Here is a 57,671-nt window from a genome sequence, read left to right on the forward strand (position 1 = left end):
CAGCAGCGCCAAATGAAGCGCCTGCTGCTTCGCAAAGTGAAGCGCCAGCTCAATAATTTAAGTGATTTATTGATCTGTTAAAATAATTAAAAGCCCGCTTAGTTGTTGCTAAGCGGGCTTTTTTATGTCGTTAAGTACCTGCTGCGAATAAATTTTTTATAGGTTAGCTGTTGTTTTAGGGAGTAAACATAAGTTGTTATTTTTAAAATAAATCTAATTATAAATTATATCAAAATTGTATATAGCTGCATTCAAGAAGTGAAAATAATTGCATAATATTTTTATTTTTATATCAATAGTCCAAAATAATATTTTGGTCTGACCAATTGAAATTTGTTGCTTACTTTTTTACCGTTGACTCCCATATATATTGATGTTTATAAATATATATACATATTTTGGTCTGACCAACCTTGGAGGAGGATGCAGATGGAGTGGGTACAGAATTATATGCCCGTCGGTAATTTATGGTTTTCCAGCATTATCGCGGCAATTCCTATTTTATTCTTTTTTATTGCACTAACAATGTTACGAATGAAAGGTTATCTTGCCGGTACTATTACCGTGTTGCTAACTTTTCTTATCGCAATTATTGTCTATAAAATGCCGATAAGCGCCGCCTTGGCATCAGGTGTTTACGGCTTTTTTTATGGGCTATGGCCAATTGCTTGGATTATTGTTGGTGCAGTATTTCTTTACAAGATATCAGTCGCTACAGGGCAATTTGATATTATCCGCAATTCGATTTTAGGTATTACTCCCGATCAGCGTATTCAATTATTGCTAGTTGGCTTTGCTTTTGGCGCATTTTTGGAAGGCGCTGCAGGTTTTGGTGCACCTGTTGCTATTACTGCCGCTTTGCTTGTTGGCCTTGGCTTCCGTCCGCTTTATGCAGCAGGACTTTGTCTTATTGCTAATACAGCGCCGGTTGCTTTTGGCGCCATGGGTATTCCGATTATCGTTGCTGGGCAGGTTTCCAATATTGATCCATTTTTAATTGGTCAAATGGCTGGTCGCCAATTGCCGCTTTTGTCCATTTTGGTACCTTTTTGGCTCATTTTGATTATGGATGGTTGGCGCGGTGTGCGTGAAACATGGCCAGCTATTTTAGTTGCCGGTGGTTCTTTTGCCGTGGTGCAATATCTCACTGCCAATTTTATTGGGCCAGAATTACCTGATATTACAGCAGCCATTGCCACACTGATCATCTTGCCGGTATTTTTACGCTTTTGGCAGCCAAAGCGCATCTTCCGTTTCGATGATGCAGCGACTGAAAATGAAGCGCACCATTTTACGGCGGGACAAATTGTCAAAGCGTGGTCACCTTTTATCATATTGACTGTATTTGTTAGCCTTTGGAGTATTGTACCATTTAAAAATCTATTCAAATCAGGTGGTACGTTAGAAAGTTGGGTTTCGCAGCTACAAGTGCCTTATTTGCATAATCTGGTGCATAAAACCCAACCCATTGTCGATCCCAATGCTCCTTTAGCAGCAATTTATAAGTTTGATTGGTTTTCGGCAACGGGTACTTCAATCTTGTTGGCGGCAATCTTGACGATTATTGTCCTTGGCATGAAGCCGGCAAAAGCCATCGCAACATTTGGCACAACCCTAAAAGATTTGGCCGTGCCGATTTATTCTATCGGTATGGTATTGGCTTTTGCGTTTCTCGCCAACTTTTCAGGGCTTTCAACAACGCTGGCACTTGCTTTGTCGCATACTGGTTCGGCATTTACTTTTTTCTCGCCCTTCCTTGGTTGGTTAGGGGTGTTTGTAACCGGTTCCGATACCTCGTCAAATGCCTTGTTTGCCGCGTTACAAGCAACAACAGCTCACCAAATTGGCGTTTCAGATGTTCTATTGGTTGCAGTTAATACAACAGGTGGCGTAACCGGTAAAATGATTTCACCGCAATCAATTGCGATCGCCTGTGCGGCTGTTGGACTTGTCGGTAAGGAGTCAGATCTTTTCCGCTTCACAGTTAAACACTCACTCGCATTATGTGCTTTTGTTGGTATTATTACCACCATTCAGGCCTATGTCTTGCCGTGGATGATCCCTGCATGACATCTTTAAAGTCAATAGAGCCTCATAGTGTTTCTTTACGCATTGAAAATGAAATTGAGGCTTTTATCAAAAAGCAAAGTTTGAAAGCAGGCGATCGTTTGCCTTCAGAACGCGCTTTGGTTGGCTTACTCAATGCTTCGCGGGCAACAATCCGCGAAGCTGTTAGCAAACTCTCTGTACGCGGTGTTATTGAAGTGCGCAAATCTGGTATGGTGGTTGGTGAACCTATGCCAGAGGTTTGGGCAGATAAAACTATTATTACTCCGCTTACGCCGCTTCTGACTGAGAGAAATGGCTATCATCATGATGTCTTGGAAACCAGAGAAGCGCTAGAAGGCGCAACCTGCTATTATGCGGCGATGCGCGCCGATAGGCTGGCAAAGGGCCGCATTTTGCAATGCCTTAATGCTATACAAAATGGCCATGGGCAGGTTGATGCCAATGAAGAGGCGCGGCTCGATGCGGCTTTTCATATGGCAATTGCCGAGGCTTCTGACAATATTATTTTGCAGCAAGTTATGTCTAGTTTATTTGGGCTCTTGCAGCTTAATATTTCGCAAAGTCATAAAAAGCTTTATAATGTGCCACGTAATTTTGATATGATTTTTGAACAGCATCAGGCTATTTATAAAGCAATCGAGCGTAATGATTGTGAAGGCGCGCGTAACGCCTCCAATACTCATCTTGATTTCGTTGTAACAACAATTAAGCAAATAGACGATGATACGGCACGCAAATTGCGAGCGCAAAGCGCCAAGCAAAGCCGCACCGCTAAAAATATGTGAGTAAATATTATGATTATATCTTCTATTTCCGATTATCGCGAAGCCGCAAGGCGCAAATTACCCCCCTTTCTCTATCATTATATTGATGGCGGTGCTTATGCTGAGCATACGCTGAAAAGAAATGTTTCTGATTTATCCGATATTGCTCTGCGTCAACGTATATTAAAAGATGTTGCCGAGTTAAGTTTGGAAACAGAAATATTTGGTGAAAAATTTGCCATGCCTGTCGGTTTGTCACCAGTTGGTTTGACTGGCATGTATGCACGCCGTGGTGAAGTGCAGGCGGCAAAAGCTGCAGCTTCTCGCAATGTGCCTTTTACCTTATCAACCGTTTCAGTTTGCCCGATTGCTGAAGTGCAAAGCCAATCGCCAAAGCCAATCTGGTTTCAGCTTTATGTGCTTAAAGATCGCGGCTTTATGCGTGATGTTTTGGAGCGCGCACAAGCAGCTGGCATCACAACCTTGGTGTTTACCGTAGATATGCCGGTGCCAGGTGCGCGGTATCGCGATAGACATTCTGGCATGTCAGGCCCTCATGCCAAATTAAAGCAAGTTTTCCAAGGTGCAACTCACCCTGCTTGGGCTTGGGATGTTGGCATTAAAGGTAAGCCACATGATCTTGGCAATATTTCTACCTATCGTGGCCAACCAACTAATTTAGAAGATTATATTGGTTGGCTTGGTGCAAATTTTGATCCATCGATCAGTTGGAAAGATCTTGAGTGGATTCGCGAATTTTGGAAAGGTCCAATGCTTATCAAGGGCATATTGGACGTTGATGATGCGCGTGATGCTGTGCGTTTTGGTGCTGATGGTGTTATTGTTTCAAACCATGGTGGTCGGCAACTTGATGGTGTTTTATCATCATGTCGCGCTTTGCCAGATATTGCCAATGCCGTTAAGGGCGATTTAAAAGTAGTGGCAGATAGCGGTATTCGCTCCGGGCTTGATGTTGTGCGTATGTTGGCGCTCGGCGCTGATTTTACTATGGTGGGGCGTGCCTTTGCCTATGCCTTAGCTGCAGAGGGTGAAGCAGGGGTTTGCAATATGCTTGATATTCTTGCCAAGGAAATGCGCGTTGCTATGGCACTAACGGGAGCGAAAAGCATATCTGAAATTGATTCCCGTTCGCTTGTGCCAGAAAAATAAGTTTAAAAGAAAAATAAATTTAAATGCAAAATAGCTTTTAATCGGTTTTATAAAAATCCCCATATTGATTAACGTCAATATGGGGATTTTTTAATGCCTATCTAGCCAATAAACCAATGGTGTAGGGATTAAAAGCCTTTAGCGGATAAGTTTATGTTTTGCGTCTATTGGTATAAATAATGTAGCCAGCCGCTAAAACCATGCCAGCTGCTAAGGTAAACCAGGTTAAAAAATAGCCTAAATGGTTGTTTCTAAATTCCACAACGGTAAGGCCGCCAATTGGCACTTTACCAATATTGGGTGTTTTATCAGCATCAATAAAATAGGGCGCAACATTGTCGCCACTAAGCCCTAATTTTTGTGCCATGGCAGGGATATTGCGGGTGAACCAGCGATTCTCTTGCGGATTATTCTTACGCATGAGATAACCTTCACCTTCGCCCATGCGAAGCAAGCCTTGAATTGTGGTTTCACCATCAATTTCGCCCCCCTTGCGTGAGCCGCGATCCGAACGATCCATGGGCACAAAACCGCGATTGATAAAGACAATGGTGCCATCATCTTTTTCAAAAGGTACCACTAACCAATAGCCTGCACCCGCATCGGCAACGGCGGTAATGAGAATCTCTTTGTCATTTAAAAAATGGCCATGAACTTTAACAGGTAGATATTCGTCATTATCCTTTGTTACATCTGGCCATTTGTCTTTGTTGGGCGCATCAACCGCGGGTTGGTGGATACGCTGTTCTACTTTGGCAATAAGATCAAGCTTCCACGCACGGCGTTCCACCTGCCAAATGCCAAGCGCCATAAATAAGCAAAAAAGCACGGTACACAGACCAAGAAACATAATGGTCCAAAAGCCAAAGCCTTTTTGTTCTGAGGTCGAATTATTTGTTTTTGTCATCATAGTTTCTCTTTTACCATGCAAATTTAATAATAAAAGTGTCAATATTGGCGCAGTTTAGTTGTATAGATCGAAAAAGACTTGACCTTTTGCCCATCTACCCCTATAGAAACCCAACTTTTGAAAAATTCCTGATGGCAATTGTGCGATTATGATTTAACTTTTAGATCTATTCAATACAGTTTTTTATCAGATTACAAACCATTTAGAAGGTGATATCATGTCCCGCGCTTGTGAATTGACCGGTAAGTCAGTACAGTACGGCAATAATGTGAGCCACGCCAATAACAGGACGCGTCGCCGCTTTTTGCCTAATCTTTGCAATGTAACTCTTATTTCCGATACTCTCGGTCAGAGCTACCGTTTACGTGTATCTGCCCATGCATTGCGCTCGGTAGAACATCGTGGTGGTCTTGATGCTTTCCTCGTAAAGGCTGCAGATGTTGAATTGTCTCAACGTGCACGTCTTTTAAAGCGTCAAATCGTTAAAAAGCAAGCTGAACAAGCTGCTTAAGTCGCTAACCAGCGAAAAGAATCATCGGGCTGGCTTTCGCCAGCCTTTTTTCTGGTTCCATTACCCAGGTTAAAAAAATGAAAAAGACCGAATCTGTCATTCTTGCCATTTTTGCCATGTGTGTGGCGGTTACTGCCTCCAATATTTTAGTGCAATACCCTTTTTCGTGGTTTGGGCTTGAGCATGTGCTCACCTATGGCGCTTTTATCTATCCTTTTGCTTTTCTTATCAATGATTTGACCAATCGGCGTTTTGGGCCCCAAATTGCCCGCTATGTTGTTTATGCTGGCTTTATAGCTGGGCTTGGCGTGTCATGGATATTAGCAACACCGCGCCTTGCCATTGCATCAGGCTCTGCTTTCCTTTTTGCCCAATTATTAGATATTGCTGTTTTTAGCCCATTGCGCCAACGTACATGGTGGCAGGCACCGCTTGCGGCAGCGCTTGCCGGCTCTGTGCTTGATACGTTGATTTTCTTTGGGCTTGCCTTTGCACCAGTATTTGGGTTTATTGATACTGCAACGGGTTTGCCAGATCAGTCAATTGCCGGCACAACCGCATTTTGGGGTGGAAATATTGCCATCTGGTTATCGCTTGCGATTGGTGATTTTTGGGTGAAGGTGGCGATGGCAATATTTATGCTGCTGCCCTATGGTACATTTCTCGCCCTGTTTTCCCCTGCGACTTACAACAAAAGCAAAGTAAGTAAATAATCAATTTTTAAAAAGCTCTGATAAATTCAGAGCTTTTTGCTTTATTGAAGTTTATAATAGACAGTTGATCCATGCTAATGCAATTTGGGTAAAATGCCTCATTCATCTATAAGTTACGATGCAATTTTAGAAATTATGTGTGCTGCCAGTGTAAAGGCCGGCAACTATATTATGGCGCATTATCAACAACCGATATTGATTGAAGAAAAAAGCGATCATTCTCCAGTGACTATCGCTGACCAAGGGGCGGAAGCGATTATCTTAGCCACTTTACGCAAAGCTTTCGCTGATATTCCAATTATCGCCGAGGAAGAGGTGGCAAGCGGCGTTAAAACAAACTTGGCATCACGGTTTTTCCTCGTTGATCCATTAGATGGTACGCGCGAATTTATTGCCCAAAATGGCGAATTTACCGTCAATATTGCTTTGATTGACAACTATTGTCCTTTATTAGGGGTGATATTTATACCGGCAGAACATAAGCTTTATGTCGGTAGTCCCAATGGGGCATTTTTATATCATGTTACCCATGGCAAAAAAGGTGATGGGGTAAGACTAAGCACACGGCAAATGCCAAGCAATCCAATTGCGGTGATGAGTCGCTCGCACCGCTGCACGATAACCGATAAATGGCTCGATAATCATCAGGTTGAGCATCGTTTGGCGGTTGGCTCATCGCTAAAGTTTTGCCTTGTTGCCGAAGGTAAAGCCGATATTTATCCGCGCTTTGAACCATGTATGACGTGGGATGTTGCGGCGGGTGATGCCATTTTAAGAGCTGCTGGCGGCACAATGGTTGATGAAGCAGGAAATCCTATTCACTATGGCGCACTCGATGCAGGTACTGATCCTTGCCATAAACAAGGTATTTTTTTTGCAGTTGGCGATGAAGTGGCTTTTAAAACACTAACCTCGTCTTACAATTAGTTTGATTTTGGTGGCATTAGGACATCAGCCAGCGAAACTTTGGCTGAGCCACGTTTTGATGGTTTTTGCTGATCTGGGTGAGGGGCCCAACCGGAAAGCCAAACAAAATTAAAGGTTGCGCGAATACGCCCATCGCTATCGGCAAAACGTGAAGCATAGATTTCTGCTACTCGCATAAAGAAGCGTTTTGAAACAGGGCGGCGCGAGCGGTCAAATAAAGCATTTTGCATGCCCATTTGCCGTAAATCGCGCATCAGATCAAAAGCATTGTCATAGCGCACGGTGACACTTTCAATATCGCTTACCGGCATGGCAAAGCCTGCCCTTTGTAGTAAAGCACCGGCATCGCGCACATCAATAAATGGGTAAATACGCGGACTTACGCCGCCATAAATTTCGTTTTCAGCTTGTAAAAGACTTTCGCGCAATTCACCCAAAGTGCCAGCCCCTGCAAGACAGGCTAAAAACAATCCATCGGGGCGCAGTGCTTGGCGAATTTGAATAAAGACACCTGGTGTGTCATTGGTCAGGTGAAGCGAAAGCAGTGAAACGATAAGATCAGCTGATTCTGCAGGTAAATCCAAAAACTCGCGGCTGCGTATTAAGGCGTTATAAGTGTCATCAACAAAGTGCTTATTTGTTTCAATACGAGTAATGCTTTTTACTTTTTGGCTCCGCCCCATGCTATCGGCCACAACACCGTTAAAGCCATGCAGGTCTAACGCATTTTCAAATATACGCTCAACCGGTTGCAGTCTTTCTTCCAAATCTAAAGCCATGCGTTTTAATAAAAAATCAACGCCGCTATCCTTATGTTTTAAGGCGCGGTGACGATAAGATTCAATTAAATCAAGGTCGAAGATTTGTGGGTTTTGGCTCAAAACAATCTCATTGCAAAAAAGGGGCATTCATCAAAATGCTTAAAGCATTTTTTACAGCAAATTTAAAGCGCTTTGATTTGAGTTTATAATTAGCAGTTTTGTTTTTTGAAAGATTGTTTTACAATTCTGCTAAGAAGCGGGGGCTTTATCATGCAAGAACTATCTTGGCGGCAAAATATTTTACGCTTGTTCAAAGAAATTGGTATTTTCTCAGGAAATGTGCTCTTTCCACCTATTTGTGTTGGGTGTGGTGTTTTGGTTGCGCAAACCGGTACTATTTGTCCGCAATGTTGGGCAAAGTTGCAGTTTATAACGCCGCCCTTTTGTCCCGTCATGGGTACGCCACATAAATTTAGTTTGGAAGGTGAGCTATTATCAGTGCAAGCATTAAATAACCCACCGCCTTTTGACCGCGCGCGTGCGGTGCTTGTCCATGATGGTCTAGCGCGAACATTGGTAAGCCGTTTAAAATTTGGTGATCGTACAGAACTTGCGCCATGGATGGCAAAATGGATGGTGGTAGCAGGGCGCGAACTCTTAATCGAGAAAGATTTTATAATACCGGTACCGCTTCATCATATTCGTTTTTTTAAGCGTGGTTATAATCAAGCAGCAGAGCTTGGGCGCAATATTGCCCAGCAAAAAAAAATTGTATTTTACCCGCAAGCTTTACTGCGGCATAAAAATACACCGCCGCAAGTTGGTTTAACTAAAATAGAGCGGCAAAAAAACGTCGCCAATGCCTTTGAAGTGCCAGATAAATATCGCGATAAGCTTAAAAATAAACGTATTTTACTGGTTGATGATGTGTTAACCACCGGTTCAACCTTGCGTGCAGCAGCCAAAGCTTTAAAGGATGGCGGCGCGGCAAAGGTAGATGTTTTAACTTTTTCGCATCGCCTTGATTTCTTGCTTTAATTAAAAGAAGCAAAATTTTTAATGTGAGTGGGAAGCCGCCAAGGCCGAATAATGATAACATCAAACCGCAGCGATATAGATGCAGCGTCTTTTTGTTGGGCAAGCCAAATATCTGCTGCCGCCATAATGCGCTTTTGGCTCATAAAATCAACTGCATCATGACCAGACATAAGATCTTTTCGTGCTTTTACTTCAATAATCAGTATGGTTTTACCACGCCTTGCAATTAAATCAATTTCGCCGCTTTTGGTTTTAAAACGGCGCGCAACAATCCAATAACCTTTTAACAATAAATAAAGGGCGGCGATATTCTCAGCGCGCAAGCCCTTTTTATAAGTTGTTTTCTTTGGCTGTTTACGTGTCATTGCTTCTTAAAGCCATCAGGCGCAAATAAAGCTCTTGACGTTTTTGCCCGGTAATTGATGCAGCTTCTTGGGCAGCTTTTGGGGCTGGCATAGATTTTGCTAAATCAAGCAGCAGGGCGTCGATATCATTGGCATCAAAAGACTTTTCCTTAGCAAGCGGCCGACCAACTACCAAAACAATCTCGCCGCGAATACGATCAACCTCTGCATATTTTTGTGCCAAATTGCCTAAATTATCGCAATCGAAAGTCTCAAAGGTTTTGGTAAGTTCACGGGTAAAAGCTGCAGGGCGATCAGCCCCGAAAACTTCCGCCATATCGGCAAGGGTTTCAACCGCACGGTGGGGCGATTCATAAAAGATCAGCGTTGTATCCATGTGGCTTAAATCTTGCAATTGCTTGATGCGCGCCCCTTTTTTGGTTGGCAAAAAACCATTGAAGAAAAAACTATCGGTAGGTAAGCCAGTGGCAACAAGCGCGGTTAACAGCGCTGATGCACCGGGAATGGGGACAACTTTAATTCCGGCTTCACGCGCTTGCGTAACAAGACGAAAACCCGGATCAGAGATCAAAGGCGTGCCGGCATCAGAAACAAGAGCCACAGATTTACCTGAAAGCAAGGATTCAATCAGCATTGGGCCACTTGTTTGCGCGTTATGCTCATGATAGCTAACGGCTTTTTTGTGAATGGCATAACGGTCAAGCAAAACCCGTGTTGTGCGCGTATCTTCACAAGCTAAGACATCACAAGCCGCCAAAACTTCAAGCGCGCGAATGGTGATATCGCCAAGATTGCCAATCGGCGTTGAAACAAGATAAAGCGCGTTTTCAATTACTGGGGCTTGATAATTATGAGCACCGATAATGTAGCGCTTACTATCTTCATTCTGGGTCATGTTTTTCTCTTAACTTATCGGCTTTGGTGCGTTTTTGCCAGTGTGTTGCCAACGCTAATGATTGTGTGTTGACTATGTATTTTATAAAATTTGTGCCACGTTCTTATTGACAAGAAGCATGGCACAAACACAATAGAATATAAGCTCAAGTCGCAATTTTTACGAGCGAAGGCTTGCGCAGAAACGTTGGATCCGCTTGCCAGCTTCTTCCAGCATTTCTTCCGATGCTGCATAGGAAATGCGGAAATTTGGTCCAAGACCAAAGGCTGAGCCATGAACAACCGCAACACCTTCAGCTTCTAGCAATGCGGTTACAAAATCCTCATCGGTTGCAATTACCTTGCCATCCTCGGTCTTTTTACCAATAAGTGCTGCGCAAGATGGATAAACATAAAATGCACCTTCAGGAACTGGGCATTCAATGCCCGTTGCTTGATTAAGCATCGACACAATAAGATCGCGGCGAGCCTGAAAAATTGCTTTGTTCTTCTGGATGAAATCTTGTGGGCCATTTAGCGCTTCTACTGACGCCCATTGCGCAATTGAACAAGCACCGGATGTTTGTTGGCCTTGCACCATATCCATCGCTTTAATCAAGGCTAAAGGACCGGCCGCATAACCAATACGCCAACCAGTCATCGCATAGGCTTTTGAAACACCATTCATTGTCAAGGTGCGGTCATAAAGACCGGGTTCAACCTGCGCAGGGGTGGTGTAAACAAAATCACCATAGGTTAAATGCTCATACATGTCATCAGTTAGGATATAGACATGAGGATGGCGCATAAGCACATCGGTCAAAGCCTTTAATTCATCATGGGTGTAAGCCGCACCTGATGGATTTGAAGGGGAGTTGAAAACAAACCATTTGGTCTTTGGTGTAATTGCAGCTTCTAAGGCTTCTGGGCGCAATTTAAAATTGTCTTCATGGCGTGTGTTAACAAAAACGGGTGTACCGCCGGTGAGCAGTACCATTTCAGGATAGCTTACCCAATAAGGCGCAGCTATAACTACTTCGTCACCTGGGTTTAAGGTTGCCATAAAAGCATTAAAAAGAATTTGCTTGCCGCCGGTGCCAACAATTGTTTGCTCTGGCTTGTAGTCTAAGCCGTTTTCGCGTTTAAACTTAGCAGCAATAGCCTGTCTTAGTTCAGGAATACCGGAGACAGGTGTATATTTGGTTTCGCCGCGACGAATCGCTTCAATAGCGGCATTCTTTACATTGTCTGGAGTGTCAAAATCTGGCTCGCCAGCGCTAAGCGAAATAACATCTTTACCTTGGGCTTTGAGTTCACGAGCCTTTTGGGCAACGGCAATAGTCGCAGATGGCTTAACACGAGAAAGAGCGTCAGCAAGGAATGCCATAATAGTATCTCCTGAAATTGATATGGCGAAACAAAGAGAAATATCTCTGGTAAATGGCGTTAAAAAAACGCAAGTCTTATTCTATGCGCTGATATGAAAAAAAGTGCAATGATCGCACAGCAATTTTACCAAAAAAAATGGCATATAAAGGTTTTATTCAATTTATTATTAACGCAACAATAAATCTATTAAGAACAGTTTTAATTTATCATTATAGGACAAAATATATTTTAAAAATAGAAATTTCTACCCGATCATACGGGTAGAAAAATATCTTGAAATTTTGTTATTTTAATTGATCGTGTAAAGTTTCTTTTACAACGCTATCAAACGAATTATTGTCCTTATCGGGATTTAATTTTTGCTCGGCAATATAGGCATCGCGCTTTTCAATGAGGGCAGACATTTCGGCTTCTAATTTGCTGCGCTCTTGCGATGTTTTTTCAACGATCGCATTTTTTTCTTCGCTAGATTTACCGCGCAGCTCATCGGGTAGCGATGTTTCTTGCACCTCCTCAATTTTTTGCGTGCCATTTTTTACATCGGTAATTAAATCATTGCCACCGGTTACCACTTCTTTGCTACCGCTTTTCTTAGAATAAAAACGTGAATTATCGATTTGAACTGGTGCTGGCGCTTCTGCCTTCTCTTCCATTTTGTTCGTGAGTGCTTCACGTTCGTCATGATTGCCATAAGGCAAAACAGTTTTATCAATTTTTCGTTGTATAACAATGATTTGGTCATCATAAGGTGTGTTAATCACAGTAATTCTGCCACCATCTTGCGGTATTGGCATATAACGACCATGGCCAAGTTGAGCTATTTCGCGCCAAATCTTTTTGGTTTCCCTATCATCTCCCGCTTGTACAGTATTAACAATGATACCATCAGCAACAGCGCGTTTTAACACGTTGGGGTAAAGCGGTGCATTGGGGTAGTCCATATGGGGCGGCGCATCACCAACAAGGAAAATAATGCGTTTTGTATCATCGCCTTTGGTCCATTCAAGCTTGCGTACAGCTTCATCAAGGGCTTCATTTACAGATTCTGGGGTATCACCGCCACCGTCAGCTTCAAGCTTGGTTAATTTACCATATAAGCCTTGTACATCGCTGCTCATATCATAGGTTTTAATGATATATTCATCACCCCGATCGCGGTAAGCAATAAGTGCCATACGAATTTCAGCATCGGGATTAACATCAATAATGGTATTGGCGATTGACCAAATTTTTTGCTTTGCACCATCAATCAAACCCGCCATAGAGCCAGTCGTGTCAAGCACAAATGCAACTTCAACCTTTTGTTTGTTATTGCTTTGTTCAGCACTTGCGTGAAAAGCAAAAGTTGAGGTTATAGCAGTTATAAAAATAGTTTTTACAAATAAATTAATAGGTTTTAGCATGTATATTTCCATTTTATTGTTGATATTTTAATAATGGAAAATAAATGCGGCTTAATATTGTTTTAATTTAAAATAAATGAGTTATTAATATGTATTGTTGTATTTTTTTTGTTTGATTGGTAAATGAATATATAATGATAATATTTACAAAAAATAGGGCATTATACTAATTATGTAAAATGCCCTAAATTAAAACTTATTCGCCAGCGTCAATACGCTCAAATATTTCATCGAAACGCTTGCGTGCAACGCCTGGTTGTTTTACTTCGCGGTAAGCATCTGGCATGGTAGCTTCGCCAACCTTAATCATCATGATCATGCCCATGGCATAATGCGGTGTACATTTAATGCCGTAAAAACCAGGTACGTCAAAAGTAATTTCGCGTTCTTCATCAATTTTGCCCATAAAAGGTGTTGCGCCTTCTGGCATCATTTCTTTGATTGACGCAGCATTATGCGAGCGATGGGTTGCCTTGAAGATAACCTTGTCACCTGGCTTAATTTTAAGATAATCTGGCTCAAAAACCATTGGGCCCTTATCGCCACGATTAAGCATTTTTACCTCAAAAGTTTCAGCCATAACCGGAGCTGAAAGGAACATAAGGCCGATAATGGCCAATAAAACACGTAACATTTAAGCACAATTCCTTATTGTTTGTGATGCGCCTGTTTCTAAAGGCATTTTCTTGATTTTTTGTGGTGCAATATAGCTAATGTTCAAATTGCCGCATTTGCGCGTCATGATTTCAACTTCAACCTTGAATATTTGACGAATAGTTTCCTCTGTCATTACTTCTTTCGGGCTGCCTTGTGCAAATATTTTTCCTTGATCAAGCACAGCAATTTCGTCACAAAACATCGCAGCATGATTAAGGTCATGAAGGGCGGCAATGATTGTTAAACCTTGATTGCGGACAAGGCTTAAAAGTGCCATTTGGTGATGAATGTCAAGATGGTTAGTTGGTTCATCAAGAAGCAATATTTCAGGCTGTTGAGCAAGTGCGCGTGAAAAATGCACGCGTTGTTTTTCACCCCCCGACAAAGTTTGCCAAATACGATCCGCCATTTTGAGCATATCTGTTTTGGTAAGCGCTTCATTAACAATGTCATGATCTTTTTGGGAAAAAGGTGATAATACTGATAGATAAGGTGTGCGACCAAGTTCAGCAGCTTGGCGCACACTGATACGCTCGCCTGTATCGGCATGTTGTTCAATAAAAGCAAGGCATCGGGCAATTTCGATGCGTTTTAAAGAATTTAATGGCTTATTGTTAAGGAAAACGCTGCCTTGAGAAGGCTTTCTGATCCCCGTCAGCAGCGACATGAGCGAACTTTTCCCCGAACCATTGGGACCAATAATTCCTAAAAAATGGCCAGGTTTTGCCTGTAGCGAAACATTGTTGATAATTGTTTTGTCGCCAACACTCCAAAAAAGATTTTCAGCTCTTAACATGATTACATCTCTTTCTTGGTAACGAGAATAAACGCAAATATTGGCGCGCCGACCAAGGCAGTTATAACGCCGATTGGTAGAACTTGCCCCGGTACAATGATACGTGAAACAATGTCAGCAGCAATTAAAAATATTGCGCCTATAACGGCTGATACTGGAATAAGCCTTTGGTGGCGTGTACCAACAAGTGCACGTGCTGCATGGGGAATAACAAGGCCAACAAAGCCGATAGCACCAACAAGGCTTACCATGACTGCGGTCATTAAAGCGCAGCAAGTGATTAAAATGCCGCATACCCAGCGCACTGGGATACCAAGCGATGCGGCGGAATCGGTGCCAAAGGCAAAGGCATCAAGCGCGCGTGCAAAAAATAGGCAGATAACAAAACCGATAATCGTTACTGGAAAGGCGATTGACACATCTACCCAACGTACAGTGGATAGATTACCCATCAACCAGAACATAATGCCGCGTGCCTGTTCTGCATCGGCGCCGCGTGTAACGATAAAAGCGGTGAGAGCGTTAAAAAATTGGGCACCGGCAATACCGGCAAGAATAACAGCTGCTGCACTGCGGCCTATGCGAAAGGCAAGAAGGGCAACACAGACAAAAGCAACCAAAGCACCAATAAAGGCGCCGCCTGACATGGAAATTACCCCCAAGCCTGTTCCCATAATCATAACGCAAACAGCACCAGTTGAGGCGCCTGCAGAAATACCCAACAAATAAGGATCAGCAAGTGGATTTCTTAATATGGATTGTAACACCACGCCACATAGCGCAAGGCTTGCACCGCAACAGGCGCCAACCACCGCGCGGCTCAAACGATAATGCCAGATTATACCTGCATCAATAGCGCTTATATCCACTTTCGCATTAAATAATTTTAAAGCAATAGTCTCATAAACCGTTTGAAAGGGAATGGTCGTTTCACCGATTGCTGCCCCCATCATAAGAGCCAAGCTAATGAGTATAATGGCAATAAAAGTAAACATAAGCGGTTTCAATCGGAAAGTATATGACATTATTTCGACCAGCCCATTAATACATACTCCGCAATTGCTTTAATTATACAGTGCGGAGTATATAAGATATTATATTTGTTAAATTATTTCATTTGCTTTAAAGGCAAATGCGCTTGTTTTATTATTTATCAAGGTTGAATTTTTCCAAAGCGTCAGCAATGATTTCAATGCCTTCGATTGTATGGATTGAACCATTCATAGCTTGCACATCAAGCTCAATGATATGTTTGTTTTTAGCAGCATCCATCAAGCTTGCAACAGGATCTTTTTGTAAAAACTCTTCCTTGACCTTGATATCATCGGCAGGAAAACGGCGGCGTTCCATGGTTGCAGCAACGATAATTGTTGGGTTAGATTTAACGATTGTTTCCCAACCAACCATTGGCCATTCATGTTCTGAAGCAATAATGTTTTTAATGCCAAAAACTTCAAACATATAGTTTGGTGCGCCCTTTGTACCTGCAACATAAGGATCCATTTCTAATTCCATGCTTGAATACCACATAAAACCAGAAATTTTATCTTTTGGTAGGCCTTTTACTTTTTCAATTGCTGCTTTTTCGCGAGCTTTTAAGCTATTGATTACTTCTTGTCCGCGATCTTGCACGTCGAAAATTTTTGATAATTCGTCGATTTCTTTATAGATCAAAGCCATTTCAAACGGTGTGCTACGAAGACCATCACTACCGGCTGAGTTATCCTTGCCATCGCAATCAGCAGGTGAATTGTAAACAGGAATCTTCACCTCATTAAATTGCTCATAAGTGCCAATGGTACCAACAGGGCCAACAAGCCACTCATATTGGCTAGCAACAAGGTCAGGCTTTTTATTAACAACTGATTCAAAGCTTGGAACATTGTCAGCAAGACGCTCAATCTTGCTGTTTACTTCGGTAAATTCAGGCAAAACTGGGTTAAACCAAAGTGCGGTTGCCTTTACCTTATCAGAAAGACCAAGAAGATATAAAATTTCAGTGCTGTTTTGACCTGCAGAAACAACACTTTGCGGTGCTTTATCAAAGGTAAGAACCCGTCCGCAATTGTTAATTGTTAACGGGTACTGGGTTTTTTCAGCTTGCGCAAACGAAACTGTTGCAAAAAGGCAGGCAGCAATTGCAGTGCTTGCCTTAACCAAATTTCCGAACTTTAAATTGAACATGATATAATCCTGAATGGGTTTTCACAATAATGTGAACTTATTACTCACGTTTCAAATTGGCTGTCAATGAAGAATATCTAGCTTATAATTCTTCTAATTTTCTTGTGACAATGTTACGGGATACATATTTAAGTAATATTACTCTTTTAAATTGCTTGCAGTTATATTCATTTTACTAATGGCATCTGCTAAAGCTTCAATGCCTTTAATTGTATGAATAGTACCATTCATCGCTTGCACATCAAGTTCGATGATATGATGTTGCTTTGCTGCAGACATGAGGCTTGCGACTGGATCATTTTGTAAAAATTCTTCCTTGACCTTGATATCATCGGCAGGAAAACGGCGGCGCTGCATTTTGGCAATGACGATAATTGATGGGTCTGCTTTTACAATGGTTTCCCAACCAACATTTGGCCAGTCAAAATCGGACTTGATGATATTATCAATACCAAGGGTTTTAAACATATAACCAGGTGCCCCCAATTGTCCCGCAACATAGGGTTCCATTTCCATTGCTGGACTTGAATACCACATGAAACCGGATAGTTTTTGCGGTGGTAAAGCCTTTATGCGGCTAATTGCCGCTTGTTCACGATCCTTTAATTCAGCAATTAGTTTTTGGCCGCGTGGTTCAACATTAAAAATACGTGCTAAGTCATCAATTTCTTGATAGATCATCGTCATGTTAAAGGGCTTACTGCGCAAGCCATCGCTACCGGCTAAATTATCCTTGCTTTCGCAATCCGCAGGCGAGGTGTAAACTGGAATATTTATTTCTTCAAATTGGTCGTAACCGGCGGCTGCACCAACCGGCCCAATCACCCACTCAAATTGGTTGGCAATAAGGTCGGGCTTTTTACTGATGATCGCTTCATAGCTTGGCACATCATTTGAAAGGCGCTCAACTTTATCATTTTGCTCCTTAAATTCTGTCATTACCGGTTGAAACCAAAGGGCTGTGCCTTTTATCTTGTCACCAAGACCTAAGAGATAAAGTATTTCTGTGCTATTTTGACCAACCGAAACAACACTTTCCGGTGCTTTTTGAAATTCCAAGACGCGGCCGCAATTATTAATTTTTAATGGATAGGCGCTTTGTTCAGCACTTTGCGCTGGTGCAAGGCTTAAGCCTAATAGTGAGATGGCGGCAAAAGTAGCTTTGGGTAAATAGTCTTTTAAAGTTGCTAACATAGGATATTTTCCTTGTCGAGAAAGACAATATTAAAATTGGTTTACATTTTTAATGGAGGTTATTGGGCGCTATCTGTGCCCCGCTCATTTGATTTTCTTGTATCTTGATAAGTGCGTCAGCGAGCTGTTCAATACCGTCAATGGTATGGATTGAACCATTCATTGCTTGAGCGTTTATGGTTATGATGCGCTGGTCTTTAACCGCACTCATCAGCTTGGTAACCGGATCATCTTGTAAGAAGTTAATTTTTACATCGGCATGATCGGCGGGAAAGCGTTTGCGCTGCATATCGGCAATTACCAAAATTGTTGGATTATCCTTGGCAATTGTTTCCCAACCCATGGTTGGCCAATCGAAATCCGATTGAGCAATATTTTTTATGTTAAGAGTTTTAAACATATAGGCAGGTGCGCCAAGACGTCCACCAATGAAGGGATCTGCTTGCAGTGTGGAACTTGAAAACCACATAATTCCGGAAATATCTTTGATATTAAGGGATTTTGCCTTTTCAATTGCGGCTTTTTCTCGTGCCTTTAATGATTCAATGACTTTATCACCACGCTCTTCCACGTCAAAAATTTGGGATAATTCATGGATTTCTTTATAGATAATGTCCATGTCAAAGGGTGTAGTGCGTAAACCATCATTGCCGGCAAGATTATCCTTACCCTCGCAATCTGCGGGCGATGTGTAAACTGGAATGGTTAGATCATCAAATTGGCTATAGGTTGCAGTTGCACCAACTGGGCCAATTGTCCATTCATATTGATTGGCAATCATATCTGGCTTTTGGGCAACTACAGATTCAAAGCTTGGTTCATTATCAGCAAGACGTTTAATTTGTGCATCAATATCTTTAAATTCAGGCATGACAGGCTCAAACCATAAGGCCGTGCCTTTAACCTTGTCACTAAGGCCTAAAAGGTAGAGAATTTCTGTGCTGGTTTGACCAACTGAAACCACATTTTGCGGCTTCTTTTTAAATTCTATAACTCGGCCGCAATTATTAAGTTTTAGTGGATATTGGGTAGAGGCAGCCTCTGCCGTGTTATTTAATGCGATAAGCGGTAAAATAACCAGCGAAGACAATGTTAAAACTTTTTGAAAAAAAGAAGATGTCTGGATTAGCATAGGTTTTCCGTAAAATTTTAAAATGAAGAAATAGCCGCATATAAAACCGCAGTGAAACGCCGCAATTTTAAAAGGGAGGTAAATCAAGGCGATTTACACTCCGGCTAATTGGAGAAGTTTTGGGCTTTTAATTGATTGCTTGGTAAAGCCGTTGCTGAATAAAGGGGGAATTTGATAATTTATGCAGGCTTTTAGCGATGAATAATACCCCAAGATCAATGAGTGGTTCCACCAAGACAACGCTCATATAAGCAATGGCAAAACTGCCAATATTAACTGCTGTCTCGCTACTAAAGCCTTCGCCGTAAAATGCCCAAAACGCTACCCAAGCAACAATACCACCTTGATAACTGGTCGATAAAGCTAAGGCTTGTTTATAACTTACATCTTTGTAGGCGGTATTTTGTGGAATGATTTTATTGGCAAGCCACGCCATAGCAAAAAGCGGCATCAATAGCGTTGTGACATTCATACCATATTGGGGAAGATCAAAGGGCGCAAAAAACAACCCTTGTAAGAGGAGACCTAAAGTTAGCCCTATCGCTGTTGGAGCGACACCAAAAATTAAAAATAATGTTGATCCAAGGATAAGATGAACTTCTGAAACGCCCACTGGATGATGGGGGAAGATTTCAAAAAAAGTAAAAACGAGGGCAGTGGTAATGAGGCTGCGCGCCAAAAGAGATATGATACCGCCATCTTTGCTTTTTTGATGAAAGCTATCAGAGGTTTTTTGAAGAAAAATTGTCTTTAATGCCAATTTGGCTGTAATACCAAGAGCTGCAAATGCTGTTGCATAGCTCAAAATAATTTTAGCGCCGGAAACGACGCCCGGTTCAATATGCATTTTTATGCCTTCCTGCACCCACCGTGCAAAAATAATTGAGCAAAAGGCGAAACGCCTGATGATTGACGGCAGGTCTCCTGGCTTGCGGAATGGCGATAACAAACAACCTTCCCATTCATTGGATTGGCTTAATTTAAAGCTAATCCTAAACAGTGGTTTGCAGCTTTTACTGCATCATATTTATTATCTACCGCTTACAGTTGCGGGGGCAGCCATGGCTTGGGTCCTTTATAAAGTTAACCCGTCCCATGTTCCCTATTAGTCCCCTATGAAGTCCATCATTCGGGGAACCGTCGCAGCTAGGTTAACTATTTCGTATAATAACGTCAATCAAATTCTTACCATTGTTACGATATAACATTACAAATGTAAAGAAGAAAAGGCGTTAAAACATAATTGAATAAAATATTGCAAAATTTAAAAATTTAGTTTCATTGAGGATTAGAAAGCATTTTACAAGCAGCGAAACAATAATCGCGTTCCACTTTTGCAACGCGAACAAAATAATCTGAATAAAATTTGGACTTGCCAAGTTTTTGAGCAATTTGATGATCGATATTGTTCTTCCATGATTTAATACTTGCTTCATCACGCCAAAAGGAATTGGTAATCCCAAAACCATTTTCATCGCGGACAGATTCAGCGCCAAGACAGCCTGTTTGTTGCAGTGCAAGCTCTACAATTTTTTTTGCTATTTGATGATATTCATCATCGCCAAGGCTCCGTTGCGATGAAAAAGCAACAAGATAATAAGGAGGAGGAGGTGTTTTGGCGAACATTTTTAAATCCTTTGCCTAAATCAAAATCTGCAATTAAAGCAATTTTTAAAATATAGGATGAGAAAACTGGTGAGCCATTTTCTTAGTTTACATTGAAAACCAATAAAAACTTATACTGATCTCCAAATACCTCGGAATAATTGTTTGATAAGATATAGATGCTATTTGCTTTTCTTTTTTAAACCGCGGCAGATGATTTTAATAAATTTACCAATCTGCTTATCTAGTAAGGCAGGGGGAACGCCAACATCTCGGCTATCAAGGCTAATGGATACAAGGCCGTGAATGCCGGAAAATATGGTTTGTGAAAAGAGCTTCACTTCTTCACTATCTGCGCCCTTCATCAATTCACCAAGCGGTTTATCAACCACTTGAAAAGGCCTTAATCTTTCATGTGAAACCCAATCAGGAACAGGCTTATCTTGCGGTAATTGATGGTCAAATAATGTGCGCCATAAATTATAATTATCACGGGCAAAATGATGATAAGCGCGCGCCGTTACAATCAGCATATCTTCAGCCGTTTGCGGCTGTTCATCATTAAATTCAGCCTCTATTGCGGTTTCAAGCCGCACCAATGTTTTTGAGCTAACGCGTAATAATAGCTCATCAAGATCAGTAACTAGATTATAGATTTGTCCAAGACCAACGCCGATTTCATCGGCAAGCTCACGCGCTTTAAAACCGTTCAATCCCTTAGCGGCAATAGCTCGCTCCGCCGCGTCAATAAGGGCGATGCGTTGCTGTTCTCTTTTCAATGTCGTTTTAGCAATTTTTTCTTTAGCCATGAACGAGGTTCATATCATAATTAAGCATCAATTGCAAGTTGGGAAGAGTGTATTGCGATAAATTTGTTGTGTTTCAACGAAATGCTTCATGATGGAACACAGTTGGTTTGGCAACTAAATTTAATGCATATGGTCTAATGTATCACCTTTGTCATGACACTATCATGTTTTTAGAACTATTTTATCCACAGGCAAAAAATATATCGCTTTTTCCTTAAAATATTCACCAATCGGCTGTATTTTTTGTTTAGAATAGGTTTTGTAAAACCAGATTTATTATCGTGAATTGCAAAATTTTAGATTCGCACCTAAGCCATAGGGTTTTCTTTGTTAATTTTTTTGCCAATTTACGTGAGTGTGAAATAATTTTGAAAATTTTGTTTTTAAAAAAATCATAACTTTCTTCTGGTATAGCATGCTGATGCCAAATGGCAGCAATTAGGGTTTACATGATGGGATAGCGCTTTGTCGCTTGTAGTAATGGGGTTGATATAATGGTGACAACAAGGGAAGCGATGCTGGTTTTACTAATCCTGCTCCCCTTCATAGGCAGTGCAATAATTGGCTTTTTTCGCTCCACCGCTAAGAATAATGAAGCGTGGTTTGCAGGCTCTGTTGCGCTTTTTGGTCTGTTGCTCACTATCATGCTTTATCCCTCGATTATGAATGGTGACGCGGTACGCTTACAAATAGATTGGTTGCCGCAATGGGGAATCAATATTATTTTGCGGATGGATGGTCTTGCTTGGCTGTTCTTGCTGATGATCAATGGTATTGGCCTATTGGTTGTAATTTATGCGCGTTATTATATGGATCCTGCTGATCCGGTACCACGCTTCTTTTCTTTTTTCCTTGCCTTTATGGGGGCAATGACCGGTATTGTTTTATCTGGCAATATCATCATGCTGGTGATTTTTTGGGAATTAACCAGTATTTTCTCGTTTTTGCTGATTGGGTATTGGTATCATAATGCTAGCGCCCGTGATGGCGCGCGTATGGCCTTAACGGTTACTGGCCTTGGCGGTTTTGCCCTTTTGGTTGGTATGCTTTTATTGGGGCATATTGTTGGTAGTTATGATCTTGATGTGGTGCTAAAGTCTGGCGATATTATTCGCTCAAGTCCACTTTATTTGCCAGCCCTTATCCTTATTCTTTTGGGTGCGCTTACCAAAAGTGCGCAATTTCCATTTCATTTTTGGTTGCCAAATGCTATGGCCGCGCCAACCCCCGTATCAGCCTATTTGCATTCGGCAACCATGGTCAAGGCAGGGGTTTTCTTATTGGTGCGGCTGTGGCCAGTGTTAGCCGGCACTGACGCATGGTTTTGGATTGTTGGTCTATCTGGGCTCACCACTTTATTTCTTGGCGCTTATTTTGCTATGTTTCAGCAGGACCTTAAAGGGCTTCTTGCTTATTCAACCATTAGTCACTTAGGACTTATCACTACATTATTAAGCCTTGGCAGTCCGCTTGCTTGTGTTGCTGCGATTTTCCATATGGCTAATCATGCGACTTTTAAAGCATCTTTGTTTATGGCGGCAGGTATTATAGACCATGAAACTGGCACGCGTGATATGCGCAAGCTCACTGGGCTTGCACGCTATATGCCAATAACTGCGGCACTTGCGATTATTGCGAGTGCCGCAATGGCAGGCGTGCCGTTGTTAAATGGTTTTCTTTCCAAGGAAATGTTCTTTGCCGAGGCTATTGAAACCCATGTTGAATCGTGGCTTGATTTGGCAACACCTTATATTGCGACCGTTGCTAGCCTATTTTCAGTTACCTATTCTGTCCGGTTTATTCATGGGGTATTTTTTGGGCCTAAACCACAAGATCTACCAAAAACACCGCATGAGCCACCCCATTTTATGCGCTTGCCAATAGAGTTATTGGTAGGGCTTTGTCTGCTTGTTGGCATTTTACCTAATTGGAGTATTGGGCCAGCCCTTTCAGGTGCGGTAAAATCTGTGCTTGGTAGTGCGACACCTCATTATAGCCTTGCCCTTTGGCATGGCTTTAATACGCCGCTTATCATGAGCTTAATTGCCCTTGTTGGTGGTATATTGCTTTATATTTTTGGGCGTCGTTATTTCCTTTCTTGCGAAGATGGGCCACCTTTTTTCCGTCATATCAAAGGTCAGCGAATTTTTGAGCGGGTTTTGGTTACCATTTCATGGAAATGGGCGCGTTGGGCCGAACAGTTTTTTGGTACACGCCGTTTGCAAACGCAGGTGCGTTGGGTAATACTTGTGCCGATTGCGGCTGTTTTTGCCGCCATTGCCATTATTGGTATTATGCCGGGTGATTTGCCGCTAACCACGATTGATCCTGTTTTTGCGATCTTTTGGATTATTGGTGGCACATGCGCTCTTTGTGCTGCTTGGCAAGCAAAGTTTCACCGTTTAGCATCTTTGATGTTGGTTGGCGGTGCTGGACTTATGACATGCGTCACTTTCTTGTGGCTTTCCGCGCCGGATTTAGCACTAACCCAATTATTGGTGGAAGTCGTAACAACCGTTCTTTTGCTTTTGGGCTTACGTTGGTTGCCAAAGCGCTGGCAAGATCCAGATCCAATGCCTGCCGGATTATCGGCACGCTTTCGCCGTTTGCGAGATTTGTTAATTGCTATTATTGGTGGTTGCGGTTTGGCTTGGCTTTCCTATGCGATTATGACAAGGGGCGCTTTAGATGCCGGCGGTGATACGATTGCCGAGTTTTTCTTGAAAAACGCCTATGTTGGCGGCGGCGGAACCAATGTTGTTAATGTGCTTCTAGTTGATTTCCGTGGTTTTGATACAATGGGTGAAATATGCGTCCTTGGTATTGTGGCGCTGACGGTTTTTGCACTTCTACGCCGATTTAGACCAGCATCTGAAAGCATTGAATCGCCCTCGCAACAACGCATTCAAACAGCGTTTGATATTAATCAGCCAGAGCGTGAAGAAGGCGATACCTTGCAGGATTATTTGACCATTCCGCAAATAACCATGCATTGGCTATTTCCAGCGATTATTGGTCTTGCCATTTATATCTTTATGCGCGGACATGATTTGCCGGGCGGTGGTTTTGCCGCCGGTGTTACCATGGCAATTGGCTTTATCTTGCAATATCTTGCGTCTGGTACACGCTGGGTTGAAGATCATTTAACTATTTTGCCAGTACGTTGGATGGGCTTTGGTATATGTGTTGCCCTTGCAACGGGCGGCGCTTCGTGGTTTTTCGGTTATCCATTCCTGACTACCTATTTTAATTACCTTGAAATTCCCTTTATTGGTAAAATGCCAACTGCTTCTGCTTTATTGTTTGATCTTGGGGTTTTTGCCTTGGTTGTTGGTGCAACAGTTTTGATGCTGATTGCGCTTGCTCACCAATCCATACGCCGCTACCGCGTGCGTAAAGAAGAAACCATTGTGAAAGAGGATAATTAATATGGAAATAATTCTCGCTCTTGCTATTGGTATTCTTGGCGGTTCTGGCATTTGGCTTTTATTGCGTCCACGTACGTTTCAGGTGATTATTGGTCTTTCACTTCTGTCTTATGCGGTAAATATATTTATTTTTTCGATGGGGCGCTTAAAGATGAATGCCGCACCGATCACATCAAATACCGGTAGCATTGATCCTACACAATTTACAGATCCTGTGCCGCAAGCGCTTGTTTTAACCGCGATTGTTATTGGTTTTGCCACCACAGCCCTTTTTCTTGTGGTATTGCTTGTTGCTCGTGGGCTGACCGGCTCTGACCATGTTGACGGAAGGGAGCCAAATTAATGGGAAACGCCCTTTATCATCTCATTATTATACCAATTATTTTGCCTTTGGCTGTCGCGGCAGTGCTGTTGTTTTTTGATGAGCGTCGCCATACGTTAAAATTGCTTTCGGCAATTATTACTAGTGGCTTACTGGTACTGGTAGCAATTGCGCTTATTGCGCGGGCTAAGGATATAACTCCTAGTGCTGATGTTTATTTGCTTGGCAATTGGGCTGCACCTTTCGGTATTGTTTTGGTGCTTGATCGTTTGTCGGCAGTTTTGCTTTTGCTGTCTTCATGCCTTATGCTTGGTTCGCTTGTTTATTCCTACACCCATTGGAATAAAGCAGGGCCCCATTTCCCCTCGCTCATGTTGTTTTTATTAGCTGGGGTTAATGGTGCATTTTTAACTGGCGATCTTTTTAATCTTTTTGTATTTTTTGAAGTGATGCTAACCGCTTCTTATGCATTGGCTTTGCATGGTTCAGGCAGTCGGCGTGTACGTGCAGGGCTGCATTATATTGTCATTAATCTACTTGCATCGTCTTTGTTTTTGATAGGTGCGGCGCTCATTTATGGTGTGACTGGCACTTTGAATATGGCAGATATTGCCGCCAAAGTATCCGCAATTCCCGCGAATGATCTTATGCTTTTTGAAGCAGGCGCTGCTATTTTGGGTGTAGCCTTTTTGGTAAAGGCTGGCATGTGGCCATTAAGTTTCTGGCTGCCGGCAACCTATAGTGCCGCTCCTGCACCAGTTGCAGCAGTTTTTGCTATTTTAAGTAAAGTTGGCATTTATGTTATATTGCGTTTATCAATTTTGATTTTTGGCGCAAGTGCCTCTAGCGTTTATGGTTTTGGTCATAATGTGCTGTTTTATGGTGGTCTTGTCACTATTGTTTTTGGTATTTTCGGCGTATTGGCTAGCCAAGCTTTATCTCGGCTTGCATCTTATTGCATTTTAGTTTCTTCAGGTACTTTAATTGCCACCATTGGTACTGGTAATGAAGCCTTAATTGGTCCTGCGGTTTTTTATCTTATCACCTCAACACTTGCACTTGGTGCGTTTTTCCTTTTGGTTGAGTTGATTGAACGTGGACAAGATAGTGCGGCTAACGTTCTTGCCGTTACCATGGAGGTTTATGGCGATGAGGAAGAGGAAGAAGAAGACGAGGTTGGGCTTTATTTGCCCGCAACAGTTGCTATTCTCGGATCTTGCTTTGCTGTTTGTGCCATTTTGATTATTGGTATGCCACCTTTTTCAGGATTTCTTGCCAAGATCATGCTGATTTCAGGTCAGCTTAATGCGGCAGAAGCGCCAACAGCCAAACATTTTGTTGGGCTTAGTGATTGGCTTTATGTTGCAGCTATTATTTTGTCGGGTGTTGCAGCACTTATCGCCATGACACGCGCTGGTATTCGAACATTTTGGGCGTCATTAGAGGGCAGTGTACCAAGGGTGATGGTAATTGAAATTGCACCGATTGCAGGACTTTTGTTAATTTGCCTGCTGCTTACCATTATTGCTGGCCCAACGATGCGTTATATGGATGTTATGGGGGAAAGCTTATTTAATAGCTATAATTACATTGGTAGTGTGCTTGGCGGTGTCAATGAATTGAGTGGAGCAGGTGGATTATGATAAAACGTATTTTCCCTTTTCCTGTCCTAGCAGTTTCTATGATATTAATGTGGATGGCGCTTGCTGGTTTTACCCCGGGGCAGTTTATTATATCGCTTTTTGTTGCCTTTATTGGCAATCACGCTATGGCGCGTTTGGAACCAGATCCAATTAAAATAAAAGGCTGGCGTTTTGTACCGCTTTTAATTTGGAAAACTTTTTTAGATATTACCCAATCTAACATAGCTGTTGCATGGATTATTTTAACCGGTGGACGTAAAAAGGCCAATTCTGGTTTTATGATTATACCACTTGAATTAAAGGATCGTACCGCATTAGCAGTATTGGGGTGCGTATTAACGGCAACGCCGGGTACGGCATGGGTCGCTTATGACACTCGCTCTAATGAGCTTTTATTGCATGTCCTTGATCTTAGTAGCGAGGATCATTGGCGCGACCTTATTAAGAGTCGTTATGAAAGCCTACTTCTTAAAATATTTGATCAAGGAGAAACTATATGAGCTATAATATTTTATTTTGGGCTCTCCTTGTTTCCCAAGCCATGGTGGGGCTTGCAATTTTACTAGCAACATATCGCCTTATATTTGGGCCACGCGCGCAAGATCGGATTATGGGATTAGATACGCTTTATGTCACAGTCATGATTATGTTATTGCTTTTTGGTATCCGCACCGGAACAGCTATTTATTTTGAGTCAGCACTGGTTATTGGCATGCTTGGTTTTGTTTCTAGCATCGCTTTAGCGAAGTTTTTGATGCGCGGCGAGGTGATAGAATGAGCGAAGAACTTGTAAAAGATTTACCTATTTGGGCAGCTCTTCTCATTGCCTTTTTTATGGTTTTGGGCAGCAGCCTAACATTGCTTGGCTGTGTTGGTCTTATACGATTTAAAAATTTTTATGATCGCTTGCATATGCCAACACTGGGTACCACTTGGGGTGTCGGTGGCATTATTATTGCGTCAATATTGTTTTTTACCATGACCAGCGGTCGCTTGGTTATTCATGAATTGCTGATCACCGTTTTTATTGTGGTTACTACGCCGGTAACCTTGATGATGCTTTCACGCGGCGCTCTTCACCGCGATCGCAGTAATGATTGGCGTGATTTGCCGCCAGAATTATTTGATCTTTATCGTGCGCCAAAGGAAGAAGCGGCAGAGATTACACCCATTGCTGAAGAAAAAGCAGATGAGCGTCCGCAATTTCCTGAATATCATAGCTCTTAATATCGCCTTTAATCAATTATCGGTTTGAAGTTTTAATCTAACCTATAAACAAAACATTTTGCTATAAAATAAGGGTGCAAAACGATTATTCATTTGCACCCTTATTCGTTTCATTTCACTATTATGTTAGTCGACGAATTGGACAACAACACCTGGTTTAATTAATTTTGCAAGTTCTTGTGCATCCCAATTGGTTAAACGAATACAGCCATGGCTAGAGGTTTTGCCAATTCGTGATGGATCTGGCGTACCATGAATACCATAGGTTGGCTTTGAAAGTGCAATCCAAACCGTGCCAACTGGGCCATTAGGGCCGGGTGGAATGGTCAATACTTTGTTGTTTTCACCCTGTTTGAAATTTATTTTCGGGTTATAGGTGTAATTGGGGTTAAGTGCAATGCGCTTTACCTCCACCGTGCCCGATGGTGATGGATTATCCGATGACCCGATGGTCGATGGATAGGCAACGACTAATTTACCAGCCTCATCATAGCCGCGAACTTGCTTGCGAGCTTTATCGGCAATGATAAAGGCAACCGCTTTGCGCTTTGGCAAAAGCAAATTAGGGACATTGATGACCACACCGGGTTGTCGGAAGTTTACCCCAGGATTAAGTTCTTGCAAATAACGCTCATCAATATGAAAGCGTTCAGACAACATTTCAAGCACAGATGTGTAAGCCATAGAAGGCAGTTGTGCTTTTAAAGCATAATCATTAGGGATTGATGCAACATAGAATTGCCCAACATCCTCATTGGTAATTGTATAAGTTGTAAAAGCTGCGCCGCCCGTAGCCTGCAAAGCTGCTTCAATTGCAGGACCATTATTGGGGTCAATAAATTTCCCGGTCAATTGGCTGGCTGCTGCTGCTGCTTTATCAAAATTGCTACCAGGTGCGCCATCGATAACCCCTGATGACGCGCCAATGCGACTCATCAATACTTGCAATGATGCAATCTGTCTTTTACCTTGCGCGCCTTTGGGCATTTCAATTGCTGGGGTATCAGCATCTGGCAAGCCGCCATAAACACTTTGTGGCACATTATGCGGGGTATAGGTTTGTTCACTGTTACCATTTGGATAATTTGATGGACGATAATTTGATGGGCCATCTATGGAAGCGGTGGTATTGGGATCGATAGCAGGGCGCGGCGTTGGCTGCGGCCGGTATTGTGGGCGCGGCACATTTTGGTATTGCTGTGGATATTGCTGCTGTGCAGGCGGTTGATAATAAGGGTCTTCCTCAGGCGGATAATAACCATTATTATAGCCTTGCGCGGGCTGTTGATATTGGTTGCCATAGGGCTGGGGCGCAGGGGGATAATAGTTCTGCGCAGTTGCAAATTGGCTTTGTGCTATTGCGCTTAATCCAATAAGCGACACGAGGACAGCACGACTTTTATTAGCGCTAAGGACTAAAAATCCCGTTTCATTTTGTCGCTTTAAAGGTTTTTTGGTCATATTTTTCAACCATACTTCATTTTGAATATCTGCAGTAGATATTCATTAATCTCTATTCCAGCAGTTAGGTGGCGGAGTTCCGCCTAAAACTACCTCGGCTTAAACTTTATTATAAGCAATTATGGTTAATAATTTGTCGCGTGGGGAAAAAATATTAAGACAGATTTTAATAAAAATTCAATTTACATATTTTAGCAATTGAAAATTTAGCTTTTACGGTTTTTACAATGGTTTTTTGACATTGGGAGTAAGTGGTACGCCTAAGGGGAATCGAACCCCTGTTACCGCCGTGAGAGGGCGGCGTCCTGACCGCTAGACGATAGGCGCACGGTATTTTTGCTGTATAGGCTTGTTTTATTAAAAAGGCAATGCGTATTTCTTGTTTTAAAATGACTTTTTATCAGGTAATGAGAACAATGTCCTTAACACGATAAATAATTTTGTATATTAGCATATAATTTAATTATAATTTGATTGAAATCAAAGACACCCATAAATTAATTTTATATTTAATCATAATAAAATTAAATTATCTTATTTAAAGAAAATGTTTTATAGCTAAAATGGTTTAAAAAGCATATCAAGATTCATTGATAGTATATGTTAAATATACTTCCAATGCATGGTATATTTTATACTATGAATTTGGAGATATTAAGCTTATATTTTTTATTTCTTCATTTGCCAATAGACCATGATCCAGCGCTCAGATCTTTCTTCACTGGTGCACATGCGTCTTTTCGTTTGTGTTCGACGTCGTGCACCCAAAATTTGCATATCATATTAAGGAGTATGCGTCATGGGCACAGCAGACGCTGTTTCGCAACCTAAAAAAATTACAATCCCTTGGGGTCTTTTCGCGGGGCTGCTTGTTTTATTTGCAATTATGATGCTGCCAACGCCTGAAGGTCTTTCAACTTCTGGCCACCGCATGTTGGCAATTTTAACTTTTGCTGTAATTGTTTGGCTAACTGAAGCCGTTTCCTATGAAGTTAGTTCTCTCGCAATTGTTGCGTTAATAGCTTTGCTCGTTGGGTTAGCTCCCACAGTCACGCTAGATGCGGCAAAAGAGTTTATAAGCGAAGATCCAGCCAAGTGGCTTGGAACATCTAAAGGCATGGGTATGGCCTTATCGGGCTTTTCCAATGGTGCTTGGGCACTGGTTGCAGGTGCAACTTTCCTTGCTGCGGCTATGACCTATACTGGGTTAGATCGGCGCATTGCACTTATTACTTTAAATGTCATTGGTACAAGTACAAAACGCATTCTTATTGGTGTTATTGTTGTTACCATTATTCTTAGCTTATTTGTGCCAAGTGCTACAGCGCGTGTTGCATGTATTGTACCAATTATGTCTGGTATTATCGCAGCTTATGGTGTTGAAAAGCGCTCACGCATTGCCGTTGGTATTATGATTTTGATTGCGCAGGCCACAAGTGTTTGGAACGTAGGTATTCAAACGTCTGCAGCGCAAAATCTTTTGACTGTCGGCTTTATGCAAACAAGCATTGGACAACAAGTTTCTTGGGGACAATGGCTTATTGCTGGCGGACCATGGTCAGTTCTTATGTCTTTTGTGCTTTATTTCGTCGTTTTAAAGATGATGCCACCTGAAGCTGATAATATTCCTGGTGGTAAGGAAGCTGTTGCAAAAGAGTTGAAAGATCTTGGTCGTATTCCTGGTCCTCAAATTCGTCTTCTAACTATTACTTGCATACTTTTATTCTTCTGGGCAACTGGTGGCGGTACCTTGCATAGAATTGATACAACAACATCAACCACTGTTGGTCTTGTGATCATGATGTTACCTGGAATTGGCGTTATTAGTTGGAAAGAAGTACAAAAGCGTACACCTTGGGGTACTATCCTTGTCTTTGGTGTTGGTATTTCCTTAGGTAGTGCTTTGCTCAATACTGGTGCCGGCAAGTGGCTTGGTGATTGGGTGGTTGAAAGTGCAGGTCTTGCGTCTTTAAGTCCTTTCATGATCTTTACCGTATTATCGGCATTCCTTATTGTTATTCACTTAGGTTTTGCAAGTGCGACAGCCTTAACATCATTGTTCATGCCAATTATGATTGTGATGTTCCATACAATCGGAACCACCAATTTAAGCTTAACTCCAGATATCCAATTAGGTCTTAGCATGTTGCTTGGCTTTGTGGTGAGTTATGGCTTTATCCTTCCTGTTAACGCACCACAAAACATGGTGTGTATGGCAACAGAAACATTTACGCCAACCGAATTTTCTAAAATGGGTATTGTCGTTACAATCATTGGCTATCTGCTTATGCTTTTAATGGCTCTGTTCTACTGGCCTCTATTAGGGTGGTTATAATTATGATTAACATCGGTGTAGCTGATGCCAAAAATTTAGTATCTGAAATCTTGCTTGCAAAAGGTGTAAATGATCAGGTTGCTTTAAATGTTGCCGATCACCTCATTGCATCCGATCAAGTAGGATATGCAAGTCATGGTCTAACGATTTTACCCAATTATATAAAAGCGTTGGATCAAGGAACACTTAAAGTCGATGGTGAGCTTAATTGTTATCGTAAATCTGGTGTATTGCTTGGTTATGATGCTCACCTCGGTTTTGGTCAACACGCAGCAAAAATAGCATTTTCGGATGCTATTGATGTTGCTCATGAACAAGGCATCTGTGCCTTAACATTACGCCACGGACACCATATCGGTCGTATCGGTTATTATGGCGAAATGGCCTGCGAAGCAGGCATGGCGATGTTGGCCTTTTGTAATATTGTTAAACGCACGCCTACAGTTGCACCTTTTGGTGGTATTAAAGCGAAGCTTACGACCAATCCTATGTGTTATGCTTGGCCTTTGCCAAATGGCAAACCACCATTTGTTCTTGATTTGGCAACGGGCGCGATTGCTTTGAATAAAGCACGTGTTCTTGCTGAAAAGGGCTGCGAAGCGCCTGCTGGTAGTATGATTGATGCAACCGGTAAACCAACAAACGACCCACGGGTCTTGTTTCAAAACCCTCCCGGAAACCTTCTGACCTTTGGTGGTCATAAAGGTTATGGGCTTGGATTGGCTGTGGAGCTTTTCGCCGGTATTCTTTCAGGCGGTGGCACCATCGAAAAAGAACATTATGGAAATGGTATGGCGGTCAATAATGTCTTTGCTCTTATTATCAATATTGGCAAATTCGTTCCAAATGACTGGGCAGAGCATGAAACCGAGGCATTTTTTGCTTATTTGAAAGATTGCCCAACTCAAGATGCTCATAGTGTCGTTTTATATCCTGGTGAAGTTGAAGCAAAAACCCGCCTAAAATTCAGCAATACTATTCCTGTTGAAGAAAAATCTTGGCAAATATTAGCCGAATTAGCCGGTAATTTAGGAATATCATTACCCGCAATACAGCAGGAAAATGAACAAAACGCAATTGTTTGACTTTAAACAATTGCTACCCTGTCGGTAATCCTCCCATCGGCCGACAGGGTCTTCTTTCACTCAAAGAAGTATTTTTAATTTAGGCTTTATAATTAAATTTGTATTTCTATTTAAAATAGAGATATGAAAAAAGCCAAAGATGCTAGTTTACAGCAAAAATACGGATAATTCGTTGGAATGATATTATGAATGAACGTGATTGGGAACTGCTAAAAGTTCTATATGAAATTAAGTCTATTACGCGTGCTGCAGATAGGCTCTTTATGACCCAGCCGGCTCTTTCTATCCGACTTCGAAATATGGAATCTTATTTTAACACCACGCTGGTTATTCGAAATAAGCGGGGCATTCAATTTACCGCAGAAGGTGAATATTTAGCCAAAAAAGCCTCATTCATGCTCAATGAGATGACCAATGTGAAAGAGCATATCCTAACCATGAAAGGCACAATATCAGGTACTGTGCGCATAGGTGCCTCGCATTTTATGAGTAAATTTATACTTCCACCGATTTTGCAAAGTTTTAAAAAAGAATATCCGGAAGTACGCTATCAGGTGTTTTCGGGCTGGAGCCGCGATATTTTGCAGCTTGTTGTTAGCAATAACGTCCATATGGGCTTTGTGCGCGGCGAATATCATTTTTCCGGCGAACGGCTTTTGCTGTATAAGGATGTTATGTGTTTTGCAAATAAGGACAAAGTTTCCGCTTCTGAATTAGACAAGCTTTATTTGATTGATTATCAAAATGACCCACTTAATCAATTATTAATTAATCGCTGGTGGGTGGAAAATTATTCAATTCCTCCGCGTATTTCAATGAATGTCGACCGTTTGGATACATGCCTTGAAATGGTAAGGAATGGATTGGGTTATGGGTTTTTACCATCAACGGTGATGGGTATGGCACCAGAAATTTATCATGAACCGCTAACTTATAAAAACGGCAAATATTGTGAACGTGATACATGGCTATTTTATAATAAGGATGCGTGTGAATTGAGCTTAGTTAAGGCTTTTATTGATAAATTAAGTGGAATGGAAATTGGCGCTTGTAAACTAAAAGCTGCATAAATTTATAGCTTAAATTTTTGAACATCGGCAATATCATAATGAAAAAGCCGATGGGCAATTGACAAAATCCATTGGCAGAATGTTCATGTTATTGCAAATGATGGCCAGATTGCTAAAGTGGCGCAATCGGTATGCGCACAGGTTTCTTGTATCTGTGTAGCAGGGCTTAAAAGGTTCGATTGCTATTGCTGTCACCATTTGCTTTTTGTTTGTATAGTACAATTTTATAGATATTTATTTTAGATTAAGATAAGTCAGTATATTCTTTTTCCACCTTATCTATCGTTAAACTTTTGTTCAGTTGTCTTGGCTGTCTTGCTAAAGATTTAAAAATCGTGTGCCAATATATTTTAAATATTCAATACCGAGCACTCGCAAATGATTAATAATGCTTAGCCAGTCATCACTTTGGTTTTCAACGCGGATAGGGTAGGGGATGAGTTCAACATCGGGCATGGCCTGTTGCATAATATAGAGGCTGCGCGGCATGTGATAATCATTGGTGACTACATAAATTTTTTTATAATTATGTTTTTTTACCCATTCAGCGCTTTCGCTACCATTGCCCTTTGTGTTTAACGCTTCATGTCCAAGCTCAATACAACATTCAAATAGTTTGGGGTCGGTGTGATTGGCTCGCGCGAGCGTGCCACTATCCGCTGCAGGATTAACACCGCTTATTAACAAGTGATGTGCTTTTTTTTGGTTAAGCAAAAAAATGCCGCTTTCAATGCGCGCACGTCCACCCGTTAGCACAATAATGCCATCAGCTTGCGGCAAGGGATTGGGCGCCATTAAGCGATCAACTTTTTCGCCAAAATAAACAAAACCAGTGGTAAAAATAGCAAATACGATAAAAACAAAAATCAAAATTGGTGGAATATGCTTAAAAAACCGTTTGCGCCAATTGCGCTTGTATATTAAGCGCGGGCTTTGGTCGCCTTGTTCGGGCGGTATTTGCTGGTTTCCCGAAATGTCACGCGGCTTCATCAATATCTCTTCACGCAATAGGAATAATTACTATTTTATAGCATAAATTAAATCAGACCTTATAAAAATGACGAGATCAGTTAAATATGCCTCGTTGTAGCGGGTTGCTTAACCTAAATATCGCTATCAGTAAGGCAAAATAAGGATCGCTGTCTTTTATTGGCGCAAGAATTTTAATTTATGTTTCTCTATTTGCAATATTTGCCTTAAAAATAAAAATTTTTAGTAAAATTATTGATGCGAGATCTGAATTTCTTCAAGAAATTATTGATGACCGAATGTGTCTATGGTCTTTGGGGGCAATGAACATATAAATTAGCCTATAAATTGATTGCAGATCTGACCCTAAGCATGAAAATATTGGCAGAAGCATCTTCCAACCCAAATAAATTGGAAGATGCTAGGATAATTTTAGAGCGCATTTCGATCTGATTGGATCAAATCGGCGCTCTAATCTATTGTTTACATCGCGTTTTTTGTCCAAAAACCGCTTCACACTTTTCAAAAAAACGCCCTAATTGCTTGTTTTGGTGGCAAGTAAATCGCGGATTTCAGTAAGAAGGACTTCTTCTTTGGTTGGCTCTGGCTTAGCTTCAACCTTGACTTCATCCTTAGTGCGCAGCTTATTCATGCCTTTAACCACAAGGAACAATACCCAAGCAACAATGATAAAATTGATAGCAAGAGTAATGAAATTACCATAAGCAATAGTTGCCCCTGCGGCACGGGCGGCAGCTAGTGTGGTTTGTGGCTCACCTGCAAGCTGAATAAACATGTTGGAAAAATCAATGCCGCCAGTAAGAAGACCGATGATGGGCATTAAAATATCATTGACAACCGAATTAACCAATCCGCTAAATGCCGCACCAATAATAACACCAATGGCTAAATCAACCATATTGCCCTTAATGGCAAATTGTCGAAATTCTTTTAACATTTTAATACCCTATTTTGAAAATATCTATTTTCATGAAAACACTAATAATAAATATGATCTTTCATGAATGTCTATTGGAGTTATGTATGCTAAAGAAGCTAAAGGGCAATAGTTATATGCAATATTTTTTATAAATTGGCGGAAGGGAGTGGGTGTCGAACCCACCAAAGACTGTCTCGCAGCCCCTTACGGCTTTGAAGGCCGCATCCACCACCGGATGAACTTCCCTTCCATTATGCTTGTAGCAGCCAAGCTTAGTATTTTACTTGTTGGCCAATATTAAAGCATATACTGCATTTATCATTAATATTCAAAAAATGCAGTATATTTATTTTCAATTTTTTTGTTTAAAGCAAACTTTGCTTAATCAAGAATAAAATGCGGTACAAAGCGCGATGTATTACGCGTAATCGGCGTTGCATCTTCTCTAATACCAATACCTGCAGGTTGCCCGGCTACAATCCACGAGCCAATGACCGTCCAGTCATCGCCAAATTGGGGCAAATATTGAATGGCTTGGCGAATATAACCTTCGGCACCATAAGGGCCATCCACTTTAATTGTGCTGGTTTTTATGCCATTATCAATAATGGTAACATTAGCGCCTTCACGCGATAAAAGCGGTTTACGCACGTAATGGTTGGCAAGTAGGCTTTTTCTTGAATCATCTTCAAAATAAGACGCAAGAAGATTGGGATGATCTGGAAACATTTGCCAAAGAACTGGCATAAGTCCTTTGTTAGAAAGAACAAGTTTCCATAAAGGCTCAATAATGTGGGTAGGTGTATCAATAAGATATTTGCCAAAATCTTCACGCACCATATCTTCAAGCGGATAAAGCTTGAAAAGCGTGTTGATGCGTTCTTCATAAGTATCGGTAAACCAATGATCAGCATCAACGCCAATATGGGCAATGTCAATCATAACTGGCACAAGGCCTGCTTGACTAGCGCAGTCAGCAAGATAAGCAACAGTGCCATAATCTTCAGGGCTGTCACTCACGCTAGCAAAATGCATAACGCCATTGGGCGAGCCAATTGCTTTAAGTGCTTCAATAAGTTTTTCATGTAAAAGATTGAATTGGTCGGCCTCAGCCGGCAATTCACCACGCTTTTTCATATCTTCAAGCCAGCGCCATTGAAATACCGCTGTTTCAAATAGGCTGGTTGGCGTATCAGCATTAAATTCCAACAGTTTTGCTGGCTCTTCACCATTAAAGGAAAAATCGAAACGACCATAAAGATCACGGTCTTTGCGTTCCCATGACTGGCGTACAGCTTTAAAAAATTCTTCAGGAATTGCCATACGGCGCATAAGTTGGTCATCGGCAAGGATGTGATCCACAGCTTCATAACACATGCCCATTAATTCGGCGGTTGGGTCTTCAATGCCTTCTTCAATCTCTGCAAGAGTAAAGCGGTAAGCGTGGCGTTCATCCCAATAGCGTTCGCCATCAATGGTATGAAATTCAAAACCGCTGGCGGCGGCGTCTTCACGCCAATCCGCCCGTTCATTAAGTACGATACGTTCCATAATGCTTTTGCTAATCCGCTGTTATTTTATGATGAAATAGCGCTTGCACGGCTGCCAAAGCCACCGCGTGCCATTGTTCTTGTCCGTGTTTCAGGTGCACGGGCAGCAGCAGAAGAAGATGAGAAACGAGTTGCACCACGTTGATTTGCAACAGTTGCACCATTACTATTTACGTATGAACTGCTACCTGGGCGTTGATAAAGTGATTGTGGTGCCATTCTTTGTCCATTATTGAACATTGACCCCATCATATAACCCATCATCATTGGCAAGAAAAAGCTGCCTGTGCTTGAATGGACTGTTGTCGTTGAGCCGGTTGCGGCTGCAGGACTTTGTTCACATTTGCCAACACCAAACTCAGCTTCGCAATCTTCCTTATTCGTATAGGCAGGTGCAGTTGCTACGTGGGTTGCAGTTGCTTCTTTAAAGTCTTGCCGACATTTGTCGGCTGGGAATGTGCCACTTGCAATACAATCATCAACATCTTGAAAAACAGCAGTATCAATTTGACTATCTCCGCATGCGGTAACAGCAACCCCACCCATTAATACGAGCGTTACAGCCAGACAACGTTTCATGTATCTTCCTCTTTGCGTTTTTGGTTTTCACGTAAAATTTATCAATATATAGTTTTGTGGCAAATACAAGACTTTAGCTATAATTGCTTGCGTTTTAATAAAATATTACGCCAAGTTATCGATAAGCTGTTAGTAGTGAGGATAGGATGTGGATAGTTTGGCTTTATTTTAATAATATTGTCTTGAATTGTAACATAAGATTGTTTTTTGGTCTTTTAAAAGACAGGAAAAAAGAGTAAAAGCTCATCTTATGACCAAAGACACTTTGAATACACCCACACAGGCAATTAATCGTCCCAATAGCCGCAAGGTTTTTATTAAAACCTATGGTTGCCAGATGAATGTTTATGATAGCCAGCGCATGAGCGATAGCTTAAGTGCTGAAGGCTATGTTGCGACCGAAACGGCTGAAGATGCCGATTTGATTTTGGTAAATACTTGTCATATTCGTGAAAAAGCAGCTGAGAAGCTTTATTCTGATCTTGGTCGCTTGCGTGTGTTGCGTTCTGAACAGGATCGCCCGATCACGATTGGTGTGACCGGCTGTGTTGCCCAGGCTGAGGGCGAGGAAATTATTCGACGCGCCCCAGGGGTTGATCTTGTTGTTGGCCCGCAAACCTATCATCGTTTGCCGCAAATATTGCGCGATGTGGAAAGTGGCAAAAAGGTTGTTGAAACCGAATATGCGGTTGAAGATAAATTTAAGCATTTGCCTTTGCCGAAGCGTGAAGCGGTAGCAAGCCGTGGCGTGAGTGCGTTTTTAACTGTGCAAGAAGGGTGCGATAAATTTTGTACTTTTTGCGTTGTTCCTTATACGCGCGGGGCTGAAAGTTCGCGTCCCGTTGCGCAAATTATTCGTGAAGCGCAACGTCTTGTTGATTCGGGCGTGCGTGAAATAACTTTGCTTGGCCAAAATGTTAATGGTTGGCATGGCGTGGGTGAAGATGGCAAATCTTGGCGTTTAGGTGAGTTGCTTTATAAGCTTGCTGAGATAGATGGTGTCAAGCGTTTGCGTTATATGACAAGTCATCCCAATGATATGGATGATGGGCTAATTGCTGCGCATCGTGATCTTGATGTATTGATGCCTTATTTACATTTGCCCGTACAGGCAGGCTCTAATTCTATTTTAAAAGCTATGAATCGTCATCACACTGTCGATGATTATTTGCGCTTGATTGAGCGGATGCGTGAAGCGCGCCCAGATATTGCTATGTCGGGTGATTTTATCGTTGGCTTCCCTGGCGAAACCGATGAAGATTTTAAGGCAACTATGCGTTTGGTTGAAGAAGTCTTTTATGCTTCTGCCTATTCATTTAAATATTCACCGCGTATCGGTACGCCCGGTGCAGATATGAAAAACCAAGTTGATGAGGCAATTAAGGACGAGCGCTTGCAGGAGTTGCAAGCCTTGCTAGGCAAGCAGCAGCGTGAATTTCTACGCTCTAAAATTGGCGTTACCACAGATGTTTTGGTGGAGCGTAAAGGTCGCCATGATGGGCAGATGATTGGACGATCGCCTTGGCTGTTACCTATTGCGGTAACGACAGACGCACCGACTGGTGAAATGATTACTGTGAAAATTGGTGAGGCTGGGCCAAATAGTTTGGTTGGCTATCCGCTTAATGAGCCTGCAACCTTATTATCAGCTTAATGATTATTGATTTTACTTGTTGATAAATGAGATCTTTTTCTTATTTATCAACAAAAGCTATGATGATAAAATATTTATGAAACTTTGCCGTCGTAAAATTTTATGCAGGTTTTTGAATCTAATTTATACTGCTTATATTGATATCAGCTCACATTTTAGGGGAAATACGCTTGAGCGAAAAAAGTGAGATAGAGACAAGTGAAGTATCCGTAACAGGTGGTGCATCAGATTTGGCCCATATTGTTTTAACCTTTGATAGTAATCGCGAATCTCTTGCGGTTTTTGGGCATTTTGATGAAAATCTTGCCCGCATTGAGCAAAAGCTTGGTATTGATATTAGAGCGCATGGCAATGAGGTGACTTTACGCGGTGAGCCGATGGCAACCGCACAAGCACGCCGCGCTTTGGATCATCTTTATCAATTGGTTAAACAAGGCAATAATCCGAATTTATCTGATACGGATGGTGCAATTGCTATTGCAATGGCTCCTGAGCCGCAGCTCGAATTGCCAACTATGGAACATAGTGCCAAGCAAAGAATTGCTCATATTTCGACACGCAGAAAAACCATTTATGCGCGTACACCAACGCAAGATGCCTATATGCGCGCAATGGATCGTGCTGAGCTTGTTTTTGGGGTAGGGCCTGCAGGTACGGGTAAAACCTATCTTGCAGTTGCCCATGCAGCGCAATTATTAGAGCGCGGTGTGGTTGACCGCATCATTTTATCGCGCCCGGCCGTTGAAGCAGGCGAAAGACTAGGCTTTTTGCCCGGCGATATGAAAGAAAAGGTCGATCCTTATTTGCGGCCGCTTTATGATGCGCTTTATGATATGATGCCGGCTGATAAAGTAGAGCGGGCCATTACTGCTGGTGTTATTGAAATTGCGCCACTTGCCTTTATGCGTGGGCGCACTTTGGCGCATTCTGCCATTATTCTTGATGAGGCGCAAAATACTACCGCAATGCAAATGAAAATGTTTTTGACCCGCCTTGGCGAGGGTGGGCGGATGATTATTACTGGTGATCCAAGTCAGGTGGATTTGCCCATGGGGCAAAAATCTGGCCTTGTGGAGGCATTGCGCATTTTAAATAATGTCGATAATATTGTAACGGTAACATTTACCGAAAAAGATGTTGTGCGCCATCCACTCGTTGCTGCAATTGTATCAGCCTATGATCGTGATTTTCGTGAAAATAAAGCAAGACAAGATCAAAAATTTGGCGATAAAATGAGCGGTAACTCTTAAATGGTGTCAATTATGGATGCTGGAGTGCACATGTCAGCAGTTGATGGCGATATGTTAAAAATAGACATTGACCTTGTTATTGAAGATGATGCTTGGGAAAGTGAGCCGCAATTATTGGCGTTAGCGCAAAAGGCAACCTATGAAACTATGTTGCATTTGGGATTTGATGACGTTGAAAGCGAGTTAAGCCTTGTCTTCACCAATGATGAAGCCATACGGGCGATAAATGCGCAGTGGCGTAACAAGGATAAGGCTACCAATGTCTTATCTTTTCCTGCCTTTGATATTGCACCAAATGAAGAACCAGATGTCATGCTTGGTGATATTATTATCGCGCGTGAAACGGTGGAAGGTGAGGCGAGGGAAGAAAATAAGCCTTTTGATCATCATCTTACCCATCTTTTTGTTCATGGCCTGTTGCATCTACTCGGTTATGACCATGAAAATGACGATGATGCAGAAATAATGGAAGCTTTGGAACGAGAAATTTTAGCAAAACTTCAAATCCCTGACCCCTATAGGCAAGAATAGTACCGCTATTGCACTTTACAAATAGTGTAAAATCGCTTTATTATATTTAGCAATGCAAAAATATTTATTCTATTTTATTTAAATATTTCTTTTATTCATTGATGGTCAATTAATAAAAGAATAACCAAAAAAGGCAACCAAGAACAACGCAATGGCCGAAAAATCGACAACATCTAGCTCACATCATGATACTGGTAGTGAAAGTGAAGAGCCCAGTTCTGGGCAAGTGCAAAAGCTTGTAAAGCCATCCCTTATGGGTAAGTTTTTCAATTTTTTGCGTTCGCGAAATGCTGAAAGCAGTGACAGCGAAAAAATCATTGATGAAAGCTTGTTAACGCCGCAGCAACGATTAATGCTTGAAAATCTAATGGAATTGCATGAAGCACGCGTTGCTGATGTTATGATTCCACGTTCTGAAATTGAAGCTATTGATATTGATACTAGCCTTGCTGATACATTGAAGTGTTTTGATAAATCTGGTCATTCACGTATGCCGGTCTATGCTGAAACTCTTGATGATCCACGCGGTATGATTCATATTCGCGATATTTTAAATTTTATTACCCGCAACGCTCAGTCAACCGTTGAAGATGGACCGCTGGATCTTGGGCAAGTCGATTTAACTAAGACGATTGGTGAAATTGGGGTCATTCGTGACGTTTTATTTGTGCCCGATTCAATGCTTGCAAGCCAGCTTTTAAGCCGCATGCAAACAACCCGCACGCAAATGGCTTTGGTTATTGATGAGCATGGTGGTACTGATGGTCTTGCCTCCATGGAAGATGTCTTTGAAATGGTGGTTGGTGACATTGAAGACGAGCATGACGATGATGATGTCATGATTGTCAAGGAAGAGGGCGATAGCTGGATTGTTGATGCCCGCACTGATCTTGAAGAACTTACCGAAATTATCGGTGAAGATATGCATTTTGGTGATTTGGTTGATGAGGTTGATACGATTGGCGGGTTTATTGTTACCGTGCTTGATCGCATACCACTGCGCGGTGAAACGATTGAAGCAGTTATAGGTTTCAGCTTCCAAATATTAGAGGCTGATCGCCGCCGCATACGGCGTATTAAGATTAAGCGTTTATCGCCAGATAATTAATCGATCTAAAATATAATTTTAAAAAAACCGTTTGATGAAACATCAAGCGGTTTTTTATTTATGTAAGTTACTTTTATCCTTAAAATCGGATATTTTTTAAGCCTTAAAACGCTCAATTATATAAAATATTTGCTAAAATATTATTGTCGCTTATAAGGGGTTAATATTAAAGTTGAAATACGTTGATATTTGGCGCACAATTGATGTATAATTATTATTTGAACCACATAAATTAATAGGCAGTTAGATTTTTCGTTACTGCATTGTTAAATTTTGCTTAATTTTTATTTTAGTTCTTTGCGCTTGGCTTCCAAAGGTCAATATGCATTGTTCAAATTTAAAATAGAAAACTTATTATTGGGGTCTTCTCATGTTAAGCTATTTATATTCTTAATATAGCCATTCAATATATTCGTTTTTATCTGCGCTCTGATACCGCATTTGCTTTAAGGTTTTTATTAAAAGATAAAGCATTAATAGAACCAGCGATAAACTCATTTTGATAGATTTCAAATTATCTAAAACGCATTTATGCGAAAGGATCCTAAAATGCTGCGATTGATTGACGGATTTAAGCATTTAACAGGCATCAAACGGCAATTGATAAGTTTCATATTTGGCGCGCTTATGGCGTTTGCACTTGCACCTTTTCATCTGTTTTTTCTTTGTTTCATTAGCTTTCCTGTCTTCGTCTGGTTGATTGATGGCATAAATGAGCGCGTAAATGGGGTAAAAAAATATAGCTTAATAGCTTTAACTGGATGGAGTTTTGGTTTTGGCTATTTTGTTTTTGGGCTTTGGTGGCTATCGAGCGCAATGTTTGTAGATTTTGCTAGCTATTATTGGGCAATTCCGTTTGCAATTTTTGGCTTACCGGCATTTCTTGCGCTTTACTATGGTTTAGCTGCTGTGGTTGCCGCCATCTTAAATTGGAATTCTTATGGGCGGATTGTTACTTTAAGCTTGACATTTGGCCTTGCAGAATGGTTGCGCGGTGTAGCCTTTACCGGCTTTCCATGGAATAGCATTGGCTACACAGCTATGCCCAATGTAGCATCAATGCAGATAGCCTCGTTGATTGGCGTTTTAGGGGTAAATTTTCTTGCGGTGTTGGTTTATGCAACACCTGCTATTCTTGCTGATGGAAAAGAGCGTAAAATCGCATTTTCGCTTGCAGGGTTACTTATCGTCTTCGATGTCGGTTTTGGTGCCTATCGACTTTCCTTTGCGCCTAATAATTACGCCAATGGGGATGAGATTATGGTGCGTTTGGTGCAACCATCTATTGATCAAAGCCAAAAGCAAGATGCAGTTTTGGCACGGCAAAATTATGATGAATTGGTATCATTATCGATTGAAGAAAATCCAGAAAGTTTAAGAAAGCCCGATATTATTATTTGGCCGGAAACGGCTTTGCCCTATTATCTTGATTATACCTCAGAATTAAAGGAAAACATAGCAAGCCTATTGCAAGATAAACAACTGCTCATGACAGGCAGTGTTAGACTTTCCTATGATGAGAATGGTAAACAAAGCTTTTATAACTCCATGCAAATTGTCGATAAAAGCGGGGATGTTATTGCTTATGCCGATAAGGTGCACCTTGTGCCATTTGGTGAATATATGCCCTTCAGTGAATTTTTTAAGCAGTTTGGTCTTTCGGCTATAGCAGAAACCGTTGGTGGTTATAGCGCTGCGAGCGATCATAAAACGCTGACGCTTTCTGAACGACTGACGATTTTACCACTTATCTGTTATGAAGCTATTTTTCCAAATGAAATGGAGTATAGCGGTGATAGACCTAATGTTTTGGTTAATCTTACCAATGATGCATGGTTTGGCCAAACTCCCGGACCGTGGCAGCATTTTCAGCAGGCACGCTTGCGGGCGGTTGAGCAAAATATGCCGCTGATTAGGGCGACCAATAATGGTATTACCGCCGTGGTTGATCCTTATGGAAGAATCATCGGGCAAATTGAACAGAATCGTGTTGCCTATCTTGATGCGCCAATTCCAAGCTATAACGCACCAAATTGGCATAAGATTTCAAATGGTAAAGAAATTTTATCTATAATTCTAATTTTATCAATCTTTAGTGGGTTTTTAAGGCGCTACAGCCGCCGCTGATCAATTGACATTGGGGCATTATTATTATGTTATGCAAGCATTGCGACAGATGTTTTTGTAAAATTATCATCTGATAGGGATATCTAATCTTATTATTGTAAAATGGCCGGGAAAAGCGCTGATAAGCGAAAAACATAATGACAGTAAAGAAAAAACAACCAGATCCAATTGATGTATATGTGGGAAGCCGCATTCGTTTGCGTCGTAATTCTATAGGGCTTAGTCAAGAAAAACTAGGCGAACAACTTGGAATTACTTTTCAGCAAGTGCAAAAATACGAGAAGGGTACAAATAGGGTAGGTGCAAGTCGTCTGCAAGCAATTGCAGAAACCTTGGAAGTGCCGGTATCCTTCTTTTTTGAAGATGTGTCCAATAGTGAACTTGATGAAGGATTTGCCGAAGCCGAAGCCAATCCTTTGGAAATGGTTTCAAGTGGCGAAGGATTACAGTTAATTCGTGCTTTCACGAATATCAAAGACCCTAAAGTCAGACGCAAAATTATTGATCTTGCCAAGGCTTTATCGCAAGACGATCACCTTGAGGATAGATAGTTTTGACAATGATATAGCGGGAAACAAGACGTTTTATTGCTTTTAACTTTATGCTTAATTTTATATTTACTTCGTTAATACAGTGCCAAAATAGTAGCTTTTATATTATTGTATTATTTTATAATTAATAAAATTCATAGTAATATGTATTAGGTGAAAAATTGAATTTTGAAGTTTTAATATGATTTAAAAAGACTGATGTTATGTCAGTTAATATTGGCTTTACAAGCTTCGCTTAATGCTTTTTTCAAAAAAAATATTATTATATTTCATTACCTTATCATTGTTGACGGCATAATTTTGATCAAGGATTATTGCCTCAAGCTATGCATAATGGTTTAGAGCCCCATCTTTCAAAAATAATTTGGATTAACAAGGTTAAGTGCGCTCATGCTGTCATCATATGCAGCTTTTTATAGGTGTAAGAGCAAAGCCTCTATCATTGATTGTATGTTTTTAAGTCCCATCATGATAAAAAAAAGCGTATTTAGCTTTTTAAAAGCCAAATACGCCATTTTATTTCAATAGGTTAAAACCGGCCTATTCTTCTTCGCCGCCTTCAACGGCAATTTTATCAACTGCCTCTTTCATGTACTCTGCAACATCCTTATCAGGATAGGTAACAGCAAAATCGCTAATGGTTTTTTTCACCAATTCATTGTAATTTTGTTGCATCAACATATTTTCAATCTGTGGCTTTACATCAGCATATTCTGGTGGTTGCTTATCGCGGATATCTTCAACCTTAATAACATGCCAACCAAATTGTGATTTAACCGGTGTTTTGGTGTATTCGCCCGCTTTAAGGGCAAAGGCCGCATCTTCAAAAGGCTTTACCATTTGTCCTTTGATGAAATAGCCAAGATCTCCGCCATTAGCGCTAGATCCATCAGTTGAAGATTCTTTAGCAATTTTTTCAAAATCTTCGCCTGCTTCTAAACGCTCAATAACCTTTTTAGCGTCAGCTTCACTGTCAACAAGGATATGGCGGGCATGCACTTCAACTTCTTTCGGCATGCTAGCTATTTCTTTGTCATAAAAAGCCTTAACGTCTTCTTCTTTTACCGATTGCTTTAGCTTTTCGGCAAGGTAAGCCTGCTGCAAGTTACTTTCGCGAACCAATTCAGCGCGCATTTTGAAAGTCGGATCTTGGTCGAGTTTTTCTTTAAGTGCTGCAGTCGAAAATGCTTTTAACGAAACATAAACTTCTAACGCGCGCAAACGGCGTTGCGCTAAGGTTTCAGGTGTGCCAGGAGCAATAATATTAGCCCAAGCATCAAGATCCTTGGTTGTCATGTTCTTGCCATCAATTACGGCAATAACTTGATCAGGGCCAAAAGTTTTTGTTTCTGCCTTGCTAACCTCAGCCGCTTCTGGCTGCGGCATTGCAGGGCTTTCTGTTTCCTGCGCTTGAGCAACCAAACTGCTTCCTAAAATAAAGGTAGAAGCCACCAGAATGGCTTTCAATTTCGACTTCATGTAAAACTCCTTAGCAGGAAGAGGGCGTCTTGCCCCCTTTGAATGAATATGGCTTATCATGGAAAAGTTGCAATTTTAAATGGATAAGTAAAATAGTTGATAAAGATAATTTCATTAATGATCTTTAATTTCATTTTTCCATTTTTTTAAGCAATAGCTTTAATCTTGTCCGTAAATTTAACAAGTTTAGAAAGTTTAAGCTTAACAGCAATTCTTCATAAATACCTTTTAGCGACTCTAGTCAGGATAACGGCAAAATTTTGATTTGAAAAGCATTATGGTGCAAATTTTATAATTTCACGTAAATATTAAATATGATTAATAAAAGATATAATTATTTAAAGTTAATGGGTTAGACATTTCGTTGCTGCTATTTGGTTACTTTTCCTTGGCGATCACGTTTAATTATATATTTTTAATGTGAAGATATTTATTTTTTATATCGATTATATCTAGTCTTAGCGCAAAGGGTAAGTATTTACCGCTTAGGCGATTATTCGTTGTCTGATCTATAATTTAGTGAATATAAAATATTTGGCATATTTGCTGTCATAAATCATTGGCAAAGATAAGGGGGAACTGAATATGAAAACGCGTTTGATAAAAGCTGATCGGTCAGTTGATTTGCCAATGTTAGCTGATGGTTATTATCATCTTAGCTATACAGTACTTATTAATGGTGATCTTGCCACTCTCTCAACTGATTTTGATTTAATTGCTTGGTGGCGCAATGATCATAAAAGTGCAAAATTACCCGAAAAAATAAACTATCTCATTGCGGTATTTGATGGCGAAACATTTAAAGCCAAAGCATCATTTGCGATGCCTGATCCGATATATCCTTTAATAGATCAATTTTCTAATGGAGACTGGTTGGTGGTAAATCCACGTTGTTATAATAGGGGGGATAAAAATGCTATGCGCATTGCGCCAACAGGCGCAATTATGAGCCAATTTAATTTGGGGGATGCGATTGAGCATGCGCAAATTAATAAGCATGATGAGATTATCATTGGCTTTTTTGATGAAGGTACAATGTCTAATCGCGGCTGGGATGCAAGTGGTGAACGCGCTAAAGTACCTATTGCGCCAATTATTTGCTGTGATGGCAATGGCAAACCTTTATGGTCGGTTGATAAGGAAATGGACAGCTTTTATATTGTTGATTGTTACGCATTAAATATTGGTAGCAACGAAGCCTATGCTTATTATGATCCAGACTATAATGTCATAGCTTTAAGCCCACAAGGTATTACCAAACATTGGCAAGCAGATATAAAGGGCGGCAAAATGTTGGCGTTTAATCAAGATTATTTTGTCGTGGCATGTGGTTATGACGATCCTAATCTTATAGAAATTATAGCAAAGAATGATGCTGCCAAGCATTATTTAGCCCATATGGATAGTGCACAGTCTTTGGAAGCAATTGATGGGCGAGATGACCAGTTACACTATATTGGTGGCGATCAATGGTTGACTTTTTGTGTCACCTCAATCGTTAATCAATTGAAAGAGCACCAAGAGTAGTATGCTAAAGCACAGTTTTTTTGACTGTAATAGATAGTCGGTATCATCATCGCATAAGCTTGGTATTTTGAAAAGTAAAAGTTTGACTAATAAGATTTTTAGTAATTAAGAATTTCGTGAATTGATAATTTTTTATTTATAAATCTTATGTTTTTTGCAGAAAAATAAAAAACTTCTCCCCAGCTTTATTCAATTCTCAAAAGGTCATAACCTGCTTCATATTTAGTACTATACCGCTTAGTTATTAAAGAAAATTCATCACTATCTTCTTCCACAAGAGATATAAAATTTCTATTAACATCAGAAATCCAATGAGTTGGACAGCTGATTAGATCAACATTTTCTAAAATAATTGCCTCATCATAAGGATCTGTTATATCCCAACACAATCCAATTTTTAAAATATCACCATAGTAACTTATAATATCAATATCACGTGCCTCTATCTTATTGTCATAATAAAACCTATTTATTTTATCAATGTAATCACGTGTAATCACTTATTAACTCCAAATTTCTTAACCGTTTTTTGGTTGTTACTCCAATGATAATTATTTCGCAGTGGTGGTCAATGGCTGATGTTTTGGTTGTCCAATCGTCAAACAATAAAAGTATTAAACGATCAATATCTGTTGAGAAGCGAAGTTTTAAGCAAAATTATGAAAATTTAATAATTGGCTAAGGTTATAATGTTCCTCATCGCTTAAGCTTTGCAGTGGCAAAGGCAATGAGGGATGGTCGGTTTTCTTTAAGATTTCAGCAGCTGTTGCAATAACACGCAAGGAACCATATTTTTCAAAAAGGCGCCAAAGTGGTAATAGTGCAGTTGAAACAAGATTTTCATCACCATTTAGCTTGTTTTCAGCTTCGATCTGTAAACCTAATGCAAGCTTGGGGAATAGTCCGCCCAATACTGAAAACCAGCAATCACAACCAGCACTAAGCCCACGGGCAGCTTGTGCATCTCCGCTAATGCCAATTTTAACATGGCTTGGTATGTCTTGGCGCAATTGCTTTATAAAGGTTTTTGCTTGGTTTAATTCCTTTGGTATTTGGCCAATTTTAATTGCGGCAATATTGGGTAGATTGCAAATTTTGCCGTATAATTCGTTATTGAAAACAAATTTGGTGGTTTGTGGATTATCATAAACGCAAAGTGGCACGGAAATATTATGGCAAACATTTTGATAAAGCCCAAATACTTCTGCATCACTCAATGGTTGATAAGATAGTGGCGCAAGTAAAAGTGCTTTTACGCCGGCCTTTTGTGCGTCATCGGCTAAATGGCAAACATCACGGCTGCGTAACGCGCCGATGGAAACCATAACAGGCTTATCGCCTGCATGTTCTTGTCCTATTTGGGTGAGATGTAATCGCTCGGCTCTGTTTAAATATGCATAGCAACCAGTGGAACCTAAAAGCCCAATTGATGCTATGTCGTGCTTTGACAAATTATCGATGAGTTTGATGAAATGGTGTTCTTGAACACCATTTTCATTCATGGGAGTAAGTGGAAATGCACTAAGACCAGAAAACATAATTTCCCCATACAGCCTAAATATTATGAGCTTTTAATTTTTAGCGAATAATATTCACCATGCGTAGAAAATCTTTAAGCGGTGACAAAGCTGGGTGCTTGAGATTGCGCAAGAGATAATCGGTCATGCGTGGTAAATGTTTTAAATATTGTGGTTTGCCATCACGCTTATCAAGACGAATAAATAGGCCGAGTAATTTACAAGCGCGCTGTGCCCCTAAAATTGCATAGGATTGGCGAAATTGTTTTTCATTAAACTGCTTATCAAGTAAAGCACGTTTTGAGCAATAATGGCGGATAAGTGCTTCTTCAGTTGGTGCTGCAATGGTAATGCGCGCATCTTGGGCAAGAGACACCACATCATAAGCGGTTGGTCCCATTTGCGCATCTTGAAAGTCGATAAGACCAATGCGGTCATTGCCTTCACGTTCGCTGCACCAAAGTATATTGGGGGAATGATAATCGCGCATGACCAAGCTTTTAGGCGCTGTTTCTAGTTCATCGAACAAAACATCCCAGATTTGATAATAATATTCGCGCATTTGGTCGATTGGCTCGACTTGTGAAATAAATGGCAAATACCAGTCCAAGAGCAAATTGGTTTCAATATGAAGCGCATCACGGTCATAATTGGGAATTTCAATGCTCATATCTTCCCAAACCGCATGTTTTGGCCAATCAACCTCATGAAAATCTGCTAAAAATGCCGTTGCTGCAAGATAGCGTTCGGTGATCGGTAAGCGGCGTTCATCGATAATGCCATCTTGCCCTAAATATTCAAGCAGCAATAGACCACTATCAAGGTCGCCAGCATAAATTTCTGGGGCGTTAAAATTATTTTCGCGGATAATACGGTCAATACCAACAAATTGGTCGATGCTTTGTGCAAGGTTCGCTGTCTTTGCATAGCTTGCACCAGTTTTTTCAGGCATTTCGAGTTGTGGGGCATCCATCAACACTTCGCATTTATCCTGGCCATAGGTGATAAGCTCATAAGCGCGCGCTGAAGCATCGCCGGCCAAAAAATGTCTTTTAGCTTCGCCCCGATTATAGCGAATTAAAAAGTCTCGGATAATTGCAGTGCGCCGTAAACGCAAGGATGCTTCTTCATCAACGGCAATGATAACGCCGCGCCCATCATTTTCTTCAAAAATCCGTAATGAAAATGTAGGCCTTGGTAAAAGTCCTTCTGCCTTATCTGGCCACTCAACAATTAGCACACCATTATCAAGTGCTTGCTCAAGACCAAGCTCATAGATTTCTTCGGGGCTGCCAATACGGTAAAGATCGGCATGGGCAACAGGTAAGCGCAGTTCATTATAGGTTTGTACAAGAGTGAAGGTGGGGCTTGGTACATCCAATGTGTCATCATCAGCAAGGGTTTGAATAATGCTACGGGCAAGGGTTGATTTTCCCATGCCTAAATCACCTTCAAGAATTATAAGATCACCTTTTTTTAAGGTTAAGGCAAGATCTTCGCCAAAACGCTTTGTTGCATCTTCATTACTGAGGTGAAGGGTTAATTCCATAGCAATTTAAACTTTCTATTCAGCAGCACTGCTTAAAGCTGCAATTTTAATTGGAAACCGGCAGATGACAGTTGTGCCTTTATCAGAACCTGTATCAATTTCAACTGTTCCATTATGAAGTTCGACAAAACTTTTTACAATGGAAAGGCCAAGACCAGCTCCTGGTTTTGTACCATGATGGACATGGGTAGAAAAACGCTTGAATACATTAACAACAATTTCTTCTGGAATGCCACCGCCTTCATCATGTACAACGAAAATGATATCACTTTCATCATGAAAGGCAGCAAAGTCAATTGTAGAATTTTGCGGGGCATAATTGGCAGCATTTGATAAAATATTAAATAGAACCTGCCTGATACGGGCACCATCTGCCTGAAAATGAACAAGACCTTCGGCAATTTGCAAATTAATCTTGATGTTGTTTTCAAGTAAACGCTCTTCAAGCCGGCTAGCTGCACTTTGCATTACTTCCAAAATATTAACCTCGCCAATATCTAATTCCATAATACCAGCATCAACGGTGGCAAGATCGAGAATATCATTGACGATATTTAAAAGCTCCACCGATTCTGAAGCAATATGCGATAGATAATCATATTGCCGGCCATTTAATTCGCCAAAGGCAGGTGTGCGTAATAGATCGGTAAAGCCAATAATATTGGTAAGCGGCGTGCGTAACTCATAAGAAACATGGCTTACAAATTCATTGCGTAAGCGATCGGCAATTTCTAAAGCTTCGTTCTTTTCATGTAAGGCGCGAGCAATATTAATACTGTCGGTTACGTCAACAAAGGTAAGCATGGTTTGACCAAGCGGCAGGGGCACCAAAGCATAATCGGCAACTGCACCATTTTTTAAATCAATCCGCCCTTTGCGTGAATCGCGCTTATCGGCAAAATCGGTAATTGCAGCACCAATATCACTCCAATCTTCATCGACTGCTTGGGGGGCTGCAAAAGCTTCGATCTTAGATATATGGGTGCCTTCAACACATAATTCATTTGGTAGCTCCCACATTGCTGCAAAAGCCGGATTAGAAAGCCGCATCAAGCCGTCCGAGCCAAAAACAGCGACACCTTCATAAAGATTATCAAGGGTTTCCCCCTGAATGCGGATAAGTGAATTATAGCGTGCTTCTAGATTGAGCTTTTCGGTAAGGTCTTCATAAAGCCAAGTGACACCACCTTGCGGGTGCGGATTGGCAATGACCCGCAATGTGCGCCCATCTGGAAGATTCCATATGGTCATTTTAGGCTCAAGCGAGCGATAGGCCTCAAATAATTCCTCTTTCCATTGTCGCCAATGGGGTGTTTCATTTAAAATGCCGCGTTCACGTAAGCGGTCAAGTACCAAAGCATGACTTGGCTGACTTTCCAAAAACGCCACATCAAGCGGCCAAAGGGCGCTAAAGGCTTGGTTAAAAAATTCTAGCTTTTGGTCTGGGTTAAAAATTGCAACCGCAGTTGATAATTGATCAAAAGTTTCAGAATAGCCTTGCACAACGCGTTTTAATTCATTGCGCAGCGTTTCCCTTTCCGTTTTGTCAATGGCAATACCAGCTTCACCAAATTCACCTGCCATTGCCGTTACATCAAGCACCCGTCTTTCACCATTTATTGCTGTGGGCGTGCTGTCGATAAACACTTCGCCTTTACGGTGGCTGTTTTTAATCTTTTCACGAAATGCTGACCCAAAAATTTCGTGATCGGGGTCTGCAACACGAAAATAGGCGCGATTTCCCCAATGGATGCTGCCATTATGGTCGCGTATCCAGATCGGATCTTTTAATTCATCCCCCAATGCTTGCAAGGTGGCAAGCTTTGCTTCAAATTCATTACAGCGATTTTTTAAGTGCAAAAATTCAGCACTTGTTTTTGTTGTATCCCGAAAACTTATCAGTAATCTTGCGCCATTTGCATAACCACAGGCTTGCAGCGTAGTGCCATGAGTGGTGGTAATGGGCATATCAAATGCTTCACCCTCACTCGCTAATAAAGCGATATTATTTTGATATTCATTCAAAGATGGCACCGACATCCAACTTTGCCAGTTTAAAAACTCATCAATGGTTGCGGGGATATCTCTTGCATTAGGCAAGGGGCCGGTGATTTTTGCATTGGCTCCTTCAAGAATAACAAGGCATTGGCCACTTAAATTTAAATAGCTTTCATAAGGATTGAGCAAAGTGCTTAAAAAATGCTTGCTATCTTTAAGATTTAATTCAAGTGCCTTTTTTTCTTTGACAATTTGGCGCAGCTTTAAAGCTATGACACCTACTGTCAATAAGGCTCCGCCCATAAGAGCAAGCTGCAATACTGAAAATAAATCATCACTTTGCGGAGACGTTATTGCCGCAAAGGCAGGCAGAGTTGAAACACTAAGCATGGTGGTGCTTGCAAAATATTTAATCCATGGTTGGCGCACAATATTTTTTGTAAATAAGATATTTAGCCCCATTTTTATCGCTTTAAATGGCTTATGAAGCATCAATATGCCATACCGCTTAGGGCTTTTTGCTTGCTTAATCTTCTGCATGCACGGGTTTAAACTGGCCACTTCAATCAATTCCTGCAAGCTCCAAGGCTGCTAACGTTGGTGACGTTAGCGCAATTTTGTTTATGATGAGGCAATCAGATGCTCTTATTTTATAAATAATGCGATTGTTAAAATTATCCAGAAATCAAGTTACATAGTTTTAAAAAAGCCGTGCAAATTATTGGTCGAATCATCTTTGGTAATTTAGCACAGCCATATTGATTAAAGGAATGCTTGCCTTAAAAAAATAAAGCCGAACAATAAAATTGCTCGGCTTTACAATGGCTTATAATATTAATAAAATGTTAATAACGATAATGCTCAGGCTTATAAGGACCCTTTGGCGAAACGCCAATATAATCTGCCTGTTCTTGTGAAAGGGTGCTTAGTTTCACACCAAGGCGATCAAGGTGCAAACGGGCAACTTTTTCATCAAGATGTTTAGGCAGGACATAAACCTTATTGTCATATTCATGTCCCTTGGTGAAAAGCTCAATTTGTGCCAATGTCTGGTTGGTAAATGAAGCCGACATCACAAAAGAAGGATGACCGGTTGCATTACCAAGATTGAGCAAGCGCCCCTCTGATAGGAGAAGAATACGCTTACCATCAGGGAAAGTAATCATGTCAACTTGTGGCTTAATATTGGTCCATTTAAGGTTGCGCAAAGCGGCAACTTGAATTTCGTTATCAAAATGGCCAATATTACCCACAATGCACATATCTTTTAAAGCGCGCATATGCTCGATGCGGACAACGTCTTTATTACCAGTGGTTGTAACAATAATATCAGCCGTTGGTGCGGCATCTTCAAGCGTTACAACTTCATAGCCATCCATGGCTGCTTGCAATGCGCAAATTGGATCTACTTCCGTGACTTTAACGCGCGCGCCCGCACCAGAAAGGGAAGCTGCAGAACCTTTACCAACATCGCCATAACCGCAAACAACGGCAGTTTTACCAGCCATCATCACATCGGTACCACGGCGAATACCGTCAACTAACGATTCCTTACAGCCATATTTATTGTCAAATTTTGATTTGGTTACGCTGTCATTGACGTTAATGGCAGGGAAAGGCAAAAGACCCTTCTTTTCCAAGTGATAAAGACGGTTAACACCCGTTGTGGTTTCTTCGGTTACACCCTTAATTGCAGCGCGTTGACGACTAAAGAAATTTGGGCTTGCAGCAAGACGTTTCTTGATTTGCGCAAACATAACTTCTTCTTCTTCAGATTCTGGCTTTGAAAGAACATCTTCACCAGCTTCAGCGCGTGCGCCAAGCAAAATATAGGCTGTGGCATCGCCGCCATCATCCAAAATCATATTGGATGGTTCACCATCTGACCATTGGAAAATAGCATCGGTATAGGTCCAATATTCTTCCAAAGATTCACCCTTAACCGCAAATACTGGGGTGCCACCAGCCGCAATAGCTGCTGCCGCATGATCTTGAGTTGAAAAAATATTGCATGATGCCCAGCGCAATTCTGCACCAAGAGCCTTTAATGTTTCAATAAGAACGGCTGTTTGAATGGTCATATGCAGAGAGCCAGAAATGCGTGCGCCGCGTAATGGTTGGCTAGCGCCAAACTCTTCACGACACGCCATAAGGCCTGGCATTTCAGTTTCAGCAATATCGAGTTCTTTGCGACCGAAATCGGCAAGACCGATATCGCGGATCACATAATCTTGGTTGGCAGCCATGTTTTGCTCCTAAGAAAATTTAAGCCTTTAGACATTTTAATCAATAAAATGCCTATCATAATAAATATATGTTTTGATTTTATTTTGCCGCATGAAATGCTGCATAAAATGCATTGAATGACGCGACATTAGCAAATAAAATATTAATATGCAATAATGATATAAAGATAACTTTATATGAGTGATGTTATTGAGATTGGCTTTCATTTTGGCTTTCAACCTCATGCATTGATGTTTTGGCGATAAGCTGTTTACGAAATAGAACAGCAATAGCAAAAGAAAACACCGCAAAAGCCAACGCAAATCGGAAAGTGTTAACCGCGTCAAAACGGTCAATTGCAAAACCGGCAACGGCTATACCAATTGCTGCACCAACGCTCATGCCAGTAATCGCCCAAGTCATGCTTTCGGTAAATTTTTGCTTGTCGGCAAGCCCTTCAAGTAATCCCATGCAAATAATAATGGTTGGTGAGCATGCAGCTCCTGCAAGTAAGCAAATAGCAGTTAATACCCATAAATTATTAACAAAGAAAAACGGAATAGCTGTCACCATAATGACGCCAGACATAAATAAAAGCTGGCGATGCAAGGGGATAGTGATATTAAGCGAGCCGTAAAGAATGCCGGTGGTAAATGAGCCAAGCGCATAGGCGGTAACTGGAATATAGGCAAGGGTGGCAATATTAGCCGCTTTTGTATAGGCAATGCTAGTTACTTCCACCACACCAAAAATACCACCAATAGCAGATAGGGTTAGCGCTATAATTAATACTGGCAAATCAAAAATGGCGGCGCGGCCGCGCTTAGTGCTGCGCTGAATGATTTTAGGTTCACTAGAGGTTTGTAAGAAAAACGCTAATGAGCCAATAATTAATAGGCCAATAGCTGCAATAATCCCCGCTTCAGGAAATAAAAAGGCTGCTAAATTCATAACTAAGACTGGCCCAATCATGAAAATCATTTCATCCACCAATGACTCAAAGGCAAAAGCCGAGCGCAATAGCGGTTGTCCACCAAATATGCGTGACCAACGCGCGCGCGCAAAAGCCCCAAAGCTTGGCATGGTACCTGCAAAAATTGCGGCGATGAATAAAATGAAGTCTGGCCAATGGAAATGGGCAGCAAAGGCAATGGTGCTAAGAGACAGCGCACAGATAAGACTTGCAGGCAAGCCAACTTTTAACTGGCCATATTTATCAGCAAGACGGGATATTTGTGGGCCAATCAGAGCGCTAGCGCCAATAAATGTGGTTGCGATAAGGCTTGGTAATTTAAAATTATCATGCGAGGCGGCAATCATTGCAACGATTGATATCGTAATCATGGCGATTGGAAAACGTGCAACGATTGCAGCCAATGAAAAGCTAAAGGTGCCTTTAGGCTTAAATATTTCACGATATGGGTTTGCCATGGGTTTTATCCTTTTACATACGCTGCGTATGTGTATTGACATACGTCATGTATGTCAATATAAATATCGATAATATTTGGTATTAAGTAAATCGTCCTTGTTTATGTTCAATTATTACAAGAAGACGTATTTAATATGACAAGGCTCGGGAGATATATGAGTTGGCGCGTAAACGAGATGAAATGATTAACCAAACGCGGGAAAAGCTCATAAAATCTGCTCGTCATGCCTTTTCACAAAGTGGCTTTGCTGCGGCTTCTATGGATGAGTTGACCAAAGAAGCAGGTCTTACTCGCGGTGCACTTTATCATCATTTTGGTGGTAAAATGGGTTTGCTAAAAGCGGTTATTGCGCAAATTGAGCAAGAAATAGATAGCGATATTCGCTCAAAAACTCTAAATATCAGCAATAAATGGCAATTATTTGCAACTGAGTGCCAAATTTATTTAACCAATATGCTTAATCATGATGTGCAGCAAATTTTAATGCGTGATGGTCCTGCCGTGCTAGGGGATATTTCAACATGGGAAAGTCAAGGCTATTATATAAAAATCATGGCAATTGCCTTGCAAGAGTTAATCCATGAAGGCACAATAGCATCTTGTGACTGTGAGGCATTGGCACGGCTTATTAATGGTGCTTTAATGCATGCAGCAGCTTGGATTGCCAATGCTGCAAACCCCAATGAAGCGCTTGAAAAATCGCTTTGTGCTTTTAACTTGCTGCTTGAAGGGTTGAAAACATCATGACAAAGAATAAACCTACATTAAAATCTAAGCGTAAATCCTGCTTATTTGTTCCCGCTATCAATAAGTGGGCAATGGAAAAGACTTTGCAATTGGA

The 57,671-nt window shown here is 41.2% G+C and carries 53 protein-coding genes, 2 tRNA genes and 1 riboswitch (2 of these 56 running past the window's edge); of the genes, 26 read left to right on the plus strand and 29 right to left on the minus strand.

All coding sequences use genetic code 11. From position 1 onward, the window contains the following. The 4 genes from cyoD to lldD form a co-directional block, all read left to right on the plus strand. On the plus strand, window positions 1-56 hold the 3' end of the coding sequence (cyoD, locus tag N6B01_RS01620) for a cytochrome o ubiquinol oxidase subunit IV (RefSeq protein WP_262079625.1). 397 nt of this gene lie to the left of the window's left edge; only the last 56 of its 453 coding nucleotides appear in the window; its start codon lies off the left edge, out of view; it ends in the stop codon at window positions 54-56. A gap of 373 nt (window positions 57-429) precedes the next feature. Beyond that, window positions 430-2,070 (plus strand): L-lactate permease, encoded by a 1,641-nt coding sequence (gene lldP, locus N6B01_RS01625; protein ID WP_262079626.1) that lies wholly within the window; start codon window positions 430-432, stop codon window positions 2,068-2,070. Further along, the gene (locus tag N6B01_RS01630) at window positions 2,067-2,855 is read left to right on the plus strand and encodes an FCD domain-containing protein (RefSeq protein ID WP_262079627.1); all 789 of its coding nucleotides are present in this window, start codon (window positions 2,067-2,069) and stop codon (window positions 2,853-2,855) included. Before lldP ends, N6B01_RS01630 begins: the two co-directional genes overlap by 4 nt. A gap of 9 nt (window positions 2,856-2,864) precedes the next feature. Continuing rightward, window positions 2,865-4,004, plus strand: a complete 1,140-nt coding sequence (lldD, locus tag N6B01_RS01635; RefSeq protein ID WP_262079628.1) for an FMN-dependent L-lactate dehydrogenase LldD — start codon at window positions 2,865-2,867, stop codon at window positions 4,002-4,004. 151 nt (window positions 4,005-4,155) lie between these two features. Here lldD and N6B01_RS01640 read toward each other — a convergent pair whose 3' ends face one another. After that, complete coding sequence (locus tag N6B01_RS01640; RefSeq protein ID WP_262079629.1) at window positions 4,156-4,914, minus strand: SURF1 family protein; 759 nt, start codon at window positions 4,912-4,914, stop codon at window positions 4,156-4,158. Window positions 4,915-5,131: 217 nt separating this feature from the next. On the opposite strand from N6B01_RS01640, the gene rpmB reads away from it, so the two are divergent. The 3 genes from rpmB (at window position 5,132) to cysQ (ending at window position 7,065) form a co-directional block, all read left to right on the plus strand. Further along, window positions 5,132-5,425, plus strand: a complete 294-nt coding sequence (gene rpmB, locus N6B01_RS01645; protein WP_182418611.1) for a 50S ribosomal protein L28 — start codon at window positions 5,132-5,134, stop codon at window positions 5,423-5,425. A 77-nt stretch (window positions 5,426-5,502) separates the two neighbouring features. Then, entirely contained in the window at window positions 5,503-6,138 is a 636-nt protein-coding gene (locus N6B01_RS01650; RefSeq protein WP_262079630.1) for a VUT family protein, read from the plus strand. Between the two features lie 93 nt (window positions 6,139-6,231). Then, on the plus strand, window positions 6,232-7,065 hold the full coding sequence (cysQ, locus tag N6B01_RS01655) for a 3'(2'),5'-bisphosphate nucleotidase CysQ (RefSeq protein WP_262079632.1): 834 nt from the start codon (window positions 6,232-6,234) through the stop codon (window positions 7,063-7,065). Here the strand turns inward: cysQ and N6B01_RS01660 are convergent. Next, complete coding sequence (locus tag N6B01_RS01660; RefSeq protein WP_262079633.1) at window positions 7,062-7,973, minus strand: methyltransferase domain-containing protein; 912 nt, start codon at window positions 7,971-7,973, stop codon at window positions 7,062-7,064. The two genes, cysQ and N6B01_RS01660, sit on opposite strands and share 4 nt — an antisense overlap. Before the next feature lie 123 nt (window positions 7,974-8,096). Between N6B01_RS01660 and N6B01_RS01665 the strand changes: the two genes are divergently transcribed. Further along, window positions 8,097-8,864 (plus strand): ComF family protein, encoded by a 768-nt coding sequence (locus N6B01_RS01665; RefSeq protein ID WP_262079635.1) that lies wholly within the window; start codon window positions 8,097-8,099, stop codon window positions 8,862-8,864. Here the strand turns inward: N6B01_RS01665 and N6B01_RS01670 are convergent. From N6B01_RS01670 to N6B01_RS01730, 13 genes are all read right to left on the minus strand, one after another. After that, on the minus strand, window positions 8,861-9,229 hold the full coding sequence (locus N6B01_RS01670; RefSeq protein ID WP_262079637.1) for a YraN family protein: 369 nt from the start codon (window positions 9,227-9,229) through the stop codon (window positions 8,861-8,863). The genes N6B01_RS01665 and N6B01_RS01670 overlap by 4 nt on opposite strands. After that, window positions 9,219-10,124 carry a 16S rRNA (cytidine(1402)-2'-O)-methyltransferase gene (gene rsmI / locus N6B01_RS01675; protein WP_262079639.1) on the minus strand — a complete coding sequence of 302 codons (906 nt, stop codon included), beginning with the start codon at window positions 10,122-10,124 and terminating at the stop codon, window positions 9,219-9,221. The genes N6B01_RS01670 and rsmI overlap by 11 nt, the downstream gene beginning before the upstream one ends. 159 nt (window positions 10,125-10,283) lie before the next feature. Then, window positions 10,284-11,489, minus strand: a complete 1,206-nt coding sequence (locus N6B01_RS01680) for a pyridoxal phosphate-dependent aminotransferase (RefSeq protein WP_262079641.1) — start codon at window positions 11,487-11,489, stop codon at window positions 10,284-10,286. Between the two features lie 286 nt (window positions 11,490-11,775). Continuing rightward, complete coding sequence (locus tag N6B01_RS01685; RefSeq protein WP_262079643.1) at window positions 11,776-12,894, minus strand: vWA domain-containing protein; 1,119 nt, start codon at window positions 12,892-12,894, stop codon at window positions 11,776-11,778. Window positions 12,895-13,090: 196 nt separating this feature from the next. Further along, window positions 13,091-13,528 carry a pseudoazurin gene (locus N6B01_RS01690; protein WP_182418620.1) on the minus strand — a complete coding sequence of 146 codons (438 nt, stop codon included), beginning with the start codon at window positions 13,526-13,528 and terminating at the stop codon, window positions 13,091-13,093. Beyond that, on the minus strand, window positions 13,529-14,350 hold the full coding sequence (locus tag N6B01_RS01695) for an ABC transporter ATP-binding protein (protein WP_182419594.1): 822 nt from the start codon (window positions 14,348-14,350) through the stop codon (window positions 13,529-13,531). Next, window positions 14,350-15,342 carry a FecCD family ABC transporter permease gene (locus N6B01_RS01700; RefSeq protein ID WP_262079644.1) on the minus strand — a complete coding sequence of 331 codons (993 nt, stop codon included), beginning with the start codon at window positions 15,340-15,342 and terminating at the stop codon, window positions 14,350-14,352. Before N6B01_RS01700 ends, N6B01_RS01695 begins: the two co-directional genes overlap by 1 nt. A 151-nt stretch (window positions 15,343-15,493) precedes the next feature. Continuing rightward, window positions 15,494-16,531, minus strand: coding sequence for an ABC transporter substrate-binding protein (locus N6B01_RS01705; RefSeq protein ID WP_182418621.1), 1,038 nt, complete (start codon window positions 16,529-16,531; stop codon window positions 15,494-15,496). A gap of 138 nt (window positions 16,532-16,669) precedes the next feature. Further along, on the minus strand, window positions 16,670-17,725 hold the full coding sequence (locus N6B01_RS01710; RefSeq protein WP_262079645.1) for an ABC transporter substrate-binding protein: 1,056 nt from the start codon (window positions 17,723-17,725) through the stop codon (window positions 16,670-16,672). Between the two features lie 49 nt (window positions 17,726-17,774). Continuing rightward, complete coding sequence (locus N6B01_RS01715; RefSeq protein ID WP_262079647.1) at window positions 17,775-18,857, minus strand: ABC transporter substrate-binding protein; 1,083 nt, start codon at window positions 18,855-18,857, stop codon at window positions 17,775-17,777. Window positions 18,858-18,984: 127 nt separating this feature from the next. Then, the gene (locus N6B01_RS01720) at window positions 18,985-19,704 is read right to left on the minus strand and encodes an energy-coupling factor ABC transporter permease (protein ID WP_262079648.1); all 720 of its coding nucleotides are present in this window, start codon (window positions 19,702-19,704) and stop codon (window positions 18,985-18,987) included. A 49-nt stretch (window positions 19,705-19,753) separates the two neighbouring features. Continuing rightward, a riboswitch (cobalamin riboswitch) is annotated at window positions 19,754-20,014 on the minus strand. Between the two features lie 121 nt (window positions 20,015-20,135). After that, the gene (locus N6B01_RS01725; protein ID WP_262079650.1) at window positions 20,136-20,483 is read right to left on the minus strand and encodes an antibiotic biosynthesis monooxygenase family protein; all 348 of its coding nucleotides are present in this window, start codon (window positions 20,481-20,483) and stop codon (window positions 20,136-20,138) included. Window positions 20,484-20,644: 161 nt separating this feature from the next. Then, window positions 20,645-21,271 (minus strand): TetR/AcrR family transcriptional regulator, encoded by a 627-nt coding sequence (locus tag N6B01_RS01730; protein WP_182418625.1) that lies wholly within the window; start codon window positions 21,269-21,271, stop codon window positions 20,645-20,647. Window positions 21,272-21,768: 497 nt separating this feature from the next. Between N6B01_RS01730 and N6B01_RS01735 the strand changes: the two genes are divergently transcribed. Genes N6B01_RS01735 through mnhG form a run of 6 tightly spaced genes read left to right on the plus strand, consistent with a single transcriptional unit; the run spans window position 21,769 to window position 27,891 of the window. Continuing rightward, the gene (locus N6B01_RS01735) at window positions 21,769-24,699 is read left to right on the plus strand and encodes a monovalent cation/H+ antiporter subunit A (RefSeq protein WP_262080539.1); all 2,931 of its coding nucleotides are present in this window, start codon (window positions 21,769-21,771) and stop codon (window positions 24,697-24,699) included. Between the two features lies 1 nt (window position 24,700). Beyond that, window positions 24,701-25,042 (plus strand): Na+/H+ antiporter subunit C, encoded by a 342-nt coding sequence (locus tag N6B01_RS01740; RefSeq protein ID WP_182418626.1) that lies wholly within the window; start codon window positions 24,701-24,703, stop codon window positions 25,040-25,042. Continuing rightward, a complete protein-coding gene (locus N6B01_RS01745) occupies window positions 25,042-26,664 on the plus strand; it encodes a monovalent cation/H+ antiporter subunit D (RefSeq protein WP_262079651.1) in 1,623 nt (540 codons plus the stop codon). The genes N6B01_RS01740 and N6B01_RS01745 overlap by 1 nt, the downstream gene beginning before the upstream one ends. After that, complete coding sequence (locus N6B01_RS01750) at window positions 26,661-27,164, plus strand: Na+/H+ antiporter subunit E (protein WP_246708108.1); 504 nt, start codon at window positions 26,661-26,663, stop codon at window positions 27,162-27,164. Before N6B01_RS01745 ends, N6B01_RS01750 begins: the two co-directional genes overlap by 4 nt. Next, a complete protein-coding gene (locus N6B01_RS01755; protein ID WP_262079653.1) occupies window positions 27,161-27,442 on the plus strand; it encodes a K+/H+ antiporter subunit F in 282 nt (93 codons plus the stop codon). The genes N6B01_RS01750 and N6B01_RS01755 overlap by 4 nt, the downstream gene beginning before the upstream one ends. After that, on the plus strand, window positions 27,439-27,891 hold the full coding sequence (mnhG, locus tag N6B01_RS01760) for a monovalent cation/H(+) antiporter subunit G (protein ID WP_182418629.1): 453 nt from the start codon (window positions 27,439-27,441) through the stop codon (window positions 27,889-27,891). The genes N6B01_RS01755 and mnhG overlap by 4 nt, the downstream gene beginning before the upstream one ends. 126 nt (window positions 27,892-28,017) lie before the next feature. On the opposite strand, the gene N6B01_RS01765 is transcribed toward mnhG, so the two are convergent. Together N6B01_RS01765 and N6B01_RS01770 are read right to left on the minus strand one after the other, a co-directional pair. Further along, entirely contained in the window at window positions 28,018-29,352 is a 1,335-nt protein-coding gene (locus tag N6B01_RS01765) for a L,D-transpeptidase (RefSeq protein WP_262079654.1), read from the minus strand. Between the two features lie 252 nt (window positions 29,353-29,604). Beyond that, window positions 29,605-29,679 (minus strand) — tRNA-Glu (locus N6B01_RS01770). A 472-nt stretch (window positions 29,680-30,151) separates the two neighbouring features. Here N6B01_RS01770 and N6B01_RS01775 point away from each other — a divergent pair. The 3 genes from N6B01_RS01775 (at window position 30,152) to N6B01_RS01785 (ending at window position 33,842) form a co-directional block, all read left to right on the plus strand. Further along, entirely contained in the window at window positions 30,152-31,687 is a 1,536-nt protein-coding gene (locus tag N6B01_RS01775) for a DASS family sodium-coupled anion symporter (RefSeq protein WP_182418631.1), read from the plus strand. A 2-nt stretch (window positions 31,688-31,689) separates the two neighbouring features. Then, window positions 31,690-32,772, plus strand: coding sequence for an Ldh family oxidoreductase (locus N6B01_RS01780; protein WP_262079656.1), 1,083 nt, complete (start codon window positions 31,690-31,692; stop codon window positions 32,770-32,772). A 185-nt stretch (window positions 32,773-32,957) separates the two neighbouring features. Continuing rightward, window positions 32,958-33,842, plus strand: coding sequence for a LysR family transcriptional regulator (locus tag N6B01_RS01785; protein ID WP_182418633.1), 885 nt, complete (start codon window positions 32,958-32,960; stop codon window positions 33,840-33,842). Window positions 33,843-34,160: 318 nt separating this feature from the next. Here N6B01_RS01785 and N6B01_RS01790 read toward each other — a convergent pair whose 3' ends face one another. The 5 genes from N6B01_RS01790 to N6B01_RS01810 form a co-directional block, all read right to left on the minus strand. Beyond that, window positions 34,161-34,832, minus strand: a complete 672-nt coding sequence (locus N6B01_RS01790) for a YdcF family protein (RefSeq protein WP_262079658.1) — start codon at window positions 34,830-34,832, stop codon at window positions 34,161-34,163. Between the two features lie 514 nt (window positions 34,833-35,346). Further along, window positions 35,347-35,769 carry a large conductance mechanosensitive channel protein MscL gene (mscL, locus tag N6B01_RS01795; protein ID WP_182418635.1) on the minus strand — a complete coding sequence of 141 codons (423 nt, stop codon included), beginning with the start codon at window positions 35,767-35,769 and terminating at the stop codon, window positions 35,347-35,349. A 136-nt stretch (window positions 35,770-35,905) separates the two neighbouring features. Continuing rightward, window positions 35,906-36,001 (minus strand) — tRNA-Sec (locus tag N6B01_RS01800). Window positions 36,002-36,132: 131 nt separating this feature from the next. Beyond that, window positions 36,133-37,302 carry a glutathionylspermidine synthase family protein gene (locus tag N6B01_RS01805; protein ID WP_182418636.1) on the minus strand — a complete coding sequence of 390 codons (1,170 nt, stop codon included), beginning with the start codon at window positions 37,300-37,302 and terminating at the stop codon, window positions 36,133-36,135. A 26-nt stretch (window positions 37,303-37,328) separates the two neighbouring features. Further along, the gene (locus N6B01_RS01810) at window positions 37,329-37,880 is read right to left on the minus strand and encodes a DUF1190 domain-containing protein (RefSeq protein WP_182418637.1); all 552 of its coding nucleotides are present in this window, start codon (window positions 37,878-37,880) and stop codon (window positions 37,329-37,331) included. A gap of 250 nt (window positions 37,881-38,130) precedes the next feature. Between N6B01_RS01810 and miaB the strand changes: the two genes are divergently transcribed. The 6 genes from miaB (at window position 38,131) to N6B01_RS01840 (ending at window position 45,101) form a co-directional block, all read left to right on the plus strand. Then, on the plus strand, window positions 38,131-39,534 hold the full coding sequence (gene miaB / locus N6B01_RS01815; protein ID WP_262079661.1) for a tRNA (N6-isopentenyl adenosine(37)-C2)-methylthiotransferase MiaB: 1,404 nt from the start codon (window positions 38,131-38,133) through the stop codon (window positions 39,532-39,534). Window positions 39,535-39,704: 170 nt separating this feature from the next. Next, window positions 39,705-40,784, plus strand: a complete 1,080-nt coding sequence (locus N6B01_RS01820) for a PhoH family protein (protein WP_246708109.1) — start codon at window positions 39,705-39,707, stop codon at window positions 40,782-40,784. Window positions 40,785-40,814: 30 nt separating this feature from the next. Beyond that, on the plus strand, window positions 40,815-41,315 hold the full coding sequence (ybeY, locus tag N6B01_RS01825; RefSeq protein ID WP_246708110.1) for an rRNA maturation RNase YbeY: 501 nt from the start codon (window positions 40,815-40,817) through the stop codon (window positions 41,313-41,315). A gap of 151 nt (window positions 41,316-41,466) precedes the next feature. Beyond that, entirely contained in the window at window positions 41,467-42,423 is a 957-nt protein-coding gene (locus N6B01_RS01830; RefSeq protein ID WP_182418639.1) for a transporter associated domain-containing protein, read from the plus strand. Between the two features lie 549 nt (window positions 42,424-42,972). Further along, the gene (gene lnt / locus N6B01_RS01835; RefSeq protein WP_262079662.1) at window positions 42,973-44,550 is read left to right on the plus strand and encodes an apolipoprotein N-acyltransferase; all 1,578 of its coding nucleotides are present in this window, start codon (window positions 42,973-42,975) and stop codon (window positions 44,548-44,550) included. 137 nt (window positions 44,551-44,687) lie between these two features. Next, window positions 44,688-45,101, plus strand: coding sequence for a helix-turn-helix domain-containing protein (locus N6B01_RS01840; RefSeq protein WP_182418641.1), 414 nt, complete (start codon window positions 44,688-44,690; stop codon window positions 45,099-45,101). Window positions 45,102-45,641: 540 nt separating this feature from the next. On the opposite strand, the gene N6B01_RS01845 is transcribed toward N6B01_RS01840, so the two are convergent. Beyond that, on the minus strand, window positions 45,642-46,580 hold the full coding sequence (locus N6B01_RS01845) for a peptidylprolyl isomerase (RefSeq protein WP_262079663.1): 939 nt from the start codon (window positions 46,578-46,580) through the stop codon (window positions 45,642-45,644). Window positions 46,581-47,165: 585 nt separating this feature from the next. Here N6B01_RS01845 and N6B01_RS01850 point away from each other — a divergent pair. Next, window positions 47,166-48,107: a YxiH-YxzG fusion protein gene (locus tag N6B01_RS01850; RefSeq protein WP_262079664.1), complete on the plus strand. Its 942-nt coding sequence runs from the start codon at window positions 47,166-47,168 to the stop codon at window positions 48,105-48,107. Between the two features lie 185 nt (window positions 48,108-48,292). Here N6B01_RS01850 and N6B01_RS01855 read toward each other — a convergent pair whose 3' ends face one another. From N6B01_RS01855 to N6B01_RS01880, 6 genes are all read right to left on the minus strand, one after another. Continuing rightward, the gene (locus N6B01_RS01855; RefSeq protein WP_262079665.1) at window positions 48,293-48,607 is read right to left on the minus strand and encodes a hypothetical protein; all 315 of its coding nucleotides are present in this window, start codon (window positions 48,605-48,607) and stop codon (window positions 48,293-48,295) included. 147 nt (window positions 48,608-48,754) lie between these two features. Further along, a complete protein-coding gene (locus tag N6B01_RS01860) occupies window positions 48,755-49,645 on the minus strand; it encodes a dihydrodipicolinate synthase family protein (RefSeq protein WP_262079666.1) in 891 nt (296 codons plus the stop codon). Between the two features lie 40 nt (window positions 49,646-49,685). Further along, window positions 49,686-51,173: a tRNA (adenosine(37)-N6)-threonylcarbamoyltransferase complex ATPase subunit type 1 TsaE gene (gene tsaE / locus N6B01_RS01865; RefSeq protein WP_262079667.1), complete on the minus strand. Its 1,488-nt coding sequence runs from the start codon at window positions 51,171-51,173 to the stop codon at window positions 49,686-49,688. A 15-nt stretch (window positions 51,174-51,188) separates the two neighbouring features. Further along, on the minus strand, window positions 51,189-53,633 hold the full coding sequence (locus tag N6B01_RS01870; RefSeq protein WP_262079668.1) for a sensor histidine kinase: 2,445 nt from the start codon (window positions 53,631-53,633) through the stop codon (window positions 51,189-51,191). 383 nt (window positions 53,634-54,016) lie between these two features. Next, window positions 54,017-55,417, minus strand: coding sequence for an adenosylhomocysteinase (gene ahcY, locus N6B01_RS01875; RefSeq protein WP_182418648.1), 1,401 nt, complete (start codon window positions 55,415-55,417; stop codon window positions 54,017-54,019). A gap of 187 nt (window positions 55,418-55,604) precedes the next feature. Continuing rightward, window positions 55,605-56,828, minus strand: coding sequence for an MFS transporter (locus tag N6B01_RS01880; protein ID WP_262079669.1), 1,224 nt, complete (start codon window positions 56,826-56,828; stop codon window positions 55,605-55,607). Between the two features lie 161 nt (window positions 56,829-56,989). Here N6B01_RS01880 and N6B01_RS01885 point away from each other — a divergent pair, with 161 nt between their 5' ends. Then, a complete protein-coding gene (locus N6B01_RS01885) occupies window positions 56,990-57,577 on the plus strand; it encodes a TetR/AcrR family transcriptional regulator (protein ID WP_262079670.1) in 588 nt (195 codons plus the stop codon). Then, window positions 57,574-57,671, plus strand: partial view of an HpcH/HpaI aldolase/citrate lyase family protein gene (locus tag N6B01_RS01890; RefSeq protein WP_262079671.1) — the start only. It continues 796 nt past the right edge of the window; the window shows 98 of its 894 coding nt (coding positions 1-98); it begins with the start codon at window positions 57,574-57,576; its stop codon lies off the right edge, out of view. Before N6B01_RS01885 ends, N6B01_RS01890 begins: the two co-directional genes overlap by 4 nt.

Origin of the sequence: Bartonella sp. HY406 (assembly GCF_025449315.1) — a bacterium.
In the GTDB taxonomy this organism is placed as follows: Bacteria; Pseudomonadota; Alphaproteobacteria; order Rhizobiales; family Rhizobiaceae; genus HY038.

Excerpts from the sequence above, each read along its gene's own strand:
- lldP (WP_262079626.1), top strand. The coding sequence starts at position 430 with ATGGAGTGGGTACAGAATTATATGCCCGTCGGTAATTTATGGTTTTCC.
- N6B01_RS01630 (WP_262079627.1), top strand. The coding sequence starts at position 2,067 with ATGACATCTTTAAAGTCAATAGAGCCTCATAGTGTTTCTTTACGCATT.
- lldD (WP_262079628.1), top strand. The coding sequence starts at position 2,865 with ATGATTATATCTTCTATTTCCGATTATCGCGAAGCCGCAAGGCGCAAA.
- N6B01_RS01640 (WP_262079629.1), bottom strand. The coding sequence starts at position 4,914 with ATGATGACAAAAACAAATAATTCGACCTCAGAACAAAAAGGCTTTGGC.
- rpmB (WP_182418611.1), top strand. The coding sequence starts at position 5,132 with ATGTCCCGCGCTTGTGAATTGACCGGTAAGTCAGTACAGTACGGCAAT.
- N6B01_RS01650 (WP_262079630.1), top strand. The coding sequence starts at position 5,503 with ATGAAAAAGACCGAATCTGTCATTCTTGCCATTTTTGCCATGTGTGTG.
- cysQ (WP_262079632.1), top strand. The coding sequence starts at position 6,232 with ATGCCTCATTCATCTATAAGTTACGATGCAATTTTAGAAATTATGTGT.
- N6B01_RS01660 (WP_262079633.1), bottom strand. The coding sequence starts at position 7,973 with ATGCCCCTTTTTTGCAATGAGATTGTTTTGAGCCAAAACCCACAAATC.
- N6B01_RS01665 (WP_262079635.1), top strand. The coding sequence starts at position 8,097 with ATGCAAGAACTATCTTGGCGGCAAAATATTTTACGCTTGTTCAAAGAA.
- N6B01_RS01670 (WP_262079637.1), bottom strand. The coding sequence starts at position 9,229 with ATGACACGTAAACAGCCAAAGAAAACAACTTATAAAAAGGGCTTGCGC.
- rsmI (WP_262079639.1), bottom strand. The coding sequence starts at position 10,124 with ATGACCCAGAATGAAGATAGTAAGCGCTACATTATCGGTGCTCATAAT.
- N6B01_RS01680 (WP_262079641.1), bottom strand. The coding sequence starts at position 11,489 with ATGGCATTCCTTGCTGACGCTCTTTCTCGTGTTAAGCCATCTGCGACT.
- N6B01_RS01685 (WP_262079643.1), bottom strand. The coding sequence starts at position 12,894 with ATGCTAAAACCTATTAATTTATTTGTAAAAACTATTTTTATAACTGCT.
- N6B01_RS01690 (WP_182418620.1), bottom strand. The coding sequence starts at position 13,528 with ATGTTACGTGTTTTATTGGCCATTATCGGCCTTATGTTCCTTTCAGCT.
- N6B01_RS01700 (WP_262079644.1), bottom strand. The coding sequence starts at position 15,342 with ATGTTTACTTTTATTGCCATTATACTCATTAGCTTGGCTCTTATGATG.
- N6B01_RS01705 (WP_182418621.1), bottom strand. The coding sequence starts at position 16,531 with ATGTTCAATTTAAAGTTCGGAAATTTGGTTAAGGCAAGCACTGCAATT.
- N6B01_RS01710 (WP_262079645.1), bottom strand. The coding sequence starts at position 17,725 with ATGTTAGCAACTTTAAAAGACTATTTACCCAAAGCTACTTTTGCCGCC.
- N6B01_RS01715 (WP_262079647.1), bottom strand. The coding sequence starts at position 18,857 with ATGCTAATCCAGACATCTTCTTTTTTTCAAAAAGTTTTAACATTGTCT.
- N6B01_RS01720 (WP_262079648.1), bottom strand. The coding sequence starts at position 19,704 with ATGCATATTGAACCGGGCGTCGTTTCCGGCGCTAAAATTATTTTGAGC.
- N6B01_RS01725 (WP_262079650.1), bottom strand. The coding sequence starts at position 20,483 with ATGTTCGCCAAAACACCTCCTCCTCCTTATTATCTTGTTGCTTTTTCA.
- N6B01_RS01730 (WP_182418625.1), bottom strand. The coding sequence starts at position 21,271 with ATGGCTAAAGAAAAAATTGCTAAAACGACATTGAAAAGAGAACAGCAA.
- N6B01_RS01740 (WP_182418626.1), top strand. The coding sequence starts at position 24,701 with ATGGAAATAATTCTCGCTCTTGCTATTGGTATTCTTGGCGGTTCTGGC.
- N6B01_RS01745 (WP_262079651.1), top strand. The coding sequence starts at position 25,042 with ATGGGAAACGCCCTTTATCATCTCATTATTATACCAATTATTTTGCCT.
- N6B01_RS01750 (WP_246708108.1), top strand. The coding sequence starts at position 26,661 with ATGATAAAACGTATTTTCCCTTTTCCTGTCCTAGCAGTTTCTATGATA.
- N6B01_RS01755 (WP_262079653.1), top strand. The coding sequence starts at position 27,161 with ATGAGCTATAATATTTTATTTTGGGCTCTCCTTGTTTCCCAAGCCATG.
- mnhG (WP_182418629.1), top strand. The coding sequence starts at position 27,439 with ATGAGCGAAGAACTTGTAAAAGATTTACCTATTTGGGCAGCTCTTCTC.
- N6B01_RS01765 (WP_262079654.1), bottom strand. The coding sequence starts at position 29,352 with ATGACCAAAAAACCTTTAAAGCGACAAAATGAAACGGGATTTTTAGTC.
- N6B01_RS01775 (WP_182418631.1), top strand. The coding sequence starts at position 30,152 with ATGGGCACAGCAGACGCTGTTTCGCAACCTAAAAAAATTACAATCCCT.
- N6B01_RS01780 (WP_262079656.1), top strand. The coding sequence starts at position 31,690 with ATGATTAACATCGGTGTAGCTGATGCCAAAAATTTAGTATCTGAAATC.
- N6B01_RS01785 (WP_182418633.1), top strand. The coding sequence starts at position 32,958 with ATGAATGAACGTGATTGGGAACTGCTAAAAGTTCTATATGAAATTAAG.
- N6B01_RS01790 (WP_262079658.1), bottom strand. The coding sequence starts at position 34,832 with ATGAAGCCGCGTGACATTTCGGGAAACCAGCAAATACCGCCCGAACAA.
- mscL (WP_182418635.1), bottom strand. The coding sequence starts at position 35,769 with ATGTTAAAAGAATTTCGACAATTTGCCATTAAGGGCAATATGGTTGAT.
- N6B01_RS01805 (WP_182418636.1), bottom strand. The coding sequence starts at position 37,302 with ATGGAACGTATCGTACTTAATGAACGGGCGGATTGGCGTGAAGACGCC.
- N6B01_RS01810 (WP_182418637.1), bottom strand. The coding sequence starts at position 37,880 with ATGAAACGTTGTCTGGCTGTAACGCTCGTATTAATGGGTGGGGTTGCT.
- miaB (WP_262079661.1), top strand. The coding sequence starts at position 38,131 with ATGACCAAAGACACTTTGAATACACCCACACAGGCAATTAATCGTCCC.
- ybeY (WP_246708110.1), top strand. The coding sequence starts at position 40,815 with ATGTCAGCAGTTGATGGCGATATGTTAAAAATAGACATTGACCTTGTT.
- N6B01_RS01830 (WP_182418639.1), top strand. The coding sequence starts at position 41,467 with ATGGCCGAAAAATCGACAACATCTAGCTCACATCATGATACTGGTAGT.
- lnt (WP_262079662.1), top strand. The coding sequence starts at position 42,973 with ATGCTGCGATTGATTGACGGATTTAAGCATTTAACAGGCATCAAACGG.
- N6B01_RS01840 (WP_182418641.1), top strand. The coding sequence starts at position 44,688 with ATGACAGTAAAGAAAAAACAACCAGATCCAATTGATGTATATGTGGGA.
- N6B01_RS01845 (WP_262079663.1), bottom strand. The coding sequence starts at position 46,580 with ATGAAGTCGAAATTGAAAGCCATTCTGGTGGCTTCTACCTTTATTTTA.
- N6B01_RS01850 (WP_262079664.1), top strand. The coding sequence starts at position 47,166 with ATGAAAACGCGTTTGATAAAAGCTGATCGGTCAGTTGATTTGCCAATG.
- N6B01_RS01860 (WP_262079666.1), bottom strand. The coding sequence starts at position 49,645 with ATGTTTTCTGGTCTTAGTGCATTTCCACTTACTCCCATGAATGAAAAT.
- tsaE (WP_262079667.1), bottom strand. The coding sequence starts at position 51,173 with ATGGAATTAACCCTTCACCTCAGTAATGAAGATGCAACAAAGCGTTTT.
- N6B01_RS01870 (WP_262079668.1), bottom strand. The coding sequence starts at position 53,633 with ATGGGGCTAAATATCTTATTTACAAAAAATATTGTGCGCCAACCATGG.
- ahcY (WP_182418648.1), bottom strand. The coding sequence starts at position 55,417 with ATGGCTGCCAACCAAGATTATGTGATCCGCGATATCGGTCTTGCCGAT.
- N6B01_RS01880 (WP_262079669.1), bottom strand. The coding sequence starts at position 56,828 with ATGGCAAACCCATATCGTGAAATATTTAAGCCTAAAGGCACCTTTAGC.